At 48.6% G+C, this 54,665-nt stretch carries 71 protein-coding genes and 2 riboswitches (1 of these 73 running past the window's edge); of the genes, 16 read left to right on the plus strand and 55 right to left on the minus strand.

Going from position 1 to position 54,665, the window contains the following annotated elements; genetic code table 11:
- The 7 genes from rbsB to KNO87_RS03190 form a co-directional block, all read right to left on the minus strand.
- On the minus strand, positions 1 to 703 hold the 5' portion of the coding sequence (rbsB, locus tag KNO87_RS03160; RefSeq protein ID WP_214792513.1) for a ribose ABC transporter substrate-binding protein RbsB. 209 nt of this gene lie to the left of the window's left edge; only the first 703 of its 912 coding nucleotides appear in the window; the start codon lies at positions 701 to 703; its stop codon lies beyond the left edge, outside the window.
- A gap of 22 nt (positions 704 to 725) precedes the next feature.
- Entirely contained in the window at positions 726 to 1,691 is a 966-nt protein-coding gene (locus KNO87_RS03165) for an ABC transporter permease subunit (protein WP_214694930.1), read from the minus strand.
- Between the two features lies 1 nt (position 1,692).
- Entirely contained in the window at positions 1,693 to 3,171 is a 1,479-nt protein-coding gene (locus KNO87_RS03170; RefSeq protein WP_214785952.1) for a sugar ABC transporter ATP-binding protein, read from the minus strand.
- An 11-nt stretch (positions 3,172 to 3,182) separates the two neighbouring features.
- On the minus strand, positions 3,183 to 3,572 hold the full coding sequence (gene rbsD / locus KNO87_RS03175) for a D-ribose pyranase (RefSeq protein ID WP_214785950.1): 390 nt from the start codon (positions 3,570 to 3,572) through the stop codon (positions 3,183 to 3,185).
- A complete protein-coding gene (gene rbsK / locus KNO87_RS03180) occupies positions 3,572 to 4,456 on the minus strand; it encodes a ribokinase (RefSeq protein ID WP_214792510.1) in 885 nt (294 codons plus the stop codon). Before rbsK ends, rbsD begins: the two co-directional genes overlap by 1 nt.
- A gap of 3 nt (positions 4,457 to 4,459) precedes the next feature.
- Positions 4,460 to 5,437 (minus strand): LacI family DNA-binding transcriptional regulator, encoded by a 978-nt coding sequence (locus KNO87_RS03185; protein ID WP_214792507.1) that lies wholly within the window; start codon positions 5,435 to 5,437, stop codon positions 4,460 to 4,462.
- Positions 5,438 to 5,544: 107 nt separating this feature from the next.
- Positions 5,545 to 6,087 (minus strand): GNAT family N-acetyltransferase, encoded by a 543-nt coding sequence (locus KNO87_RS03190; protein WP_214792504.1) that lies wholly within the window; start codon positions 6,085 to 6,087, stop codon positions 5,545 to 5,547.
- Positions 6,088 to 6,162: 75 nt separating this feature from the next.
- Between KNO87_RS03190 and KNO87_RS03195 the strand changes: the two genes are divergently transcribed.
- Entirely contained in the window at positions 6,163 to 6,609 is a 447-nt protein-coding gene (locus KNO87_RS03195; protein ID WP_214785942.1) for a DUF4385 domain-containing protein, read from the plus strand.
- Here the strand turns inward: KNO87_RS03195 and KNO87_RS03200 are convergent.
- From KNO87_RS03200 to KNO87_RS03250, 11 genes are all read right to left on the minus strand, one after another.
- Positions 6,606 to 7,049 carry a GNAT family N-acetyltransferase gene (locus tag KNO87_RS03200; RefSeq protein WP_214792501.1) on the minus strand — a complete coding sequence of 148 codons (444 nt, stop codon included), beginning with the start codon at positions 7,047 to 7,049 and terminating at the stop codon, positions 6,606 to 6,608. The genes KNO87_RS03195 and KNO87_RS03200 overlap by 4 nt on opposite strands.
- Before the next feature lie 62 nt (positions 7,050 to 7,111).
- On the minus strand, positions 7,112 to 7,561 hold the full coding sequence (locus tag KNO87_RS03205) for an OsmC family protein (protein ID WP_214785938.1): 450 nt from the start codon (positions 7,559 to 7,561) through the stop codon (positions 7,112 to 7,114).
- Between the two features lie 42 nt (positions 7,562 to 7,603).
- Entirely contained in the window at positions 7,604 to 9,169 is a 1,566-nt protein-coding gene (locus tag KNO87_RS03210; protein WP_214792499.1) for a GGDEF domain-containing protein, read from the minus strand.
- Between the two features lie 112 nt (positions 9,170 to 9,281).
- Complete coding sequence (locus KNO87_RS03215; RefSeq protein WP_214792497.1) at positions 9,282 to 9,920, minus strand: SDR family oxidoreductase; 639 nt, start codon at positions 9,918 to 9,920, stop codon at positions 9,282 to 9,284.
- Positions 9,921 to 9,943: 23 nt separating this feature from the next.
- Complete coding sequence (thiE, locus tag KNO87_RS03220) at positions 9,944 to 10,585, minus strand: thiamine phosphate synthase (RefSeq protein ID WP_214785932.1); 642 nt, start codon at positions 10,583 to 10,585, stop codon at positions 9,944 to 9,946.
- Positions 10,554 to 11,393, minus strand: coding sequence for a bifunctional hydroxymethylpyrimidine kinase/phosphomethylpyrimidine kinase (gene thiD, locus KNO87_RS03225; RefSeq protein WP_214785930.1), 840 nt, complete (start codon positions 11,391 to 11,393; stop codon positions 10,554 to 10,556). Before thiD ends, thiE begins: the two co-directional genes overlap by 32 nt.
- Positions 11,390 to 12,181, minus strand: a complete 792-nt coding sequence (gene thiM, locus KNO87_RS03230; protein ID WP_214792495.1) for a hydroxyethylthiazole kinase — start codon at positions 12,179 to 12,181, stop codon at positions 11,390 to 11,392. The genes thiD and thiM overlap by 4 nt, the downstream gene beginning before the upstream one ends.
- Complete coding sequence (tenA, locus tag KNO87_RS03235) at positions 12,178 to 12,852, minus strand: thiaminase II (RefSeq protein WP_012727575.1); 675 nt, start codon at positions 12,850 to 12,852, stop codon at positions 12,178 to 12,180. Before tenA ends, thiM begins: the two co-directional genes overlap by 4 nt.
- Positions 12,853 to 12,940: 88 nt before the next feature.
- Positions 12,941 to 13,045, minus strand: a riboswitch (TPP riboswitch).
- A gap of 95 nt (positions 13,046 to 13,140) precedes the next feature.
- Positions 13,141 to 13,293 (minus strand): hypothetical protein, encoded by a 153-nt coding sequence (locus KNO87_RS03240; protein ID WP_012727577.1) that lies wholly within the window; start codon positions 13,291 to 13,293, stop codon positions 13,141 to 13,143.
- 50 nt (positions 13,294 to 13,343) lie between these two features.
- Positions 13,344 to 14,171 (minus strand): aminoglycoside 6-adenylyltransferase, encoded by an 828-nt coding sequence (locus tag KNO87_RS03245; RefSeq protein WP_214792492.1) that lies wholly within the window; start codon positions 14,169 to 14,171, stop codon positions 13,344 to 13,346.
- Entirely contained in the window at positions 14,168 to 14,770 is a 603-nt protein-coding gene (locus KNO87_RS03250; protein ID WP_214792489.1) for a pentapeptide repeat-containing protein, read from the minus strand. The genes KNO87_RS03245 and KNO87_RS03250 overlap by 4 nt, the downstream gene beginning before the upstream one ends.
- A 55-nt stretch (positions 14,771 to 14,825) precedes the next feature.
- Here KNO87_RS03250 and KNO87_RS03255 point away from each other — a divergent pair, with 55 nt between their 5' ends.
- Positions 14,826 to 15,275 carry an NUDIX hydrolase gene (locus KNO87_RS03255; RefSeq protein ID WP_214792486.1) on the plus strand — a complete coding sequence of 150 codons (450 nt, stop codon included), beginning with the start codon at positions 14,826 to 14,828 and terminating at the stop codon, positions 15,273 to 15,275.
- 2 nt (positions 15,276 to 15,277) lie between these two features.
- Here KNO87_RS03255 and KNO87_RS03260 read toward each other — a convergent pair whose 3' ends face one another.
- Positions 15,278 to 15,955 (minus strand): YjjG family noncanonical pyrimidine nucleotidase, encoded by a 678-nt coding sequence (locus tag KNO87_RS03260; protein ID WP_214785920.1) that lies wholly within the window; start codon positions 15,953 to 15,955, stop codon positions 15,278 to 15,280.
- 261 nt (positions 15,956 to 16,216) lie between these two features.
- Between KNO87_RS03260 and KNO87_RS03265 the strand changes: the two genes are divergently transcribed.
- Positions 16,217 to 17,674, plus strand: coding sequence for an aldehyde dehydrogenase family protein (locus KNO87_RS03265; RefSeq protein ID WP_214792483.1), 1,458 nt, complete (start codon positions 16,217 to 16,219; stop codon positions 17,672 to 17,674).
- Positions 17,675 to 17,713: 39 nt separating this feature from the next.
- On the opposite strand, the gene KNO87_RS03270 is transcribed toward KNO87_RS03265, so the two are convergent.
- The 4 genes from KNO87_RS03270 to KNO87_RS03285 all read right to left on the minus strand — a co-directional run bounded on the left by KNO87_RS03270 (position 17,714) and on the right by KNO87_RS03285 (position 19,746).
- Complete coding sequence (locus tag KNO87_RS03270; RefSeq protein ID WP_214792479.1) at positions 17,714 to 18,052, minus strand: zinc ribbon domain-containing protein YjdM; 339 nt, start codon at positions 18,050 to 18,052, stop codon at positions 17,714 to 17,716.
- 66 nt (positions 18,053 to 18,118) lie between these two features.
- Entirely contained in the window at positions 18,119 to 18,631 is a 513-nt protein-coding gene (locus tag KNO87_RS03275) for a GNAT family N-acetyltransferase (protein ID WP_214792476.1), read from the minus strand.
- 92 nt (positions 18,632 to 18,723) lie between these two features.
- The gene (locus KNO87_RS03280) at positions 18,724 to 19,053 is read right to left on the minus strand and encodes a four-helix bundle copper-binding protein (protein ID WP_214785912.1); all 330 of its coding nucleotides are present in this window, start codon (positions 19,051 to 19,053) and stop codon (positions 18,724 to 18,726) included.
- An 81-nt stretch (positions 19,054 to 19,134) separates the two neighbouring features.
- Complete coding sequence (locus KNO87_RS03285) at positions 19,135 to 19,746, minus strand: protein kinase family protein (protein ID WP_214792473.1); 612 nt, start codon at positions 19,744 to 19,746, stop codon at positions 19,135 to 19,137.
- Between the two features lie 148 nt (positions 19,747 to 19,894).
- Here KNO87_RS03285 and KNO87_RS03290 point away from each other — a divergent pair, with 148 nt between their 5' ends.
- The 3 genes from KNO87_RS03290 to KNO87_RS03300 all read left to right on the plus strand — a co-directional run bounded on the left by KNO87_RS03290 (position 19,895) and on the right by KNO87_RS03300 (position 23,308).
- Positions 19,895 to 20,791, plus strand: a complete 897-nt coding sequence (locus KNO87_RS03290) for an aldo/keto reductase (RefSeq protein ID WP_214792469.1) — start codon at positions 19,895 to 19,897, stop codon at positions 20,789 to 20,791.
- A gap of 286 nt (positions 20,792 to 21,077) precedes the next feature.
- Complete coding sequence (locus KNO87_RS03295; protein WP_214792466.1) at positions 21,078 to 22,343, plus strand: hypothetical protein; 1,266 nt, start codon at positions 21,078 to 21,080, stop codon at positions 22,341 to 22,343.
- A gap of 107 nt (positions 22,344 to 22,450) precedes the next feature.
- Positions 22,451 to 23,308 carry a pirin family protein gene (locus KNO87_RS03300; RefSeq protein ID WP_214792463.1) on the plus strand — a complete coding sequence of 286 codons (858 nt, stop codon included), beginning with the start codon at positions 22,451 to 22,453 and terminating at the stop codon, positions 23,306 to 23,308.
- Positions 23,309 to 23,343: 35 nt separating this feature from the next.
- Here KNO87_RS03300 and KNO87_RS03305 read toward each other — a convergent pair whose 3' ends face one another.
- The 4 genes from KNO87_RS03305 to KNO87_RS03320 are packed head-to-tail and all read right to left on the minus strand — an operon-like array spanning position 23,344 to position 25,003.
- The gene (locus KNO87_RS03305; RefSeq protein ID WP_214792459.1) at positions 23,344 to 23,643 is read right to left on the minus strand and encodes a hypothetical protein; all 300 of its coding nucleotides are present in this window, start codon (positions 23,641 to 23,643) and stop codon (positions 23,344 to 23,346) included.
- A 4-nt stretch (positions 23,644 to 23,647) separates the two neighbouring features.
- On the minus strand, positions 23,648 to 24,121 hold the full coding sequence (locus KNO87_RS03310; protein WP_214792455.1) for a GNAT family N-acetyltransferase: 474 nt from the start codon (positions 24,119 to 24,121) through the stop codon (positions 23,648 to 23,650).
- Positions 24,121 to 24,420 (minus strand): hypothetical protein, encoded by a 300-nt coding sequence (locus tag KNO87_RS03315; protein WP_214792451.1) that lies wholly within the window; start codon positions 24,418 to 24,420, stop codon positions 24,121 to 24,123. Before KNO87_RS03315 ends, KNO87_RS03310 begins: the two co-directional genes overlap by 1 nt.
- A gap of 46 nt (positions 24,421 to 24,466) precedes the next feature.
- Positions 24,467 to 25,003: a GrpB family protein gene (locus KNO87_RS03320; protein ID WP_214785899.1), complete on the minus strand. Its 537-nt coding sequence runs from the start codon at positions 25,001 to 25,003 to the stop codon at positions 24,467 to 24,469.
- A 150-nt stretch (positions 25,004 to 25,153) separates the two neighbouring features.
- On the opposite strand from KNO87_RS03320, the gene KNO87_RS03325 reads away from it, so the two are divergent.
- Positions 25,154 to 25,699: a TraR/DksA C4-type zinc finger protein gene (locus KNO87_RS03325; RefSeq protein WP_214792447.1), complete on the plus strand. Its 546-nt coding sequence runs from the start codon at positions 25,154 to 25,156 to the stop codon at positions 25,697 to 25,699.
- A gap of 182 nt (positions 25,700 to 25,881) precedes the next feature.
- Here KNO87_RS03325 and KNO87_RS03330 read toward each other — a convergent pair whose 3' ends face one another.
- The 3 genes from KNO87_RS03330 to KNO87_RS03340 all read right to left on the minus strand — a co-directional run bounded on the left by KNO87_RS03330 (position 25,882) and on the right by KNO87_RS03340 (position 28,002).
- Complete coding sequence (locus KNO87_RS03330) at positions 25,882 to 26,865, minus strand: M23 family metallopeptidase (RefSeq protein WP_214792444.1); 984 nt, start codon at positions 26,863 to 26,865, stop codon at positions 25,882 to 25,884.
- Between the two features lie 163 nt (positions 26,866 to 27,028).
- On the minus strand, positions 27,029 to 27,217 hold the full coding sequence (locus KNO87_RS03335) for a hypothetical protein (RefSeq protein ID WP_214792441.1): 189 nt from the start codon (positions 27,215 to 27,217) through the stop codon (positions 27,029 to 27,031).
- Positions 27,214 to 28,002, minus strand: a complete 789-nt coding sequence (locus KNO87_RS03340) for a GNAT family N-acetyltransferase (protein WP_214792438.1) — start codon at positions 28,000 to 28,002, stop codon at positions 27,214 to 27,216. Before KNO87_RS03340 ends, KNO87_RS03335 begins: the two co-directional genes overlap by 4 nt.
- Positions 28,003 to 28,052: 50 nt before the next feature.
- Here KNO87_RS03340 and KNO87_RS03345 point away from each other — a divergent pair, with 50 nt between their 5' ends.
- Complete coding sequence (locus tag KNO87_RS03345) at positions 28,053 to 28,517, plus strand: GNAT family N-acetyltransferase (protein WP_214785888.1); 465 nt, start codon at positions 28,053 to 28,055, stop codon at positions 28,515 to 28,517.
- Here KNO87_RS03345 and KNO87_RS03350 read toward each other — a convergent pair.
- From KNO87_RS03350 to KNO87_RS03360, 3 genes are all read right to left on the minus strand, one after another.
- Complete coding sequence (locus KNO87_RS03350) at positions 28,506 to 29,096, minus strand: NUDIX hydrolase (protein ID WP_214792435.1); 591 nt, start codon at positions 29,094 to 29,096, stop codon at positions 28,506 to 28,508. The genes KNO87_RS03345 and KNO87_RS03350 overlap by 12 nt on opposite strands.
- A complete protein-coding gene (locus KNO87_RS03355; protein ID WP_214792432.1) occupies positions 29,093 to 30,097 on the minus strand; it encodes a S66 family peptidase in 1,005 nt (334 codons plus the stop codon). Before KNO87_RS03355 ends, KNO87_RS03350 begins: the two co-directional genes overlap by 4 nt.
- Positions 30,098 to 30,164: 67 nt before the next feature.
- Entirely contained in the window at positions 30,165 to 30,473 is a 309-nt protein-coding gene (locus KNO87_RS03360; RefSeq protein WP_214785882.1) for a hypothetical protein, read from the minus strand.
- A 144-nt stretch (positions 30,474 to 30,617) separates the two neighbouring features.
- Here KNO87_RS03360 and KNO87_RS03365 point away from each other — a divergent pair, with 144 nt between their 5' ends.
- Both KNO87_RS03365 and KNO87_RS03370 read left to right on the plus strand, forming a co-directional pair.
- The gene (locus tag KNO87_RS03365; RefSeq protein ID WP_214792429.1) at positions 30,618 to 30,932 is read left to right on the plus strand and encodes a hypothetical protein; all 315 of its coding nucleotides are present in this window, start codon (positions 30,618 to 30,620) and stop codon (positions 30,930 to 30,932) included.
- A 72-nt stretch (positions 30,933 to 31,004) separates the two neighbouring features.
- Positions 31,005 to 31,790, plus strand: coding sequence for an SDR family oxidoreductase (locus KNO87_RS03370; RefSeq protein ID WP_214792426.1), 786 nt, complete (start codon positions 31,005 to 31,007; stop codon positions 31,788 to 31,790).
- Between the two features lie 38 nt (positions 31,791 to 31,828).
- On the opposite strand, the gene KNO87_RS03375 is transcribed toward KNO87_RS03370, so the two are convergent.
- The 12 genes from KNO87_RS03375 to KNO87_RS03430 form a co-directional block, all read right to left on the minus strand.
- Entirely contained in the window at positions 31,829 to 32,623 is a 795-nt protein-coding gene (locus KNO87_RS03375) for a GNAT family N-acetyltransferase (RefSeq protein WP_214792424.1), read from the minus strand.
- A gap of 39 nt (positions 32,624 to 32,662) precedes the next feature.
- Entirely contained in the window at positions 32,663 to 33,160 is a 498-nt protein-coding gene (locus KNO87_RS03380) for an NUDIX hydrolase (protein WP_214792422.1), read from the minus strand.
- On the minus strand, positions 33,157 to 34,224 hold the full coding sequence (locus tag KNO87_RS03385) for a saccharopine dehydrogenase family protein (RefSeq protein ID WP_214792419.1): 1,068 nt from the start codon (positions 34,222 to 34,224) through the stop codon (positions 33,157 to 33,159). The genes KNO87_RS03380 and KNO87_RS03385 overlap by 4 nt, the downstream gene beginning before the upstream one ends.
- Positions 34,225 to 34,264: 40 nt before the next feature.
- Positions 34,265 to 34,744 carry a hypothetical protein gene (locus KNO87_RS03390; RefSeq protein WP_214792416.1) on the minus strand — a complete coding sequence of 160 codons (480 nt, stop codon included), beginning with the start codon at positions 34,742 to 34,744 and terminating at the stop codon, positions 34,265 to 34,267.
- A gap of 96 nt (positions 34,745 to 34,840) precedes the next feature.
- Positions 34,841 to 35,470, minus strand: coding sequence for an NADPH-dependent FMN reductase (locus tag KNO87_RS03395; protein WP_483298041.1), 630 nt, complete (start codon positions 35,468 to 35,470; stop codon positions 34,841 to 34,843).
- Positions 35,467 to 36,459: a ring-cleaving dioxygenase gene (locus KNO87_RS03400; protein WP_214792410.1), complete on the minus strand. Its 993-nt coding sequence runs from the start codon at positions 36,457 to 36,459 to the stop codon at positions 35,467 to 35,469. The genes KNO87_RS03395 and KNO87_RS03400 overlap by 4 nt, the downstream gene beginning before the upstream one ends.
- 28 nt (positions 36,460 to 36,487) lie before the next feature.
- Positions 36,488 to 36,931, minus strand: coding sequence for a MarR family winged helix-turn-helix transcriptional regulator (locus KNO87_RS03405; protein WP_214792407.1), 444 nt, complete (start codon positions 36,929 to 36,931; stop codon positions 36,488 to 36,490).
- 130 nt (positions 36,932 to 37,061) lie between these two features.
- Positions 37,062 to 37,493 (minus strand): GNAT family N-acetyltransferase, encoded by a 432-nt coding sequence (locus KNO87_RS03410; RefSeq protein WP_214792404.1) that lies wholly within the window; start codon positions 37,491 to 37,493, stop codon positions 37,062 to 37,064.
- Between the two features lie 11 nt (positions 37,494 to 37,504).
- Positions 37,505 to 38,635 (minus strand): tetratricopeptide repeat protein, encoded by a 1,131-nt coding sequence (locus KNO87_RS03415; protein WP_214792402.1) that lies wholly within the window; start codon positions 38,633 to 38,635, stop codon positions 37,505 to 37,507.
- A gap of 49 nt (positions 38,636 to 38,684) precedes the next feature.
- Positions 38,685 to 39,224, minus strand: coding sequence for a ribonuclease FAU-1 family protein (locus KNO87_RS03420; RefSeq protein WP_214792399.1), 540 nt, complete (start codon positions 39,222 to 39,224; stop codon positions 38,685 to 38,687).
- Positions 39,225 to 39,288: 64 nt separating this feature from the next.
- On the minus strand, positions 39,289 to 40,341 hold the full coding sequence (locus KNO87_RS03425; protein ID WP_214792395.1) for a DUF58 domain-containing protein: 1,053 nt from the start codon (positions 40,339 to 40,341) through the stop codon (positions 39,289 to 39,291).
- Between the two features lie 2 nt (positions 40,342 to 40,343).
- Complete coding sequence (locus tag KNO87_RS03430; RefSeq protein ID WP_214792392.1) at positions 40,344 to 41,264, minus strand: AAA family ATPase; 921 nt, start codon at positions 41,262 to 41,264, stop codon at positions 40,344 to 40,346.
- 95 nt (positions 41,265 to 41,359) lie between these two features.
- Here KNO87_RS03430 and KNO87_RS03435 point away from each other — a divergent pair, with 95 nt between their 5' ends.
- The 3 genes from KNO87_RS03435 to thiW all read left to right on the plus strand — a co-directional run bounded on the left by KNO87_RS03435 (position 41,360) and on the right by thiW (position 43,556).
- On the plus strand, positions 41,360 to 42,052 hold the full coding sequence (locus KNO87_RS03435; RefSeq protein ID WP_214792389.1) for a hypothetical protein: 693 nt from the start codon (positions 41,360 to 41,362) through the stop codon (positions 42,050 to 42,052).
- Positions 42,053 to 42,125: 73 nt separating this feature from the next.
- A complete protein-coding gene (locus tag KNO87_RS03440) occupies positions 42,126 to 42,866 on the plus strand; it encodes a hypothetical protein (protein WP_214792386.1) in 741 nt (246 codons plus the stop codon).
- Between the two features lie 39 nt (positions 42,867 to 42,905).
- A riboswitch (TPP riboswitch) is annotated at positions 42,906 to 43,004 on the plus strand.
- A gap of 66 nt (positions 43,005 to 43,070) precedes the next feature.
- Positions 43,071 to 43,556, plus strand: a complete 486-nt coding sequence (thiW, locus tag KNO87_RS03445; RefSeq protein WP_214792383.1) for an energy coupling factor transporter S component ThiW — start codon at positions 43,071 to 43,073, stop codon at positions 43,554 to 43,556.
- Positions 43,557 to 43,585: 29 nt separating this feature from the next.
- Here the strand turns inward: thiW and KNO87_RS03450 are convergent, their stop codons facing one another.
- The gene (locus KNO87_RS03450; protein ID WP_214792380.1) at positions 43,586 to 44,062 is read right to left on the minus strand and encodes a GNAT family N-acetyltransferase; all 477 of its coding nucleotides are present in this window, start codon (positions 44,060 to 44,062) and stop codon (positions 43,586 to 43,588) included.
- A 118-nt stretch (positions 44,063 to 44,180) separates the two neighbouring features.
- Here KNO87_RS03450 and KNO87_RS03455 point away from each other — a divergent pair, with 118 nt between their 5' ends.
- From KNO87_RS03455 to KNO87_RS03465, 3 genes are all read left to right on the plus strand, one after another.
- Positions 44,181 to 44,603: a VOC family protein gene (locus tag KNO87_RS03455; protein WP_214792377.1), complete on the plus strand. Its 423-nt coding sequence runs from the start codon at positions 44,181 to 44,183 to the stop codon at positions 44,601 to 44,603.
- Complete coding sequence (locus KNO87_RS03460) at positions 44,603 to 45,001, plus strand: VOC family protein (protein ID WP_214785846.1); 399 nt, start codon at positions 44,603 to 44,605, stop codon at positions 44,999 to 45,001. Before KNO87_RS03455 ends, KNO87_RS03460 begins: the two co-directional genes overlap by 1 nt.
- An 88-nt stretch (positions 45,002 to 45,089) precedes the next feature.
- Complete coding sequence (locus tag KNO87_RS03465; protein ID WP_214792375.1) at positions 45,090 to 46,907, plus strand: LTA synthase family protein; 1,818 nt, start codon at positions 45,090 to 45,092, stop codon at positions 46,905 to 46,907.
- A gap of 35 nt (positions 46,908 to 46,942) precedes the next feature.
- Here KNO87_RS03465 and KNO87_RS03470 read toward each other — a convergent pair whose 3' ends face one another.
- The 9 genes from KNO87_RS03470 to KNO87_RS03510 form a co-directional block, all read right to left on the minus strand.
- Positions 46,943 to 47,827: a VOC family protein gene (locus KNO87_RS03470; RefSeq protein ID WP_214792372.1), complete on the minus strand. Its 885-nt coding sequence runs from the start codon at positions 47,825 to 47,827 to the stop codon at positions 46,943 to 46,945.
- 14 nt (positions 47,828 to 47,841) lie between these two features.
- The gene (locus KNO87_RS03475) at positions 47,842 to 48,126 is read right to left on the minus strand and encodes a putative quinol monooxygenase (RefSeq protein WP_214785839.1); all 285 of its coding nucleotides are present in this window, start codon (positions 48,124 to 48,126) and stop codon (positions 47,842 to 47,844) included.
- A gap of 103 nt (positions 48,127 to 48,229) precedes the next feature.
- On the minus strand, positions 48,230 to 50,884 hold the full coding sequence (locus tag KNO87_RS03480; protein WP_214792369.1) for an MMPL family transporter: 2,655 nt from the start codon (positions 50,882 to 50,884) through the stop codon (positions 48,230 to 48,232).
- Positions 50,885 to 50,887: 3 nt separating this feature from the next.
- Positions 50,888 to 51,331 (minus strand): MarR family winged helix-turn-helix transcriptional regulator, encoded by a 444-nt coding sequence (locus tag KNO87_RS03485; RefSeq protein ID WP_214792367.1) that lies wholly within the window; start codon positions 51,329 to 51,331, stop codon positions 50,888 to 50,890.
- A gap of 85 nt (positions 51,332 to 51,416) precedes the next feature.
- On the minus strand, positions 51,417 to 52,373 hold the full coding sequence (locus KNO87_RS03490; RefSeq protein ID WP_214792365.1) for an NAD(P)/FAD-dependent oxidoreductase: 957 nt from the start codon (positions 52,371 to 52,373) through the stop codon (positions 51,417 to 51,419).
- Between the two features lie 69 nt (positions 52,374 to 52,442).
- Complete coding sequence (locus KNO87_RS03495; RefSeq protein WP_214792362.1) at positions 52,443 to 53,129, minus strand: DUF975 family protein; 687 nt, start codon at positions 53,127 to 53,129, stop codon at positions 52,443 to 52,445.
- 86 nt (positions 53,130 to 53,215) lie between these two features.
- A complete protein-coding gene (locus tag KNO87_RS03500) occupies positions 53,216 to 53,434 on the minus strand; it encodes a helix-turn-helix domain-containing protein (protein WP_214785831.1) in 219 nt (72 codons plus the stop codon).
- 10 nt (positions 53,435 to 53,444) lie between these two features.
- On the minus strand, positions 53,445 to 53,924 hold the full coding sequence (locus KNO87_RS03505; RefSeq protein WP_214785829.1) for a DUF2975 domain-containing protein: 480 nt from the start codon (positions 53,922 to 53,924) through the stop codon (positions 53,445 to 53,447).
- Positions 53,925 to 54,039: 115 nt separating this feature from the next.
- Positions 54,040 to 54,603, minus strand: coding sequence for a YdhK family protein (locus KNO87_RS03510; RefSeq protein WP_214792359.1), 564 nt, complete (start codon positions 54,601 to 54,603; stop codon positions 54,040 to 54,042).
- Positions 54,604 to 54,665 lie beyond the last annotated feature (62 nt).

Below are 54,665 nucleotides of genomic sequence, written 5' to 3' on the forward strand. Positions count from 1 at the left end.
GCGCTTGAACGGCACCGAGTGCCATTTCATCGTTATGTGCGAATACAGCGACGATGTCTTTATTGTCTTGCAAAATGTTCTCCATGACCGTCAATCCTTCTGCACGGTCAAAGTTTGCAGATTGTTTTGCCACGACTTCCAATTTTCCATCGATCGCTTCGTTGAATCCTTGTCCACGGTCACGCGTCGCAGAAGCTCCTGGGATCCCTTCGAGCTCGACGACTTTTTGACCTTCGCCTACGAGTTCAACCATGTAATCCCCTGCCAACTGTCCACCTGCGACGTTGTCTGAAGCAACGTGCGCGACCACATCACCTGTTTCCGCATTACGGTCCACCGTGATGACTGGAATACCGGCGTCGTTCGCTGCTTGAACCGCTGCACCGACCGCTTCTGAATCTGTCGGGTTGATGAGAATCAAATCCATTCCTTTTTGAATCATATCTTCGACGTCATTCACTTGTTTCGCGGCATCGTTTTGCGCGTCCGCTACCGTCAATGTCGCATCCATTTCTTTTGCCTGTTCTTCTGCCCCTTCTTTCAATGCGACGAAGAACGGGTTGTTTAACGTCGAGATTGAGAGTCCGATTTCATAGTCCCCATCTTTCGTTTCCGTCTCAGACGTTGACCCCGGTTGTTCAGTCGAGCAAGCTGCCATCAGTACCATTGTCAGTGCAAGTAGCCAAGCTGTCCATTTTTTCATGTTCCGTTTCCCCTTTCGCGTGTTACGCGTTTTGTCGACGATCAAGCAATACTGCAAACAATATAACTGCACCTTTTACGACGAGTTGGAAGAAAGAAGATACGCCGAGAAGGTTCAATCCGTTGTTCAACGTTCCGATGATCAGTGCCCCAATCAATGTTCCGACAATCCAGCCGCGACCACCCGCAAGACTCGTTCCCCCGAGAACGACCGCCGCGATGGCATCAAGTTCATATGACGTTCCTGCCGTCGGTTGTGCGGAATTGAGACGTGACGTCAAAATGATGCCAGCGAGTGCCGCGAGCATACCCGATAGCGAATAAATCATGATTTTGACCTTGTTGACGCCAATCCCCATCAATTTAGCCGCTTCTTCATTCCCACCGATTGCGTACGTATGACGTCCGAATGTCGTCTTTTTCAAAATGAAATAAAGGACACCGAATGCGAGTAACATCGTCAATGCAGGCACTGGGATGATCCAGAAGTAGCCGCGTCCGAGCATCTCGAACCAGCCAGAGTTCCCGAGACCGGTAATTGGTCTTCCGTCCGTATAGACGAGCGTCAACCCCCGATAAATCGTCATTGTGGCCAATGTCGCGATGAATGGTGCCACTTTCCCGTATGTGATGACAGCCCCGTTAAATGCTCCGAGAACTGCACCTGCAATCAATCCGAGTGCAACGGCCATGACCGCATGTTGACCGTCCACCATCATGCCAGCCACCAATGCGGATGCGAGTGCTAAAATCGATCCGACTGATAAATCAATCCCACCTGTCAAGATGACAAACGTCATCCCGAAGGCAATCAAGGCATTGATGGAAACTTGGCGCAGTACGTTAAAGATGTTATTTAATGATAAAAATCCAGGTTCGAGCGCGGTCACGACGACGACGATGACGAGTAGACCAAACAGTGGTCCTAACTTTTGTCCCCATCCAAGTCGACCCGGGCGCTTCAGTGCAGTCGTTGCTTTCAATTCCATATCATTGCCCTCCTGTCGCATATGTCATCACTTTTTCTTGTGTCGCCTCTTCTTTCGTGAGCGTCCCGGTCACAATGCCCTCCCGCATGACGACGATTCGGTCACTCATCCCGAGCACCTCTGGTAAATCGGAGGAAACCATGATGATGGCAACTCCCGATTCCGCGAGGTCGCTCATGATGTTGTAAATTTCTTTCTTGGCGCCAACGTCGACTCCACGGGTCGGTTCATCCAAAATCAAGACGTCCGGCTCGACCCCTAACCATTTACCGAGCACAATCTTCTGTTGATTCCCACCAGACAACGACTTCACTTTTTGTTCCATCGAATGATGTTTAACTCGTAGCTTTTGTAAGTATGTTTCCGCGAACGTCGCTTCTTGTTGTTTGGAGATGACCGATCCTTTCGCTCGTTTATCGAGTGTCGGGAGCGACAAGTTTTCTCGAAGTGAGAAATCGAGGAGCAAGCCCTCCCCTTTTCGGTCCTCTGTCAAAAAGGCGATTCCGTGTTTAATGGCGTCAGCCGGCGTCTTGATCCGAATCGGTTGTCCGTTCAATTTGATAACTCCACCTTTATGGGCATCTGCTCCGAATAAGGCTCGCATCACTTCAGTCCGTCCTGCTCCCATCAATCCGGAGAATCCGACGATCTCACCGGCACGGACGTTGAACGATACATTGTGGAACCGGTTACCTATTAAATCATTTACTTCGAGCACGACATCTCCGAGCTGCGCGGTGCGTGTCGGATACCGTTCACCGATTTCGCGTCCGACCATGTCACGTACAGTTTCCTCAAAGGAAGTGTCGGGAATCAGCCGGGTCGAGATGGACTGTCCGTCACGCAGAACGGTGATTCGGTCACATAAGTCAAAAATCTCTTCCATCCGGTGAGAGATATAGATGATGGACACGCCTTGATCTCGCAGTGCCCGTGATACGGCGAAGAGTGCCTGAATCTCACGGTCCGTTAAGGCGGCCGTCGGTTCATCCATGACGATGACTTTCGCATCCGTCATGAGCGCCTTGGCGATTTCAATCATCTGTTGTTGACCGACCGATAAGTTGCGTGCTACTTCATCGACATCCATGAAGACGTTCAGTTCTGCCAAATATTCGCGAGCGCGTCTAGTCATTTCCTGCTGTTTGACCATCCCAAACGGTCCCGTCAGTTCACGACCTAAAAATAGGTTTTCGGTCACCGTCATCTCCGGCAAAATGTTGAGTTCCTGGTGGATGAAGGCGATCCCTTCTTGCTCAGCTTCTTTTGGGTGCTTGAACTGACGCACTTTCCCATCGATGAGGATGTCTCCTTCATCTTGAGCATGAAGACCGGTCATCACTTTCATAAGTGTCGATTTTCCAGCTCCGTTCTCACCCATGAGCGCATGAATCTCTCCAGGCAACAATTCGAAATCGACTCCTTTTAAGACAGAGACCGGGCCGAACGACTTATGGATGCTTTTCAACTGAATATGCATCGAATTCCCCCTTAAAAAATGACCCCTGCATGTAAAATGACGTTGGCGTAAGGTGTCGCTTCCCCAGTTCGAATGACGACTTTTGCTTTTGCTACTTCTCGTTTGAAGTCTTCATGCGAGCACATGTCGACGTTGGTGTATCTTTCTTTCAGTGAAGTTGCAATCGTCGGATTGTTTGTAAGGATTTCCTCGGCAATCGTGATGCGCTCTACGACCAAATCCGATTCGACGACATCGAGCACCTCTAGAAATGACGGTTCTCCGACTCGGAGGCTAAGGTCGACCCGCTTCACCCCGTCGGGAATTGGTAATCCGCAATCCGCGATGACGACACGATCTGTATGCCCAAGGTCGGCAAAGATTTTTGCTAGATGACTGTTTAAAATCCCTTGTTTTTTCATCACACGCGCTCCAATCGTTGTAATACATCTTGCCGTGTCGGCATTCCGCCTTGGGCACCAAACCCTTCGACGCTCATGCCCGACGCGACCACCGCAAACCGCACCGCCGCCTCTAGCTCGTTTTGTTCGATGAGGGCAACAGCGAGCGCACCGTTGAACGTGTCACCGGCTCCTGTTGTGTCGATGACGTTCGCTTGAATCGCTGGCACATGTCGCACTTCTCGTCCGTCATGGAATCGAACACCTCGGACGCCCTCTGTCACGAGTAACTTGTTCGGATATCGTTCAAGCACTTCGTCCACGGACAATCCCTTAAATAAATCCCGACACTCATGTTCGTTCGGCGTCAAGTACGTGACGTCTTCAACCACTTCCGGTGGGAGCGGTTGAGACGGTGCCGGATTAAGAAGCACCGGGATTCCTTTTGCCTTACAGTAAGCGGTCACTTGTTTGACCGTTTCGATTGGAATCTCGAGCTGCAAGAGCACGAACGACTGCTCATCAAGAAGTTGATCCAATTCTTCCTCCGTGAAGATGACCTGTTTGTTCGCTGACTGGACGACAACAATCGAATTATCGGCTTCCGCCAAGACGATGTGTGCCGTACCTGTCACTTCGTTCGGGACGATCCGGACTTGTGCGACATCGACGTCTTGCTGTTTAAAGTTTTCAATCATCTGTTGGCCGAACGGGTCACTTCCAACACAACCGACCATCTGCACAGCACCGCCTAATCGAGAAGCGGCGACCGCTTGGTTCGCACCTTTCCCCCCTGGAACGGTACGAAACGACTCGCCGATGACCGTTTCCCCTGCTTGCGGACGTTTGTCGGACGTGACGACAAGGTCCATCGATATACTGCCAATGACAACAATGCGCTTCATTCTTTATCTCTCCTCCCGCTTTGTCGTTTGTCTTTCAAGTAACGTGACCGGTAAAAGCATCTCTTTCGGTCGTGTATCTTTTTTCTCAATCAAATCAAGCAACCGCTCTGTCGCCACTCGTCCCATCTCATAGATGGGCTGCACGATGGTCGTCAGTGGTGGAGACGTCATCTCGCCTAATTCAATCCCGTCATATCCGATGACCTGAAGCTCTTCCGGGACACGGATGTGTCGACGAACCGCTTCCTGAAGCACAGCGGCCGCAATCACATCGTTCGCTGCAAAGATGCCGTCAAACGGCCAAGCATGATCGAACAGTTGTTGGGACGCTTTCAACGCATCTTTGAATGTGAACGTGGACTCGGTCATCCCGACGAGCTTGTCTCCTGCTACTTCGACAAATCCTTCCGTCCGACGCTTGACCGTCTTGAGATGATCGGGTCCAGCAATGTGAGCCAGTCGTGTCGCACCTCGTCTTAACAACGTGTCGGCTGCCAACTTTCCGCCCTCATATCCGTCAGATACGACGGCGTCGATTCCCGCCTTCACGATCCGGTCGAGTGCGACCATCGGTAAGTCCAACGTCTCGTAATTCGGATTGTGCGAATGATTCGTCGTGATGATCAGACCATCGACATGCATCGTCTGCAAGGCGACCAAGTACGTCTGCTCTTTTTCAAGTTGTTCGTCTGTATTGCACAGGACGACTTGATACCCATGCTGATTGGCGACATCTTCAATTGCCCGAGCCAGTTGTGGAAAGAACGGGTTCGTGATGTCTGGCATGATGAGTCCAATCAAATTTGATGACTTTTTATAGAGCGAACGAGCGACTCGGTTCGGTGCGTAATTCAATTCTGCAATCGCCTTTTCAACTGCTTCTTTCGCCTCTTCGCTTACGTATCCGCTTTTATTCATGACGCGTGATACGGTCGCCACCGAGACGTTCGCATGTTTTGCCACTTGTTTGATGGTCGCCATTTGTCATCCTCCGTTCTGGAAACGCTTACAAAACCATCATAATGTGTAACCGGTTACATATCAAGAGGTTTTTATCATTTCATGAAAAAACACATTGAAACAGCGCTTCAATGTGTGGAGAACGTCGGATTGAGTTGGACATAGACGAGGCATTCTACCGTTCGTCCGTCGAGTCGGGTCAATTCTTGCGTTTTCGTGAACGCATAAGTGAACCCACATTTCTCAACGACGCGTCGCGATTGGTCATTGAAGCTGAAATAGCCGCACCAAATCCGCTCCAGTCCTAACGCTTCGAATCCAAATCGAATCATCGCCTGAACGGCTTCCGGCACATAGCCGTGCCCCCAATAATCGGGGCTGAGTACATAACCGATTTCACGTTGGGCCTCATGTTGAATCATTGGGTCCGGTCTTCGGTCGTGTAATCCAATGCTGCCAATCACTTGCCCGGTTTCTTTCAACACAATCGCCCATACGTCTTTTTCTTCAATAAACAGTCGAATGACATCTTTCGTCTCTTCAACGGATTCATGTGGCGCCCAGCCGGCCATCGGTCCGACACGTTCGTCTTTAGCGTAACGATACATATCCTCTGCGTCTTCTAGCGTAAATGCTCTTAAGATCAACCTCTCTGTCTCCATCTTGATCATATAAACCCATCCTTTTCCTTCAAGTTGTTTCTTTCCCCAACCTAATGGGAAAACGTTAGGCGAGGAGGAATGAACATGCCATTTGATTATGATTTAAATTTTGATGAAATCGACTTCCGACAACAACCAGAACTGTATCGGGTCGGTCGTGGTGAACAAGGAGTGCTACTCGTCGAACCGTATAAAAGTGAGATTTTGCCCTATTGGCGATTCAAGACGCCAGAAATCGCCCAGCAATCCGCTGAAGAGATCATGGAATTGTTTGAACAGTATCGCGCGAACGATGATTTCGTCGGAATGGACATGGCCCGAAAGTTCATCCAAATGGGCTACACGCGGGCTCGACGTTACGCCAATTACAAAGGAGGACGTAAATATAAAGAAGACGGTGACATCCACGAGCGCGAAATTGACGAAGAAAAAGCAGAGTCTGCCCGTATCTTCAAAACGTATTGGGATCAACTCCGCGCCGATGAGGATTATTTACGACGTAAAAAGGCGCATCAAAAACAGTATGGTTAATCGCGCACCATCACGTGGAACGGGACACCATTGCGTTCAAACGATGTGATTATACGAAAGCCGACCGTTTCGTATAGATGAATCGCTCGCTCATTGAAAGAAGCAACGGTCAGACGGAGCGGTTTCCCCCGTTCCAATGCCCTTTCGATGACGTATGTCACAAACGACCGTCCGCGTCCCTTACCTGTCAAATCGGGTCGCATCCCGAATCCGATATCCGTCATATCTGAAGAATACGAGTAGTCCGAATTCGGAACTTGGGCCGGGGCGCCGATGCAATAGAAGCCAATCAGCTCGTGTTCTTCTACCATCGCCTGATACGTCATCAACTCGTCAATCCCCTCTTCGGAAGGCGATTGATTATAGAAATCATAAGGAGCTGCGTACGTCCATTTTTGAATTTGACTTGCCCATTCACGCGTCATCGGTTGGTGGTTCACTTGGTTTTCCTCCGTACTCTTTTCATGGTTACTATGTAAAAAAGATGAGGTTTCCCCCATCTTTATTTTCGAGTCCAATCTGCCTTCATCTCCACGTCCGCCGCGTGCATCAGATTATGAATCGGGCATCGTGCCTCGACGCCTTTTCGTAGTTCGGCAATTCGCTCATCCGACTCGGTCGTGTCCAGTACGATTTTCATCTGCACCGACTCAAAATACGTTCGGACGCCTTCCATCCCTTGGAATCCTCGTGGATCGAGTGTCCCTTCCGTCACGAATTGGACCCCCTCATAATCAAAATTTAAATCTTGGGCGACATAGGCAATCATGATCGTCGTACAAGATGATAGCGCTCCGAGAAGATATTCGAGCGGATTCGGTCCCATATTCGTTCCACCAAGCCGTTCCGGCTCATCCACGATAAAAGGGGTGTGCTCTCCTACACGTACAGTTGTCTTGACGCCTCCTGCCTCTCCTTCGGCACGCATCGTTACTAACGGTCTTTCTGACATATCCCATCCTCCTCTCAACGATTAACCATTTCTATGTTCCCGTTATTTTGGACCATGTAACGCCTCATCATAAATCGCATAATCATTTTTGCCGCCTTGCTTGATTTGATACATCGCCTGGTCTGCTTTGTGAATCAATGTATCCAAGTCCGTCCCTTGGTCCGGGGCGTGACTGACCCCGATACTTGCCCGAATCGGAATCGTCACATCCGACGTTCTGTAAGGGTTCCGGTTCAACGTCATCTGGAGCTCATGAGTAAACGCAAGCACTTCGGATTCCGTTAAGTCGATTACATAGATGTAGAACTCATCGCCTCCGACACGGGAAGCCAAGCCGACGTCTCGTGCCGACATTTCCAATAGCCCACCTAAATGGGTTAGGAAGTGGTCCCCAATTTGGTGTCCATACGTATCGTTGACCGCTTTGAAGCCGTCCAAATCAATGATGAGTAATGATAATCTCGATGCATGAAGCAACTCGTGATCTGCCCATTCATAAAAGGCACGTCGGTTTGCCAATTTCGTAAGCGGATCATGGTAGGCAAAGAAGCGAATCGTTTGCTCGGCCTCTTTGAACGAATGTACATCCCGTATGATGATCATCCCATGGATTGTTCGATCAATATCGACAAAGTCCCCATCGATGACGACATATCGCTCTTGCCCAGACTTCGTCATAATCTTTGTTTCAAATTCTAAAAACTTCTTCCGTGTCCTGAAGTGTTGGCTGTAATGTTCAATCCATTCCGCTTTTTTCTTTTCCGGTAACAAGTCGACGAAGCGTTCATTCACGACACGTACCGTGTGGAATAACGTTCGTGCGGCAGGGTTCGCACTCTCTACCTTGCCTTCCGAATCAATCAATAGAATAGCGGATGGATTCAAATTATAGAGGGTGCCGTATCGTTTCACGTAAGAAGTTAAGAAGTCCAAACGATTCATCGCAATGACCAAGGCCACCGCCCAAACGAGCCCGCCATACATGTATGAATAGGGTGGGATGAACCCACGGAATTGAAAATAGCCAAATACAACATCCCACACAAACACGGCATTTGCAGTCCAAAAGAGCATGCGCAACACGCGTTGGTGCTCCCTTCGCTCTGCGCGTTTTAGCGCATAAAAGATCAGACCGATAATCAATAGGTGAAAGATGTTTCCGACAGTCAACGTAATCAAATAAGAAGAATTGAATTCGGGATAAATCCAAATGCCAACTTGTTCAAATTGTTGGCTGTTGATGATGTTCTCTCGCCGAATGTATGTCAATATGACAGGAATCAACGGTAAATAGACGACCCATGGATAAAGCCAACGAGGCGCTTTCGCTCCAACGCCCGTAATACTTAATATAAAGTGTACGGAAAAAATAAAGATGAAAATCCCGGCATTCCCAAACCAATACGCGATGAGTGCTGGACTATACTCGATCGGAGAGAGATGGCGGACAAATTCCGCCAAGAAAAGCATCGAATAGCCGAATACAAACAGGCTCAGCAACCGATGCTCGACTTTATTCGGATTTCGTTGAAAGACATCGAGTGCTAAAAAGCCGAGCAAAAATGACGGCAGTAAGTAAACCACCAGATAAATGAACATCTCGGTCATGCAGAACCTCCTTATTGATTCGTATTCGGTTATTTCGCTATGTTGCACCCTTTTCCCTCTTTAAAGCGACAAAAAACGGGATGATTTACATCCCGTTCCTAATATCACACGCTTATAACGTTTCTTCGATTGGGGTATCCCCTTTAATCAAATCAATCGCTTTGTTCTGTGCATTCGAATGGTTATGAAGGACATGCACCAAGAATGATGCGACGTCTTCGCGTGGAATCTCTCCACTTCCTTCGAATTTCGTGTTCACTTTGCCTGTTCCTGCATCGTCTGTCAAAGCACCAGGACGTACAATCGTGTATGTGAGTCCACTCTGTTCGAGCAAGCGATCTGCGTGATGCTTCGCTACGTAGTAGGGCTTCATCGAATCTGGCCAAGACGAGCGATCTTCTGCTTTTAAGGCGCTGACCATGACGAAGTGTTTGATGTTCCCATTCGCTTGTGCCGCTTCGATACTCTTCGCCGCACCATCTAGGTCAATCAAAAGTGTCTTGTCTGCCCCAGTGCTTCCACCAGAACCTGCTGCGAACACGATGACATCCATCCCATCAATCGCCTTTTGCAAATCTTCTACTGAACCCTCGAGGTCACCGAGTACCGCATTATACCCTTTTGACTTAAAGTCCTCGAGTTGTTCTTCCTTACGTACCATCGCCGTGACTTGATGCTTTCCTTCCTTGTGTAACTTCTCCACCAATTGGTGACCAATCTGACCGTTTGCACCGATTACAAATACGTTCATCTGTCTTCCTCCTCAACATGAATTCAGAGACAAGCGAAACGCCGGGTAGCCGTTGCTACATCCGGTGCAGAAGCAATGGCAGAGATGACGGCAACGCCGTCTGCCCCGTCATGAATGATTGAAGGAACATGCTCTGGACGAATACCTCCGATCCCCACAATCGGAAGCTGTGGATATTGCAGACGGACCTGTCGAATCAGTTCCGTCCCACGCACATGTCCCGCATCCAATTTGCTTTTCGTCTCATGAATCGGACCGATTCCGACATAATCTGCGAACGGAAGAGCTGCACGCACTTCTTCCATCGTATGGACAGACACTCCTAACCATTTATCAGGTCCTAATTGTTCACGAACCCATTCGGCTGGTAAATCGTCTTGTCCGACATGTACTCCATCTGCATCAATCGTAAGTGCCAACTCTACATCATCATTGATGATAAACGGCACTTCCGCTTGGCGACATACCTGTTGGAGCGTCCTAGCCATTGCTTCTTTTTCATCTCCATACAATGCATCTTTACCTTTTTCGCGAAATTGAAAACATGTCACACCACATCGAAGTGCCGTTTCGACGGTCGACACCAAATCAAAAGCATCGATTGTCCCGCACACAAAATAAAGACGAAGTTGCTTAGCGAGCGCTTGTTTCGTACAGAACGTCAACGGTAATCACCTCTTCTTTCGCTAAACGATGTCCCCAATGATTCGTCGGTCCATGCCCCTGTCCAATCGATAATCCATGTGTAATCGCCTGATGAATAAACTGCTTCGCATCTACGACGGCTTGGCGTAGCGTCTTTCCATATGCCAATTCGGCCGTCAAGGCTGCAGAGAACGTACATCCCGTTCCATGTGTATCTTTCGTCTTTATGCGAGGTGCGCTCACTTGAAATGCTTCAGATTCAGTCACAATCAAATCGACTGCCTCCACACCTTCCGTATGCCCACCTTTGATGATGACGACATCGACACCGAGTCCACGAATCGAATGAGCGGCTTTCATTCGGTCGGACTCCGTCCGAATCTTAATTCCGGCCAATACTTCTGCCTCAGGAATATTCGGGGTCACGACCGTCGCATGTGGCAACAGTTTCGTACGAAGTGCTTCGATTGCATTCTCCTGCAACAAAGAAGCGCCCCCTTTAGCCACCATGACAGGATCGACGACGACATGCTCGAACCGATGGCGTTCAAGCGCTTTTGCCACCGCTTCAATTCGCTCCGCATCTACCAACATTCCCGTCTTACATGCCGTAATGTTAAAATCGTCAGTTACCGCATCGATTTGCCCAATGATCATTTCCGTGGAAATCGCTTCAATCCCATGAACACCAAGTGTGTTTTGAGCCGTGATCGCAGTCAGCACACTCGTCCCGAACGCACCGAGCTCTTGAAACGTTTTTAAATCAGCTTGAATCCCGGCGCCTCCCCCTGAGTCAGATCCAGCAATCGTCAATACTTGCGGTCTCATGATGTCGACACCTCGATTCGATTCGTCGGGATTGTATGTTGCGTCAATTGATGAAGGGCATTTAAGAAGTGAATCGGAAAATCTCCTGGTCCTTCTGCCCGTTCACTCGCCAACTCCCCGCAATAGGCATATCCCGACACGGCTGTCACCGTCGCCTTTAGGGCGTTCTTCTCGACCGCTAGACATGCTCCGACGACCGCACTGAGTAGACAGCCTGTACCGGTCGTCTCGGTCATTCGTTTTGTTCCGCCATGGACTTCTATGACGACACTTCCATCACTGACCAGATCTTCTTTTCCGGTCACCGCCACGACACATCCATAGCGTTTCGCCGCTTCGAGCGCCAATTGGCGTGGTTCACACGCCCCGTCCCCCGCATCGACACCACGTGCTGCCCAATCGACGCCGACCAATGTGGCAATTTCTCCTGCATTCCCACGAATGACCGACACGCGGACGTGACGAAGGATACGCTCGACGACATCTCGACGAAATGACGTTGCCCCGACACCGACCGGGTCGAGCACGACCGGACATCCCGCTTCATTTGCAGCTTGCCCTGCACGAATCATCGTCGCTTCGGTCATCGTACCGAGTGTCCCGATGTTGAGTACGAGCGCATCGCTCACGAATGTCATCTCTGCCACTTCCTCAATCGCGTCTGCCATCACCGGGGAGGCACCGATGGCGAGCAGTCCATTCGCCGAAAAATTGGCGACGACCGTGTTTGTGATGTTGTGAATTAACGGCGCCTGCTTTCGAATCTCACTCCAAATCTCATGTCTCATTGGTTGACCTCCTGTGACAACGTCCATGACTCTAGTGTCCATGCCATTTCCCAGAAGGCGACTTCGTAGTAACAACTCTTCAAGAAGAGTTTCGTATAACGAAGCCGCTCTTCTTCTGTCGCTTGTCCGGCTAATTCATCCAATCGATCAATCTGTTCTTCTACCAGCTCACGGAACCATTCCGAACCGTACGTCGCAATCCAAGCCGAATAAATCGGATGATCGGGTCGCTTATCTTTCAAGCGTTCACCAATCTCGTAATAAACCCAGTAACATGGAAGGATTGACGCCAATACATCACCGAGTGTCGGTCCTGCCTGTTGCATGTGAAGGGCATACGCATAAGCGGTCGGTGCCGGCTCGAATGTCGCAAGTTCCACGTCTGTCACGTTGAGCATCGTAAAGAACTCACGATGAAGTGAGAGTTCCGCCTCAATCGTGTGCAACGCATGCGTCAAAAAGCGGCTCGATAGTTCCATCGTTGGTGCGAGCGTCGCTCCTTTCGCCTGTACTTTCGAAAACTGATTCAAATAGTAAGAGTCTTGCATGACGTAATGTCTGAACTTCTTCTCGTCGAGCGTCCCTTCCCCGAGTGAACGGACGAACGGATGATGGAAGCTTGCTTCAAACAATCCATCTGCCTCCTGACGTAAGTGATCTGTAAATTTCATAGTAACTCCCCCTTATAACAGATAAAAAGACGCCGCCTCCCATAACGGAAGCGGCGTCTCGAACAGTCATATCTAGGTGAAGCCATATGATTCGTCTCGCCCACTTCCCTACGCTAGCTTGAACTAGATCAGGTTCGAAGGGTCTGGACCATGTCCATCTCAGCCGCGTGGCGCGACTCCCCTAGTGGCAAACATTATGAAATTCAGTCGTCTTCGACCACATTCTATCAATCTTTTTACCAATTGAAAACCTTTTCCTGTTTGGGCGGTCAACAATTTAAGCTGTTTCTAGCGTCCTGTGATCAGTAAGAACATATTAAATGCGACGAGACCAAGAGGCAACATCGCCACCAAAATAATCGGCCATTTCTTTAAACGAATACCGACAAAAAGGACAAGACTTCCGACTAAAAGGGCAATAAATGTCGTATATGGGTTCATGAAAAAACGCTCCTTTCTCTATAAGGAGCGTTTCCCGGCTCTCGGCCTCATTAATCGTTCGAATGTCGAAGTGTTGCACATGCGGCACGGACACGTCTCGCTTCTTCTTCTCGGAACACGAAGTCGCCTTGTTCGGCGACGCGTTGCGCGCAAAAGAAGAAGAGCGATTGCAAGCGGTCATGCGTATCTTCAATCGCACTCAGCTCAGCGGAAGCATATGTTGCCGTAAGCATCTCCCACAACTCTTCCGGCAAGTGGTCGCGCATCCCATCACCTGACTTCCCGAGATTTACGGAGAACTCCGTCGCATAACCGATATTCCATTCCATCATCTGACGGAGCATATTCCGCATGATATCGAGGTGATCGAGCGCATATAGCACCTGATGCCGTTTGATGCCTTTAACGACATAGAGCGACACCCACCAAAACTCATTCCAGCAAGCCGCATACTCGTCAGCAGATGGACGTGTTACGCGATATGTGGTGTCCGAAGGCGTAACGTCCGGATGATGATCTCGGTCGAATACGATTTGACTGAGCGAGTCCGTTTCGAGCATGGCTTCTACTTGATCCACACTCCGAATCGTCAAATCGATCCGATGTCCGTCCACATATTGCACCAAGAATGTCACATGTCGTTTCGGGTCAATCGTTTCAGGCATCTGCATAATCAAAATATCCCCAAACGTGTCCATCCATGAGGAATCGGCCACAACCGCTTGGACATCTTCCACATAAAAAGCAAGGTCGACATCCTGATATGCGTCTGGCTGGATATTCGGATTGACGAGTGAGCCGTTCAACACGACCGTCCGGATGTGTTCACGTTCTTTTGCGAACGCAATCAACTGCTCGATGATTTGTTCTGGTTTCATTCTACAATCGCCCCCAATGAGCGCGCGACTTGAATTGCCTGCATCGCGTCTAGTTTTGTTTGTTGCAATGTTACGTTCGAAAAATCAACCCCGTCGACGAGCGCGCCTCTAAAGTCGGCACCACGACACACCGCGTGTTGAAGCGTCGCCCGAGTCAAGTCCGTCTGTTGCCAGACTGTCTCGGTCAAGTCAGATCCATACAGATCGGCCTCGACCAATCGAACGTGGGACCAGTCCATTTTCTTGAGCGACACGTGGCGTAGGTTGACGAACGACCAGTCCCCTTCCGTGACACGAACACCTTCAAACTGACTTTCTTCAAAAGACGATCCGGTCATTTTACATTGTTCAAATTCGCTCGTGAACAAGTTGGCACCATGGAATTGACAGTTCAGAAACGAGCTCCCGACATGACGGGACGCATTCCATTTCGAGTCCGTGAAATCACAGTTGATGAACTGACAGCGCTCCGTTTGTAGCTCAGTCGCATCGACGTACGTAAAGCGACAGTTCTCGAACGTGACATGTGACAACACTTCGTCGCGGAGTGTCACGTCACGGAAATCTTCATCTCGATATTGTGTATGTGATTGAAACATCATATCCCTCCTTCAGGTATACTAGAACAGATTACAAAGATTGGAAGTGATACAGATGGACCTCGTATTTCCGACTGAACAAGGAGTCTTCAATTATCGCGTTGCCGGTATTTTTGTGAAAGACGGACACGTATTGATTCACCGAAACATCCGGGATGACTTTTGGGCATTACCCGGTGGTCGCGTGACGCTCGGTGAAGAAGCTGCAACCGCACTCGCACGCGAGCTTCATGAAGAGCTGAACATGCAGGTGACCGATACTTCATTCGCCTTTGTGCACGAGAACTTGTTTACGTACAACGATCAACCGTTTCATGAGATTGGACTGTACTTTTATGTAGACGGTGACCTCCCGCTCCAAGACGGAGACTTTTACGGACCTGAAGGAGATCACCTGATTTATCGTTGGCAAAAGCTCGACCGTCTACAAGACGTCACGCTTTATCCGGAAGTACTCGCTCAACTACCGAACCGTTTGCCAGCCCATTCACTCAATCCGGCTTGAATTTAGAGAAGCGATTTCAACTCATGTAAATGTCGAATCTCATACGTTGACTCCATCGTCGCGGCCACTTCGTTCGGGTTGAACCAACATGTATCTAGACCATACATCCGTCCGCCGGCGATATCTGCCGTGACCGAGTCACCGATAATCAAGCCCTTCTCTGGCGTCACGTTTGGAATTCGGTCGAAGACGTAGTCAAAGAACGGCTTCATCGGTTTTTGCGAGCCCGTCGCATCCGATACGAACACGTCTTGGAAGTACGGCAATAGTCCAGATGACTCTAACCGTTTGAATTGCGTCTCCGTCACGCCGTTCGTGACGATATAGAGTGGATAATCAACGCTCAGCGTTTGGACAATCTCTAACGCACCGTCAATCATGTGCACGCCCGCATGTAAATAGTCCCGATACTGTTGTTCGACATGTGGACCGTCGACGGTGAGACCGAGTGAATCGAACAGTTTCGTGTGACGACCGACCAGCACTTCTTCCCGGTCCACTTCGCCGCGTTCAAAAGCACGCCATAAACCGCTATTAATGTCGACATATCGCGCCTTTACCTCTTCTGTCATCCGGACGTTATAGGATGCGAGCAATTGCTCCAAGGCGACGTGTTCACTTTGCTTAAAATCTAACAACGTATCGTCAATATCAAATAAAATCGCTTCATAACGTTTCATATTTCTTTCTAACCCCTCTCTACGTCTAACTGTACAGGAAGTATTCAGGAACTTCAAAAAGAGTGATGACGAATAAATCACACGTGAGCTCTACTGATTGTATTGACCTCAGCGTTTCTACTTTGACCAACAGACCTATGCTTTCCTCCACTATCTCGAACGTCATGCTTCAACTCTGATCGTTCGACCCATTGAGATGTTTATTTTTCTAAAACAAGTGAATACTTCTTATGGTGAAGAAAAATAAAGGAGTGTTCAAATATGCATACAGATTTTACGAAAATGTACATCAATGGTGAATGGGTAAGCGGATCAAGTGAAAAATCGATCGACAACGTCAATCCGTTCTCAAACGAGACACTGTTCTCGATTCAATCGGCAGACGAAGATGACTTGAATCGCGCGTATGAAGCAGCCAAAGCGTCTCAGACGGATTGGGCCGATATGCTTCCGCAAGCACGACGGGAATTGATTGAGAAGTTTGCCCAGCTGACGATGGACAACAAAGACTTCATCGTCGATTGGCTCGTGAAAGAGTCTGGGAGCACACGCATCAAGGCAGAAAGTGAGTTCGCCGCATCGATAGCCATCATTAAAGAAGCCTCGACGTTCCCATTCCGTATGGACGGACTCATCAAACCTTCGATTGTTCCGAATAAAGAGAACCGCGTATATCGCAAGCCACTCGGAGTCATCGGCATTATCAGCCCATGGAACTTCCCGCTCCATTTGGCCGTACGTTCAATCGTGACGGCTCTTGCGACCGGAAATTCGGTCGTCGTCAAACCGGCCACAGCGACACCGGTCACAGGTGGTCTCCTGTTCGCATCCCTCTTCGAAGAAGCAGGACTTCCAAAAGGCGTACTCAATGTCGTCGTCGGACGAGGGTCTGAAATCGGCGATGCGATCGTCGAACATCCGATTCCACGTCTCATCTCGTTCACGGGCTCGACCGAAGTCGGACAAGGAATCGCAGAGAAGGCGGGACGTCTCTTGAAGAAAACCGCTCTTGAACTCGGCGGAAATAACGTGTTCGTCGTGCTCGACGATGCCGATCTCGATCGTGCCGTCGAATCAGCAGTCTACAGCAAGTTCTTCCATCAGGGACAAATTTGTATGTCGACGAACCGAATCCTCGTCGCCGAATCGATTCATGATGAATTCGTGGAACGTTACGTCGAGCGCGTTAAACAGTTGAAAGCAGGCGATCCGAACGAAAAAGACACGCAAGTCGGTCCGCTTATCGATCACGACCAAATCGATCGTATCTTAGAACAGATCGAAAAAACCGTCGATGCGGGTGCGACCGTCCATACCGGCGGAACAGCAGACGGCAACGTCCTCGAACCGACCGTCCTCAGTGGCGTCACGAATGACATGCCACTCGCGAAAAATGAAATCTTCGGTCCGGTTGCGGTCATCCTTTCGTTCAAAGATGACGAAGAAGCTATTCGTCTCTCGAATGAATTGCCGTATGGATTGAGCGGTGCCGTCCACGGTTCGGTTTACCGTGCGACCAATTTCGCACGAAAAGTCGAAACCGGCATGATTCACGTCAACGACCAGTCGGTCAACGATGAACCGCATATGCCGTTCGGGGGCGAGAAGAACTCTGGTCTCGGACGATTCAACGGCGAATGGGTGCTCGAAGAGTTCACGACGCTTCAATGGGTGTCCATCATGCATGAACGTCGCGAGTATAAACCGTTCTTCTCATAATACAAAAAAGTGTTTCGGCAATTCGCCGAAACACTTTTTTTAGATTTTCTTCACAAATTCCGACTTCAATTTCATCGCACCAAGACCTTCGATTTTACAATCGATGTCATGATCGCCTTCCACAAGTCGAATCCCTTTCACTTTCGTCCCTTGTTTGACGACAAGCGAAGTGCCTTTTACTTTTAAGTCCTTAATCACGGTGACCGTGTCCCCGTCCTGTAGCGGATTTCCGTTCGCATCTTTGATTTGGGATGCTGCTTCTGCTTCTGCCATCTCGCTCGGTGACCATTCATAGGCACATTCCGGGCAGACAAGAAGCGGACCATCCTCATACACATAAGATGATTGGCATTTCGGGCAATTCGGGTACTCACTCATACGATTTCCTCCATTCGATTCACTCGTTTCAGTATATCGTATGGGGAGGCAGATTTTCTATCCTATTCATCCCTCTTTTGGTGACGCAGGACCTTCTAAATCGAGTTGATAAAACGATAAGTCCAACCATTTCCCGAACTTGTAGCCAGCATTTCGGATCGTACCTGAATGAACAAACCCGACTTTTTCATGGGCACGAATACTCGTCACGTTCGATGCGTCAATTCCACCAATCACGGTCTTCATCCCTCTCGCTTCTGCGATACGAATGATTTCCTTCAATAGTTTGTTGCCGATTCCTTTCCCGCGATATCCAGGATGTACATAGACGGAATGCTCGACCGTGTAATGATACGCCGGCCACGGACGGAACGGTCCGAACGTCGCGAACCCCATCACGACATCATCCTCGACCCATACGATAATCGGACAATCCTGGGCTTTCTTCTCTTCATACCAGGTCACTCGATTCTCGAGCGTCACCGGGTCGTAATGATAGACGGCCGTACTATTCACGATGGCGTCATTATAAATATGTAAAATCATTTGAAGATCATCTCGTCGACAGTTGCGAATCATACCAACACCTACTTCTCGTTTTTTTCATTATACGAATCCCCTCTTTAAAAGACACGAAAAAAGTGACCGGTCCAATCGACCAGTCACTCGTTTCATGCGGCCAAACGGTCACACATCGAAGCACATTCTGTACAGACACGCGCACATTCCTGACAATGCGCGTGTTTATGTTTCTCACATTCTTGCGCACAGGCTTTACAAATGACCGCGCAAGCGCGAGCGAGTTCTGGAACAAACGCAGAGTCACGTGTCATCGCTTCGGCGAGAAACGCACAGGCAGCGGCACACTCCCGGTCGAGTCGGATACAATCGACCATCATCTGTACGTCTTTTTCCTCTAAACAGGATTCCAAGCAATAATTACATGTCTCCACACACTCATGGAGTGTTTCGAGTTCATTCGCATAAATTCGATGAGCCATCTGTGATTCTCCTTTCTCTTCTCCTTCAGTTTTGGACACGTTACTCTTGTTCCCTAATCGATAAAAGAAAAACGACCCAGATCAAGAATCCGGGTCGTTCACGAACTTACGATACAAATAAGCGATTCGATTAAGTAATGTCTCATCATATTGTTTCGGCATAAAACGACAGCGATAAAGTCGATACATTCGCTTCAAGTCTTCCCACTGATGGTCAATGTGTTGTCCTTGTCGAAAGCGCGCCAAGTCAATCAAAAAAATCTGTCCGTTCGGGGTCAAAATAATGTTTCGTAAGTGGACGTCCGATGGGGTCAAGCCTAATAAACGTGCTTGGCGAAGCGCCTCATCTACTACCTCGATATAAGACGGGTCAATCCAAACGCCTTCCGTTAGACACTCAAAAAGCGTCTTCCCTTCGATGTAATCCATGACAAGATACGAGTCGCCCGCTTCGTAACAAGTCGGAAAATAAGGAAGGCCCTTTAACTTTTCATAGATGACTGCCTCTTCGATTGCGATTTGTTCATAACCTGGAAAGAACACTTTGATGACACGATCCTTTTCTTTTAAACGAAACACGGCCGCACTTCGTCCGATTCCGTGCAAATGAAGGTCTGGATGCATTGCCGTTACTTGAAACGAGTCGCCCACCCGTTCGAAGGTGACGTCCGCATATTGTGTATAATTACCCATCTGTCACGCCTCTTTCCTGTTTCTCTTCTTTATCATCATAGCGCATACAAGCTCATTTGACGCCAAAATTGCTCGAGAGGGTGACAAGTGACGTCCACTCTTTGAAGACGTATAATGAAGAGCGACTGACAACCAAGGAGGAGTTATTATGCAACGTATCGCTTTGGCAGAAGAATTATCATTCTCACGCGTCGTCCATGGAATGTGGCGCCTCGCTGATTGGGACATGACCCCGCAGGAACGTCTCACATTCATCGAACAATGTCTCGAGCTCGGGATCACGACGTTCGACCATGCCGATATTTATGGTGGTTATACATGTGAAGGATTATTTGGGGAAGCGTTAAAACTAAAACCTGAACTCCGTAACCAAATGGAGATTGTCACAAAAACGGGCATCAAACTGACAGGATCGTTCAATCCGGGTCAAACGCTCAACTATTATGACACGACGAAAGAACATATCATCGCGCAAGCGGAGCGTTCGTTGAAAGAACTCGCGATTGATCACATCGATACATTATTGATTCACCGTCCAGACCCGCTTATGAACCCAGATGATGTGGCTGAAGCGTTCATTACGTTACGTGATAGCGGTAAAGTACGCGAATTTGGCGTTTCCAACCACGTCCCATCTACACAGAACTTGCTACAATCACGTCTCCCATTCCAACTCGTCACGAATCAGCTTGAGCTCTCTCCAATGCAATTGAAGCATTTCGAAGACGGTGCGGTTGACCTTTGTCACGAAAAACGGATGCCACTTATGGCTTGGAGCCCATTAGCCGGAGGCCAACTCTTTAAAGATGACCAATATGCACCGCTCCGTGAAAAGCTTGAGGAGATTCGTGCACGTCACAACGCAAGTGGGATTGATTCGATCGTCTACGCATGGCTCATCAAACATCCTGCGAACATCATGCCGATCATCGGATCAGGAAAAATCGAGCGCGTTCAAACAGGTGTCGATGCACTTCAAATCGATCTCACACGTGAAGAATGGTTCGAAATTTTGAAGGCTGCACGTGGTCGAGATGTTGATTGAAGGGAACTTCATCAAATAAATTCCACTCGATTCTAATTTGATTATGTATAAGAAAATTTACTTGTTTTCAAAATCGCTTTATATCAATACTTTTTCGTCAAAAATCGACACGCCAAAAAAGTTAAAAAGTAAAAATAAAGCATAAATGGTTTCATTACCCGTCCAGTTCAAGTTGGACGGGTTTTTTAATTTTTTTTTAAAATAACACATTAATTTTCCTAAGACTAAAGTCACAAAAAAATGGTGCTAGAATGGTGAAAGTGATTCATCGAAGGAGAGTACCGATGTGAAAAAGTACCTGATTTTCAGTACCCTCGTCATCCTATTATTCTTATTCGGATGCGAGGAAGAACGCGCACTCCGACTCCAGCCCGCCCCAGAATTTTATCAAGGACGTGCCTTGTTACCGAACGGACAACAAATCGAAATGCCAGAATCCGACCGTGCGTTGATGATCGAACTGTGTCAACCTGACAATGCGATTTCGACAATTCCGAATGGCGAGAGACGCTGGCTCGGGACGGTCACACTGACACAACCATTGACAGATGTCGCTACGTCATCCACATTTCCGACGGCCACTTTATTTACAATCCATAACGAGTCATATGTACAATGTCAGCTAGACTCGATTACGTATGTCACAAAAACCACTAGCTTGCCCGAGAGTTTGAGCGACGTACAATATGCAGCAGACACGTATCCAGACACCGCCAAGATTCGCTTTGCCGAACCACATGAATATGAACACTTTGCGGAAGAGATGAAAAAGCCGATAGGCAATGAGCCCTATCCAGAACGAAAAGGCATCGAACATACCCTTTTCCATATCACCATGCCATTCAACGGACAGTTTGAATTGACCTTGAACTCGTCAGAAGGAGAAGAACGTCTAATGATTCCGATTGATGCATCGCGTCATCCTTATCTTTCAATCGGACTCGGGACAGAGAAATCAGACGATACGTCGCAATATGCGATTTACACAAGCCCGGATCAAAATGATTATCAAACGGTCCTTCGTCCGAAACAAGCGCACATGTCACAAATGTTTGGAGCGAAAGCAGCCTCACAATTGCCATCTGTCCTTGTACCCGGACAACGCTATCCGCTTTATAGTTTTACTTATATGAAAGATGGAACAGCGAATCGTCAGCTCGTTTCCCTCACCTACCATCAACCGGATTTGTTGCATGGAGAAGAATTGACGAAACAAATCCATGCAACATTGAGCAGTGAACGCCATGCCCTGTTTCATGAGTTAGCACTTCTCGGTACAGAGTCGAAAGACGCTTCGTTTTTACAGCACGTCGGAACAGAAGAAGTAGAATTTCTCTTCCATGCAATTGAACAGGCGAATGCGACATCTCGTGCAGGAACACCTGCACCTGTCCCTTATTTGACACTGTTTCAAGGTGTATGTGCCCAAACGTTTGACGTGAGTTATGACGGGAATGATGTTTACGTCACGAATTCGAAGACCGGGGCCCACTTTAAACTGTTACGTGAGGACGCCATCAAGTGGCATAACCTATTTGAAGGAAACAGTTGAATCGACAGATGCCGAGCGCATCTGTCTTTTTTGCATATCCATGAGGCAAATTAGACCATATCCGAAACTTTTTTTGGGAAGATAAGAAGGGAAAGGAGTGACATGCTATGACCGATTCATTTATAAGAGATGTCGACAAACATTGGCGCGTCAATTATCGCCAAAACGGATATCCGCACGTCCAACAAGGTTGGGTATTACCCCCTGAACAAAAAGAGGCATTCGATCCCTTTATTTTAATGGCAGAAGACTGGTTCAAACGAGGGACATTTTCGGATCATCCTCATCGTGGGTTCCAGACGATCACATATGTCATCGACGGTCGCCTCGAACACATTGACAACCATGGAGGGCATTCGATTTTAGACGCCGGGGATGTTCAATATATGAATGCCGGGTGGGCCGCCCGTCATGCGGAAGAGGCGGTCGACGATGACCTCATCCATACGCTTCAATTGTGGTTGAATTTACCGAAGTATCTAAAGACGACGAAGACTTCTTATCAAAATGTATATATCGAAGATGCACCGGTCGTAGCGATTGATGGTGGACAGCTTCGCGTCTACTCTGGTGAAATCGCCGGTGTGAAAGGGCCGATGGAAAGTCTCGTTCCAATCACGATGACAGAGATATTGTTGAAGGAAGGCGGCGAATACGAACATGTCCTACCTGCGAACCATAACAGCTTCTTGTATGTACTCGCTGGTTCGATTGAAGTTGGATCTTCCATTACGCCACTCAGCAAAACAGACGTCGCGACATTGACGTTCGACGAGACGTCTGATGCGATGAGTACCCTTCACCTCAAAGCGACAAGCCGCACACGCGTCCTCATCTATTCGGGAAAACCGATTCGAGAAGAGTATATTGCGCACGGTCCTTTCGTCATGAATACGGAAGAGGAGATTCGCCAAGCCTTCCGCGACTATCATAGCGGTGACTTCGGCCCCCCAGCCGTCAAATAAACAAAGGGAGCTTCTCTTTCGAGAGCTCCCTTTGTTTATTTTTCCGGTTGTAACACCGTCTGCTGTGTCGGAACATGACCGATTGGTACAGTACGCTCCACGAGAACGTAACGCTTTCCTTCCACTTCGAACTTGCGGTCCCCAAGGTAATGAGCGGCCTTTCCATCTTCATATAACTTCGTCAAAATGGCAGGCACATATTCTTCTAACTTGGTATAGTGCTCATCGAGGGTCATGACGATATTTCCCCCTTTATATCCGAGCCAATAACTATAAAAGAACCAACCTAATGAAAGTACCCCGAGAATTCCTAATCCGATTGTGAACCATTCCATTTGCTCATTCCCCCAATGTTTTGATGACAATCTGACGTTTCGGAGCGAATCCGAGATCTTCGTAAAAAGAGCCGGCTTCACTGTTGATCATCCAATAATCCAACTCGATCGACTTGAACTGGTGGTCAAGCGCCCATTGCTCCATCCACTCCATCACACGTCGCCCGTATCCTTTCCGCTGATACATCGTGTCGATACTGATGTGGTGCACGTACACCGTCCGAACGGCTTGACGGAAGGCAGTCGCTTCGCTCACCTTCTCCTCGAACCATATGTAGCCGATTGGGGTTGTTCCTATTTCCATCACTACGAAATGATGACCCGGTCTCCCCATCAGCGTCAAAAAGGCCTCATACATCTTCTCTTCCTCATACTCCGCAAAGTAATTTGCATTCATGCGTACGTGATGCTCATGAATGGAACGATTCAATCGAGCGATGAGTCGGGCATCTGTCGTCGAGATAAACACGCCGTCCATTATCCGTTAAATCCTGTGTGGTTCCGATCTTCGAGCACACCGTGTGGTTTTTCAGTCCCTTGCAAAGTATGCTCTTTCGAAGAGGAAGTCCCTTTCCCTTCTAGGCGACGTTGAAGCGGACGAGCCAAAAAGTAACCCATCAGAAGCGAAATCGGTAATACAAGAAAGAACGAACCAAATAGCGTCAACATATACCCTTTATCCGTATCTCCGGCAATCATCCGAAGAACAAAGAATAATCCGACAAAAACGAGTGCAGCCAAGGAGTATTCCACGCATTTTCCAAGAAACCGTTTCATATGAGATTCCCCCTTCAAGGTTTTGATGTATTCTACGACGGTTCCCCTAAAAAGGTTTCACATCTCCATGACTTTCTTTATACCACTTCGTCGCCAGTCGTTCCGTCTCGATGATCCAATCATGTTTTCCTTGAATGTACCCTTCCATATCTTCCGGGTGCTGCGCTGCGAGTTGCAGCTTCAATTCGCCATACGCGTCACGAACGTCAGGATAGGTGCGTAAGTAATCTCGGAAAGCGAGGTGCCTCACGATGTCTGGGTTTCCTTCTTCGAATACATGCACGTGAACCGTCCGCTCTTCCTCCCCTTTCCGGAAATAACGACGCTTCGGAATCCCGTATTCACCAAGCCCTCGATAACCGAGTGCTTCCATTCGTTCCGTGTACGCATCGACTCGCTCGATGTTTCGTACGACTGGCATCATGTCGATGATCGGTTTCGCCGCGAGTCCCTCGACAGACGTGCTCCCGATGTGATGAATCGCGATGAGCTCTCCTTCAAATAATCGACTCAATTTTCCGGCCTCGTCTTCAAATCGACGTTGCCATTCCGGGTTGTATGCAACCACTTCGACTTTCCTCATGATTCGTCCCTCCTTACTGAAATCCATACGCTTTATGTTTATCATACCCTTTTCCTCTTTCGACATGATGGATTCCACGTCAAAAGGTTTGTCCGTAAACAAAATGGGAAACCTTATATTAATGACTTGAGAACTGGAGAGTGAATCAATATGTTGACTGCAGAACAAATCGAAACGTTTAAGAAACGTCTATTGAAAGAGAAAGCCAAAACAGAAGGTTATATGGATAGCCGAGAAGAGACGTACGATGAAGGCGAACTCTCTCATTACGATAATCACCCGGCCGACTCAGGGGAGGAACTCTTTTTACGGGAACGTGACCAAGCGCTCAATGAGCTCGATGAAGAGTTCTTAAGCGATGTCGATAAGGCGTTACTCGCCATCCAGAACGGGACGTATGGCAAATGTGAAGTGTGCGGGAAAGACATTGAACTCGACCGACTTGAAATCATCCCGGAAGCCACGCTATGCATCGAACACGCTCGCGCACAGGAAGAAGAAGAGCACGAGCATGAACTCGATCGCCCGGTCGAAGAAGACGTCTTGAACCCGAATGAGACTTCCCGTCGTAAGGAACTAGACGGAACGGATGAACCCGGTCAAAAAACAGACGCCTTTTCACAAGTTGAAGATTACGGCAGTTCGGATACGATTGCCGATAGTGAAGGCAACCACGACCCGACACGCGAACATTGAACTACCCCCACTTACGCTCCGCTCAGAGGTGGAGGATTCCTGAGTTATCCTCTATAACGGGCGATTCATCTCCCATTTTCACGCAAGCCCTGTCCTTAACGTATAGAAGTGGGAACATTCTCGCCTAATTTTGATAAAAAAATGCCCTGACCTCGTTTGAGAGGCTCAGGGCATCTGTCTGCTTAAAACGTTGCTTTCACTGGAGAAGCACCATCGAGGCGTTCTGCCACTTTCATCGGATTGACGGCATTTCCGGCTGAACTGGCCGAGAAACGATAGTCCCCTTTATGAATTTCAAAGTGTAAGTGTGGACCCGACGAGTTACCCGTGTTTCCGATTTGACCAATCGTTTCACCTTGGCGTACCGTCTGTCCCTTTTTCACATCAACCTTGTGCATATGGGCATAGACCGTCGTCCATTTTTGACCATCCACGTTGTGCTCGATTTGAACATGGTTCCCATAAGGCCCGCTTGAGCTGACTTTTGTGACTTTTCCAGCTTCCGCGGCGTAAATCGGTGTGCCTGTTTTAGCAGCGATGTCCAGACCGTTGTGGAATGTGTATCCGAACTGTCCGCTAGCCGAACCGAACCCTTGTGAGAGGCGTCCTTCTGCAGGCATCAAGAATCGATCAGGAGCCATCGCTTCATATTGCTTCTTCAAATCACTTAACTGATTTGTTTGCTTCTTATATTGTTTCGACTGTTCGTCATATGACGTCTTCACGTCTTGACGGGTCGCTTCAATCTTTTGTTGCTCTTCTTTTAGTTGTTTCAACGTCTCATTCGCTTGTTCTTTCTTTTCAACGAGTGCCTGATGTGCTTCCTCGGCTTCAGCGGCCTCTGCTTTTGCACTCGGTAGAACAGAAGACACGACTTTCGCAAAGAGTGACTGCTCTGTCGGAACGAGTTCCGCTTCGACTGCTTCTAATTCTTTAGAAGTACCTTCAATCTTGTCACGCAATACTTCTGCGTTGCGATTGACTTCATCCAATTTTGACTGGATTTTTTGAATGGCTTGTTTCGTTTCTTTCACTTGTTTCGTGGTTTGTTGCACAGATTTCTCTGTTTGAACGAGATCTTGCGGGGTCATTTCGTTAGCGGATGCGGTTTGTCCTTGGAATAAGAGCACGCCGACACCTGCTGTCATGATCAGTTGTTTCCACATATATATATAAAACCCTCCAAATTGATACATTCATAAACTTCAAAAAAGCTACATGTGCGAATATACCACTGGGGGTTAAACATTTCAATATATGAAGTTTTTCATTTTCATGTCATTTATGACAGCATGATGTGATATTTTCAAGCGTCACTTCACAAGGATTTCACTTGCGTTTCTTCGTATAATATCCGATAAGGACGATTCCGATGACTGACAGGATGGTCAGCCCAAGTCCACCTGCCAGCATTAGATTCACCGTTCCGGGCGCAAGATTCGTCGTCAGCGCGATGATGGTCGCAGTATTCCCTAACATCAATCCGATGATACAAACGAGTAACAATCGCTTTATCACTTGTCTTTCACCATCTCAAATTGAGAAATGTCATCTTGTACAAATCCTAATCGGCGTGCTGCGTCAATCCATTCAGGACGGTCCGACGTCAATGTGAGGTGAAGCGGAGATCGACTCGCAGCCGCGCGCAATAACCATTCTGCATCTTCAGCGTGACCAAAAACATCGAGCAATACATGATCGCGGTATAACAAAAACCCTTCTTGTTGATCTTCTGTCACTTTCACAAGTTCCGCCTCCTGTTGGGTGACGCGTACGTCTCGTTGCCAAATCGGAACATGCTGAGCTGTCGGATATAGTTGGTCGAACAGCGTTTGAATCGGTTCAGAAGTCATGTGGGCATTCGTTTCAAGTGATGGCGCTTGAAAGTAATAAATTTCACGGGTCGTCTTGTATCCGAGTCGCTGATAGAGAGACAACGCCGCATTGTTCCCTTGAATCACTTCGAGCAAACGAGTACCTTTTGCGTCCTCATCAAATCGTTGCATCAATTCGGTCGCAACTCCTAATTTTCGGACGTGCGGCGCGACAGCAAGTCCACCACAACGCGTCACCCATTCTGAATCAAGGTATGCAATCCCACTCAATACAACGCCAACCGGCTCTTCCCCGTCATAGGCGACAATCGAACGGGACGGCTGATTTTGATCTCGCACGAGAAAGACGTCTTCAAACGTCTGCTCATCGAATTGGAATGGAATGATATAATCAGAAAATCCCGTCATAAACGCGCGATATAAATCGTGTAGCGGTGGATTTTGACGATATGTAAGTTGTGTAGCCATATAATTCCCCTTTTCTAAAAAAAATGAATAACACCCGAAGGAGACTTTTCATGAACATCACGCTCGAATATCGAAACGATGCGCATCGACCGATTCTCGATACGTTCACTTTGCCGACAGACCAAGAAAAATACACGACCCTTCCAAAAGACATGGACGACCCGCTCCCAAAAGGTGTTTATCCGATTGTCGTCGTCGAGTCGAAACCGGTCGGGATGTTTTTACTACATGACAATGAACGCGTCGCTTCCTACACGACCGAATCACATGCGCTGCTCTTCTCAGCTTTCGCCATCAATTACGAAGATCAAGGCAACGGCTATGCAAAAGCGGCACTCCAAGAACTTCCGAAGTTCGTGCGTCAACAATTCCCCCATATTCGGGAAGTCGTTTTGTCCGTCAACCTGAAAAACGACGCTGCTTTTACACTGTATGCGACAAACGGATGGGTCGATACCGGACGTCGAATCGGTGGACCGATTGGCGAGCAGCGGATTCTTTCCTTATCGATTTAAGGTATCGATTCGTGCCAAACTCTCAAACACGTGTTGCCAGTACGTCAGATGATGCGGCACTAAATCGGCTTGCGTAATTTGAACATGATGATTCGTCATGAGGGAGCTCCCTTCAATCGTACGCAATCGTCCTTCCGTGAGCGATCTCAGTTCACTTCGTTGAACAGCGACGACATCCATCACTTCTTGGTCATCAAAATGGAGCGGCTCGTCTTGATAAGCGTAGCTATACGTATGTGCATACTCGCGATCGAGGAATCCGTTCAGTTCAATCACGTCTTCAAAGATTCCAAGAGAGGTGAGCTGTTCGAACGTCAACGACAGTCCGAGTTCTTCTTCGATTTCACGAACGCCATCTACGACCGTCTCGTCTGTTGCGAGATGTCCCGCCGCGGTAATGTCATATTTCCCGGGAAAATCTTGTTTCTCCGTGCTTCTTCGCTGTAGATAGACAAATCGGTCTTTCCAGAACCAGCAGTGGAACGTCTCATGCCAATCCCCGTCTAAATGAACCCGCCGCCGCTCTTTCTCACCTATTTTTTGATGATTCGCGTCAAAAATCGTGAGGTATTCCTTCATGTCGATACTCCATCTTCTAAAAATCGAATCGTTCCATTCGTCGCATCCAACTCGACCTGAATCCCAATCGGGAAGACATGTGACGGGAACGTATGACCAATGTCGACATTCGTCAAAATCGGAATGTCCGTATCCCCGATGACTTCAAGTAACAAATTGTTGAACGAGAACGGGGCAGATTGATTTTGGAAGTGTTCGTGCTTTCCGATGACTAATCCCGAAATCTCATCAAACACACCAGCTAACTTCAACATGCTGAGCGAACGTTCTTCCTCAGCCATCGTTTTGAACGAGTCCTCTAAGAAAAGAATCGCCCCCTTCAAATCAGGATAATAGTCCGATTTGAAAAAGCCTGACATCGTGTTCAAATTCCCACCAATCAACGTCCCTTGTGCCTTACCATCCTTTAACGAGATCCATCCTTCATTCGGTTGGAACGTCTTGACGCGTTGTTGCGTCGACCAATCGAGCATCTCTTCGGTCCATTCTTCCGGCACGTCTAAATCGAAAGGGGCCGTCCGTTCGAGGCTGAGTATATCTCGCATATATTGCGCTCCTTTGTCGAACATGCCGTCATATTCACCGAATGATGGGACTATGGCAGGCCCGTAAAAGGTGACGACTCCCGTTTTTGCGTAGCACGCCATCAAAATCGCTGTGACATCACTATAGCCCATGATGATTTTAGGATGATTCTGCAATTGCTCGTAATCGATATACGGGAGCAACGAATTGGAATTCGTTCCACCAATCGTACTAATGATTGCTTTCACTTCCGAATCATGTAAAAATGCGTTCAGTTCGTCCGCGCGATTCCGAATGGACGATGAGCGATATCCTTCTGATTCATATGTACAGATGCCTTCTTTCACCTTGAACCCCATGCGCTTGAGTTGCTCGACTCCACGTTGATAGCGCTCCTTAAACTGAACGGGTGCCGGAAAAGAAGGCGTAATAATCCCAATCGTATCTCCGTGCCTTAATTGTGGCGGTGCAATCATCATCTCCACTCCATTTCCTGTAACATCCTTATGTCCGCATTATACCGTAGGAGTGGCGAATCAGGCTTTAGAATAAATCAGGGTCTTCCGATAATGTTCTTACTTTTCGAACTTTTGTCGGTCGTCCCGTCCATCCGAGCGCCATAAAGAAAAAGGCACCTAGGAGTAAGCCGAATAACACGGTCAATCCTACTTGAACCCCGATAAATCCATACTGTTCTCCTAGCTTTACTAGTAAGAGTGGCGCGAACAGACAAGTCATACTCAGTGAAAAAAGCCCGCCCCACACTCGCCGCTTCGCATTGCCAATTGTAAACCAACCAAATGTGACCCATACACAAGCAACCAATCCTAACGCCGCAACCATCATCCACATTCGCCCGCACCTCACCTTGTCGTTTTTCTTTCTATTCCCCATTTTTCTTGAGATTCCTACTATTTTTTCAAGGATTGAGAGAATTTCCGGGTAAAGGTAAATTAGACATAATGCGAAGCAGGACAATGAAGGAGTGGGTTGCACATGAGTTCACGGTTGACCTTTGCCCTAATCTTTCTCTGCCTTTTTTTAATCGTTGTTTATTGGATGGGTACGTGGAATGACAATGTCGTCGAAGGACAGATTGAACGAGTTGATATCCCTCAGCTATTGATTGAATCCACTGAATCATCAGAAGAAGTCACGTTGCGCGTCATCTTAATCAACGACCAAACCGAAGTTACGGGCGTCGTCAATAGCGTACAAGGATTGCAGAGCGGTCAGTTTGTCATCATCGAGGTCATCCCGACAGAGTCCAAATTAAACATCGCACGTACAATCGAAGTCACATCACCATGATTTTTTGAAATGAAGCGTAACTTTTCCAGAACTGTGGAATATGAGAAGGAGTCATACAAAGGAGTGATCAGATTGATTTCAAATAAACTACTATCTGGAAAAGTAGCGCTTGTGACCGGAGCGGCGTCCGGTATCGGACGTGCCGCTGTCATCCGATTCATTCAAGCGGGTGCGAAAGTCGCTATTCTTGACTTGAATGAAGAAGATGCGATGCGTCTTGCCAGTCTCGTCGGAGAGGAACGGGCCATCGGCATCAGCGCCGATGTTTCAGATGAAGTCGCGATGAAAGAAGCATATGAACGGACGATTGAGCGATTCGGACAAATCGATATCGTATTCGCCAACGCCGGACGCAACGGAACCATCACACCGATTGAACACTTGTCCATTGAAGACTGGAATGGTGTCGTGGAGACGAATCTGACGGGAACGTTTTTGACCGTCAAACATGCGATTCCTCATTTGAAAGAGAATGGCGGCAGTATCATCATCACCTCTTCCATTAACGGCAATCGCTACTTCAAAAATTTCGGTTTCAGTGGCTATGCGACAACGAAGGCAGGACAAACAGGCTTTGCGAAAATGGCAGCTGCGGAGCTCGCCCAATTCGGAATTCGCGTGAATTCGATTTGCCCAGGGGCCATCGATACGAATATCGACGATTCGACCAATCGAGATGATGCGCTGCTTGAAGAGGTCGTCATCCCCATCGAGTATCCGCTCGGAAATCAACCGCTTGCCGGAAAATCCGGTGCCGCGAAACAAGTCGCTGACGTCGTCTTATTCTTTGCGAGCAACATGTCAAGCCACGTCACCGGTTCTGAAGTGTATGTCGACGGTGCTGAATCCCTCTTGTAATCGAAAAGCAGACCACCTCATGCGAAGTGGTCTGCTTTTTATTTGAGAATCGGACTTTTCATGACCGCTTTTTGATAGAACGGTTGAAACCCGAGGCGTTCCATGTTTCGACCTGAAGCCGAATCGACCTTCGTCGTTACGGTGAGAACGTCACAGCCAAGCGCTTTCGCTTCGGCTATTCGCTCTAAGATGAGTTGGGTTTGGTAGCCTTTTTGCCGGTAAGACGGCACGGTACTCGTCAGAAACAGTTCCCCAATCCCGTCTTGCGTGGCGAGGATCCCACCCGCTACGACAGCGTCCGATTCTCGTACGAGATAAGCGTGATTACTCGGCAGCGCATAAAATCCTTTCGCCGTATCGACCGTCTCTTGAAGAATCGTTCCAGATTCGGCAAATCCAGCCGCAATCGCGTGCGCCCATTCATGGAGCGTCTCATCTTGTACCTTTTCCACTTGATTCGAAGCAGGCGGTCCGTCATATTGCGTCACATCTAACGTCCATACGTCTAAAAAGTGATCGAGCGTATAGTTACGTTCTTGCAGTAAGCGTAGTAAGGAATCGTCCGCTAACGGACAAACTTCGATATGTAGTCGGGACACATTTTTTCCACGCACCCACTTTTCCATCTGGTGCAGGTCGTAAAAACTTGTCGGTCGATTGAGTCCGAATCCGACTGCAAAGCTCATGTTTCCCATTTTGAACACATGCCCTTTACCTTCTACGTGCAGTTCCGCACCTTCATAGGGAGGGGTTTGTTTGCGGTGTCGAATATACGCAGACGTTCCCTCTGCTTTAATGCTTTCGATGCGTCGTGCTAATTCTAAACGTTTCACTTTGTTCCCTCCCTTGCTTTCCATGTTGAGTGTAGCATATCACGTTCGAATCAAGTGACCGTACTGGATCAACCGTTCTTTGACAGTAGGCACGAGTTCAACAGAATCGAGCACTGTGTCCCACTCCTCTAATCTCACATCGACCACTTCATCGATTTGTAAGGAAAGTTGATTTACATCAATCGGCTGCTCGCTCGTGTAGACATACACATCTAAGAAGTACGTCCCACGCTTGATTGTCGTCACGAAACGCAACTGTTCGGGGTCGACGGTTAGTCCTAATTCTTCTTGGAGTTCACGGACCGCACCTTGCCGACTCGTCTCTCCCGCTAAAATCGAGCCGCCCGTCCCTTCCCAAAGAAGAGGATACTTTTTATCGGGATGGCGCTTCGAGAGTAACAATTTCCCATCCGGATCAAATGTGAATACTTCGATGACTGTGTGAAACGTATTCGGATCCAGTTCATCTCCGCGAAAATGCGTTCGTCCGAGCGGTTGCCGATTTTCGTCTAGTAAATCCCACGTTTCTCGGCTCATGGACGAATCTCATCAATCGTGAACGAAGACGAACCTTGGATCTCTTCGATGAAATGTGATCCAAACAACATGGCCGGTGTGAAACTTCCCGCAAGCATCCGACCGGAGCCGAGCAATCGATTGACGACGGCGAGTGCACCGTAAACAGTGAAGGCATACGTACTCGCCGTTTGGATGCGAACGACAATCTTGCGCCCCTCCTCATTTGTCGCCTCTCCCCATACATACGTCGAGGTTTTTTCACGTTCGGCTTCATTCGGTCCCGATACGTTCTCATCAACATAACGCAGCAATCGTTGCTGCACAGCCTCTTTTCCAAGAATGGGACTGAACCAAGACAAAACGCGTGCCAAATAGGCGGCCGTTGTCGGCACTGGCACCCACGTCGTAATATTCGGGATGTCCGTCGTATAGTAGGCGGTCGAAACGTCTCCCCACGGAATCGCAATCGCGGTGCGGCTTCCCCGTCCAAAATCAATCGTTCTGCGTTTTGCCCCGATTGGGAACGGTGATAGCTTTCCGTTCACGCGCTCCACACTACTCGACCCAAGTCCACGAACAGCCGTCTTCATCGTTCCTGGTGAGATGCCACCTGCTGCCGAAAATCCGAGGGCGAGTGATGTCGCATCCGGCAAGAGTTCCTTTAATTTTCGTGCGACACAGTCGGTCGGGATGACGTCAAATCCAACGCCAGAACATAGAATGACACCACGCGCCTTCGCTTGAGCCGCCCGTTGTTTGGAATGGACATATTCGAACACATCGATTTCCCCGGTAATATCCAAGTAATGCGTACCCGTTTCCAGACATGCCTCAATCATCACTTGACTCGTATCCGTGAACGGACCCGCACAGTGAAGTACTAAGTCCACATCGCGAAGCGCTTTGATTGCCGCCTCACGACTTAATGCGAAAATCGATGTCTCGCAGTCGAGCTCGTCTCCGAGTCGATGAACCTCACGCCCAGTGCGACCCGCAAGAATCGGACGCAATCCGTCACTGACAGCCTGACGGGCAATCAGTTCCCCTGTATATCCGTTCGCCCCGTAAATCATCCATCTCATTTTTACCCCTCCTTATGTAAGTTTGTTCTTGTTCGTTTCCCTAAATCGAGTTGAATCGAACGAAAAAATCTTGAACGACCCCAATCAGATACACGCTCCCCATCACGACAAGCAAACACCCGATTGGGATGAAAAGACTTTTGATGGCAGCTCGTTTTGTCACGTCCATTCGATTTATCAATCGACGATCGATCAGGAAGAACAAGACGGCTGCGAGAAGACTCAGCCATGACAAGACGAGCCCAAATAAAATATGTAAAGCGAACGAAGTGAACAACTGTATGCGTTCTGAACTGAATCGCTTTGCGACCCAATCGCTAAACCATGATGTCACGACACCATATGTCAAAATGATAGGGAAACTATATGCCATGTAAATCGTACACAATAAAAGAAATCCCGATACGCTCTCTAAAAATGAAGTTTCCATAAGGGTTTGTTGCGAAAACTCAAAAATGCTTAATAGAAGCGCATAGATGGGTACGGTCCAGGAAGCCGCGATGATTTTTCGTGTCACCATCGAATCCCTCCTTTCTTTCCATTCTTCTCCACTTTAGCGCAATCAACTTGAAAACGCACAAAAACCAGCCTGAATTCAGGCTGGCTTCGCGATTTGTTAATTGTTTGCAACTTCTCCGGCTTTCGTACGGACTGACTGCATCGCTTCCGTCCACGGAAGAAGTTGGTCGAGCATATCGTTGACCGATTGTGCTTGAACGTCTTTCGGAGTGAAATGTGTGCCGTTCTCGAAGTCCGTGAATAGAGAGAGTGCAGGATGGACACGTACGTGAGCGATTGACAATTCACTCAAGATGCCACGTAAATGTTCCGTCGCCCGTGCTCCACCGACAGAACCGTATGAGACGATTCCAGCTGCTTTATTCGTCCACTCAAGACGTAAGTAATCGAGTGCGTTTTTAAGAGATGCTGCGATGGAATGGTTGTATTCTTGGACGATGAAGATGAATCCGTCCATTTGCGCAATTTTCTCCGACCAGGCCGCTGCGCCTGATGCGTCTTGTCCAGCCTCACCGAGGAGCGGTAAATTGTAGTCTGCGATATCGATGACTTCATAGTTGGCATCGCCACGTTTGTCGGCGAGCTCCTTCACCCATTCTCCGACTTGCGGGCTGACACGACCTTCACGAGTTGATCCGAGTACGATTCCGATGTTTAACATAGTAGTTCCTCCTTGGTTATGTTGTGATGCATCTGATTTTCCAAACAAACGATTCAAGAAACTCATTTCATGCCCTCATATTCTTTCTCAAATGTTTTCGTGCTTCTGACCGTATCGATTGGTCGTACCATCGCCTCGATTTGCGAACGTTTCGCTTCGAGGAACGGCGGGAGTGACAATTTCTCACCGACCGTCTCATACGGCTCATCTCCCATGAATCCAGGTCCGTCCGTCGCCCACTCAAACAAGATTTGCGGCGCGACACGTGCATAAGACGATTCAAAGAAGAAGCGGTCGACATAGCCAGAAGTCGGTAAACCGAACTGTTGGAGACGTGCTGTCCATTCATCGAGGACGCTACGGTCTTCGACACGGAATGCGACATGGTGCACGGTACCGAACCCTTGACGCGCTTGTGGAGATGTCTCGTCATGAATGACGATCACTTGCGCTCCGTTTCCACCTTCACCTCCTTCAAAGAGATAAACATCGCCCTCTCTCCCAATCTCTTTAAATAGCATCACTTGCTCCATCACTTGTTTGAAATACGTGATATCTGCAATCCGAATAAAGATTGGACCGAGTCCTGTGATGGCGTACTCAAGCGGGATTGGACCGTTCTTCCACGGCTCGCCCGACGCGATGCCTTCATTGAACTCATCCGAGATGAGTTGATACGCCTGTTCGTCGAAATCGATGAACGAGAGCGTCTTCTTCCCGAACTGTTCCTGAATCCCTTCGTGCTTGACACCGAGACGGTCGAAGCGACGGACCCAATACGTCAACGCTTCATCGGTCGGCACGCGGAACGACGTCTTCGCAATCTCATTCGTTCCGTGCTTTCCTTTCGGGATGCCCGGGAAATCGAAGAAGGTCATGTCTGTCCCGGCATTCCCTTTATCGTCTGCAAAAAATAAGTGGTACGTTTGAATGTCGTCCTGGTTGACCGTTTTCTTCACCAAGCGCATGCCCAGAACATGGGTGAAGAAGTCATAATTTTTTTCGGCGCTACTCGTAATCGCCGTGACGTGGTGGATTCCTTTAACATGATTCATTCGTTGTCTCTCCTTTTATATCTCGAATTCAAGATACATGGTTAAAATTTTTTGCGGCTTCTGCCCGCTTCCCAATTTGTTTCAGCTGTTCAATCGTCTCTGTCAGAGATAACCCTTCAAACAATGCGTTCATATGTTCCGTATGCTTCGGGAAAATATCTTGCATCAGGTGTTCTCCGTCATTCGTCAACGCGGCATATGTGATGCGGCGATCGCTCGGACAAGCCTTGCGAATGAGATACCCTTTTTCTTCTAACCGGTCCACGACGTACGTCATGCTCCCGCTCGAGAGAAGGATTTTCTTTCCGATGACTTGAATCGGTTGATCCCCTTTATGATATAAAAACTCGAGTACCGCGAACTCGGTCGCGTTTAATCCGTACGACGCCACTTCCTGTTTCACCAGGTCTTGAAGCGACTGAGAGGCACGCAACAGCACGGTAATCGTTTTTAATGCATCAGACGGTTCCATCTGTCTCCCTCCTTTGTCCAAGAGAGCATTAACTTAAATTCAAATATCTTTAATTCGAGATAAATATATCACGTGACGATTTTGCCGTCAATCGATTTGATTCAAAAAAACAAGGCAGGATTTCCCCGCCTTATTCGCTCCGACGAATCACTGCCATTTCACGACCGAATCGATGGCCTTCATCGACAAATCCTAGGCTTTCATATAGATGATGTGCCGCCTTGTTTTCGGGATGATAGCCAACAACGATCGACTTGCCTTCTCCAATTTCTTGAAGCATCAGTTCTGTCGCTTGTCGACCGATCCCTTTACCTTGATGAGCGTGGTCGATCATGATTCGGTAAATCCACCATGCATCCAACTCTTCCGGCTCCGTGTTGTACATGAGGAAGCCGACCATCGTCTCGTCCTCATAAATGGCGCGCGGGTGTAACGTCGGTTCGTACATCGCTTGGAGCAACGAAATCGCATTCGGCTCCATATAAGATTGTTGTTGTTCACTTAGCACCAAGTGACAGCATGTATACCAATTTTGTGCATCGATCGGTCGTAATGAAATCATGTCATTCTCCTTTAGTCATATGTTTCGTTCAAATTCCTGGCATAGAACGCGATGGCACGCCGATATCGCGCGATGCTCTCGTCCGGTTTCGGGCTCGCGAGCAGTTCAAGTAACGCGCCCGTCGCTTCTTCATGACGACCGACGTTATAGTGCGTCATCGCCTGAAACACTTTGAGCGCCCCATGATTCGGAAAATGTTCAATCGCTTCTGCAAATAACTGTTCCGCTTCCGCGTATCGCCCGAGTGCCCGATACGTACTGCCGAGTCCGAGATATGATTCCGCCAACTCTTCCCCGGTCAACCCGAGTCGGATGGCCCGTTCATAATGCGGTACCGCTTGACGTTCTTCACCGAGCGAGTCATAGCACCACGCACAGTACGCATGTAGCCTCGGATTCTTCTCATCGTTCCGTAAGAGCGACAGGAACAGTTGCTTCGCCTGCTCGAGTTGTCCCTCTTCACGGAGACGGACTGCTCGATCAAAGTCATGATTTTCTGGCACGTCAGTCACCTTCTTCGCGAAATCTTCATCTAACCAAGCTTGTAGTGTTTCGTAATACTTGCCGATATGCACTCCATCAACGAGTGCGTGATGGGCTTGAACGGATAACGGCATGATCAGACGCTCGCCTTGACGTTCAAACTTGCCCCAGGCGATGCGCGGTACGCTGTCATGTTGTTGCTGATGCGTCGGGTGCATAATACTCGTGAACGTGACCCACGGAACACTCGTGATATACAGTAAGTCGTCGGGCTCGTCATCCCCGACAACGACTTCATCGGCAGCTTGTTCCATCCGCGTCGTCACTTCCTGTAAGAACGTCGGTAAATCCTCATGGAACGTAGCCGCACAAAAGTTGAAGACATCCTCGTCTAACATGACCGTGAATGACGGGTGGACCACCTCGTGTTCGACGACCGCTTCCCCACGGATCCGATACCGCAATTCAGGAATCGTGTTCGCCGCTCGCACCGCACCGTATAAAAAGAGTTTGAAAAATGATTGATTGCTCGCCTTGGCATATGTATATAGGTTCGTGACATCCACGTTTGCCGTCACGTTAAAATGTGGCGCATCAAACGATTTGAAAAACTCAAAATGCTTACGACGTGCCCACGTCTCGATTTCAATTTGTTTCATAAAAACTCCCCCTTCTACGCTCTTACTGTAGCAGAGAGAGTGAATCCGCTCATAGCTTTTGTTTCAACTGTTCGTAATGTCCTTGTGCCAAATCAAAGTAGACGAAGTCTCCACGTTCGATTCGTTCGAGCGTCGCTTCGAACTCACGCCATCCACGTTCGACCTGTTCAGGCGTCAGCTCCCCACTCTCGGTCGCCTCCTCGAACTCATCCTCATCCTTTTTGACGATATCCCCGTTCGGGAATACAAGAATATCGAGCAATAAGTCGTCCATATAGGGAATACCCTCTTCTTCGCCGATTCGGTCGACGAGATCGATATACCATTGGACGATCTCACCTTCCGGATTGATCATCGCTGTCACACCGAACGGTTCATTGTCCGGGAAATATTGAAGCCACGCGAATCCGGCATCCGCCACAATGAACTCTTCCCCTTTATGCTTTTTATATAATGGTGCCCGAACCTCATCGATTTGGAATAAGGCGACCACGCCGGAAAATTGTTCCGTCTGAACACGTTCTTGCGCATAGCGGTTCTTTAAAATCCGTTCCCAGTCTCGTCGGTTCGCATACTTTCGTTTTGCCATATGGATCTCTCCCCTTTGGTCATCTCTGTATGGTACAGTTCGCCAAAAGAAGGAAAGTTCCTTGTTAGTCGTACAGGTTATGCTGATTGAACCAGACGAGATGACTTTGCTTCAGCCGTTTCCGTTCGACCATGCGGACGAACGCGTCTGTCGAGATGAAACGATTCCCGGGATGAAGATCGGCCAGCATCATGAGGATGAGGCGTGATCCTCGTTCCCCTTCCTGAAGGGAGATATGCTCCATCTTCCCTTCCCCATTGAAGCGATTGATGAACAGCTCAACTTTACACTCTTCTTTTAAGAGTCGGGTCGTCACATACGCGACTTGGCTGATGATCGACTCGAAGTCGTGATGCAACGTATAGCCGGTCGCTCCACTCAAATCGACTGCGAACGTGAACGTATCGAGCGATGTCTTTTGAAAGACTTTCGACTGAACACGTCCGAGCTTCGCCGTCGCGACCCAGTCAATCTCCTTGACCGGTTCTCCTTCATAAGGCTTCGACCCTAGAACCTGAAGTGGATTCCGTAGAGGCGATGCGGTCAAAGGACGGTCACCGAGTGCCAATCGCTTCGTGCCGACCGGAGGATGTAACGTGAGGGACGGCAACACCGTCCACCGTTTCTCGATGGGACACTCAAGAAGATACGTCCCGAGATGAAACGGGAGCGCCACAGCGAGTACGCACTCTTCGATGTAGGCCGGTCCCCGGAATTCAGCCTGCACACGAAGCATGTGACGGGCCTGATCCGTCCGTAACGTCAAATCCAAACTATTCGGGGACCGGTCATGGTCTGGAAAGCTGAGCGCTGTATTGGATTTCATCCGAATACGAACCGGAAGCCCGAGTCGTTCGACGGTTTCACTTCCGTCTAACATCACCTGTACTTCCGTCTCATCCCCGACGAAAAGAAGGGATTCATGGCTATGTATGTGAAGCCGAAGGGATTGTTCCAACTGTTTCCGTGTCCGTTCAAAGAACCAGACGATGCCCGCAAGTAAACAGAGCGCATACCCGACGATTTGAATATACGGGACGAATACGAGAATCACTCCGGCAAATCCGTAGACCGGGATCCACTGCTTCTGTAGGGCGTTATGTGTCGAGAACGTCATCGTCAACCCTCGACCGGCACAGAGACGGTGTCTAAGATAAAACGGATGATGTCCTGCTTCGTTGATTTGATTCCTCCTTCAAGCGTCAACGTCAGACGATGGGCCAAGACATAAGGTGCCACGGCTTTCACATCTTCCGGAATGACATACAATCGACCTTGGAGATAGGCGTAACTTTGAGCGGCCCGCATGAGTGCGATGGCTCCGCGTGGACTGACACCGACCTCGACGGATGGGTGTTCCCGTGTCGCATGAACAAGTCCGAGCAAATAATCGAGGACGTCATCTTGAATCGATACTTGCTTCACTTCATCTTGCGCTCGGCGTAACTCGTCTAATGTCGCGACTGCCTCCACGGTTTTCCGTGTTTGACGCATCACTTGTAAGAGGAGCTCCCGCTCTTCGGCGACATCAGGGTAACCGACCGGAATCGAAATCAAAAAGCGGTCGAGCTGGGCATCCGGTAACGGAAATGTTCCCGCCGATTCAATTGGGTTTTGCGTCGCGATGACGAAAAACGGTTTCGGCATCGGATGTGTCTCTCCCCCGATGGAGACTTGCCGCTCTTCCATCGTCTCGAGCAAGGCGGACTGCGTCCGTGGAACCGCTCGGTTGATTTCATCAATCAAGACGATGTTCGCAAAGATCGGTCCTTGTCGATGGTCGAACGTCTGCGTCTGCATGTTGAAATAATCTGCGCCAATCACGTCAGACGGTAACAAGTCGGCCGTGAACTGAATCCGAGAAAACGCCCCGTCGAAGCTAGCTGCAATCGTCTTGGCAAGTAACGTTTTTCCCGTACCGGGTACATCCTCTAACAAAATGTGTCCTTCCGCGAGTAACGCCGTACAACAGAGCCGTACGACATCCTCTTTTCCTAAATACACCTCGTTCAACTGTTTGATGACCTGCTCCATGCCCATATGACGACCTCCATTTTTTGTCTTAATCAAACTTTACCTTTTTATGGTAAGATAAACAACAGATAGTCTGAACATTCAAAAAAGGAGGTCTCCTCTTGCGCTGGACGAACAAGTTTTTTCTCATGATTGCCTCCACTCTCATTGTCACCTTCACGATGATGGTGATTGCGACGAGTGTATTCGAGTGGCTCTATAATCCGGAAACGATACCGGTCGAGGAAAATAACAGTCCTCCGACGGATTTCATATCAGATGAAGACAGTAAGCTTTTAATGGATGAATCTAAAGCAGATTACCCGTTTAAATTGGACCCCCAAAAAGGAAAAATAAAACCACTCGATAAATTGACAGGCTCTGGAGAATACATACGACGAAATCTCGGGTTATTCGTCGCTTTGCTTGCGCTTTGTTGCCTGTCCTTTTATATCTATCGGAAACGGAAGCAACGTTTGGCGCGCGCACGAGATCATGCTGATTCAAGCACAGACCCGCTTATCGAATCGCTACAACACGAGAACGCTTCGTCCGTCTCAACGCTCACAGCGTTCACGAACGTCCCAATTCGTGATGCGCTAATCATATTCAATCAATCTCTCGTTCCAACTAAGCGATTGCGTGCTCATGAGACATTGCAAGAGTGGTTCCAACGCATCGATTTACCGATGAACCCGTCCGTTTATCATGCGGTTCGCTACGGTGCCTCCTCAGGCGTGACGATTTCTGAAGAAGATACGCTCCACTTCAAGAGCACACTCGATCACTACGCGACACGTCCTCACCCCGAGTGAGAATGTGCACAGGTTCTGCTTTTTCATTATGAATGATAAAATGGTGGAAAATGTAAGTTAAGGGGATGAAATCATGAGACGATGGGCGATATTCGGATTAAGTGCACTTTTACTCACAGGTTGTACGGATACGGTGGCAGACAATCCGATCCCAATCGAATCACCCGATGAACCCATCACCGAATGGACACGTGAAGACTTTAAAGACGTCTATGACCAATATGAACAAACACAACCGCTCCTTGCTGCGCTTGAGCAACAAGGCATCAAACCGTTTCGTGAGACATTCGAACGCGTCATCATTGCAGGAAATGGTCTTGAGCATACGTATGCGGATATTTATCCGTTCAAACTCGATGACGGAACGTACGCCACGGTATTCGACAGTCAGGACGGGACGTTAATCAACGGGTCGGAGTCCGTGGCGCCACTCTTTTGGCAAGAGGAGTCCTTCCTTCAATACGTCGAAGAAATTGAGAATCGGAAATTCGGCACAAGTGCCCCACCTACCGATGTCGTCCTCACACACGATGAATTCCAATCGGTCTATGACCGGCATGCCTACACGTCAGCCCTCCTCGTTGAACTCGATGAAGCGGGCGTCGAGCTCGCACGGGAACCAATTGATGATGTGATCGTCGCCGGTAACGGCGTGACCGAAGTCACTGCCGACTTATTCGTATTTGATGTCGAAGGCGGGTATGCAATCGTATATGATCAGGATGGAGAAATTTTAAAAGGTCCCGAATCCATCTCACCGCTCTTTTGGAACGAGAAGGACTATGAGGACCTGTTAGCCACGTATGAGGGGTAATTCCGTCCCCTTCCAATTTATGCTATACTCAAACCAATAAACGACCACTAGGGGAGCCCTCGGGCTGAGACGGCATTTGCCGGACCCTTCGAACCTGATCTGGCTCATACCAGCGTAGGGAAGTGGCTTGGGATACGTCTCTGTATATCCACGCCATTTTTCCGTCTGGAAACGTGGCGTTTTTATTTTGAAAGGAGACTATTCATGCGTATTCAACAACTCACTTGGATGGCAATGCTCGTTGCCATCGCCGTCGTCGGCTCGATGTTCATCTCGATTCCCACAGGTGTCGCTCGCGCTTATCCGATTCAACACATGGTGAACGTGATTGCAGCAGTCACCGTCGGTCCGATCGGAGCCGTTCTCGTCGCTTTCGTCACAGGACTCATTCGCGTCATGACCGGGACCGGGTCACTGCTCGCATTCCCTGGCGGCATGATTGGGGCGTGTCTTGCCGGCATCTTCTTCGTTCGCACGAACCGTCTCTATGCTGCCGCTCTCGGAGAAATCATCGGAACTGGTGTCATCGCCTCGTTGATTGCCGTTCCGTACGCGAAACTGTTAATGGGTTCAACGTTCGGCGCCTTCTTCTTCGTGCCGGCGTTCCTTGCTTCTAGTTTGACGGGAGCGCTTCTCGGTTGGCTCGTTTTGTCGCGCGTGAAACAGTTGCGACCAAGTGTCCTCAAATAACAAATTGTTGATCCGAGAACCCGACCGACTCATGACGGTCGGGTTTTTGTGTGATAGACCCAAATCGCTTCGTCGTTCCATTCATCGATTAAGCCGCTGTCGACAAAGCCGTTCTTCGCATAAAATCGTTTCGCCGCTTCATTCTCTGGATGAAGGCTCAGGATGATATCATCCACGTCGTACTCTGTCTGAATCCAGTCCACCGCCATGCGTAGGCACTTCGTTCCAACGCCTTTCCCCTGTTCGTGTTGACCAATCATGAAGCGGTCGAGCCATACATAACGTTCTGTCTGGTTTTCTGCTCCGACCATCATGAAGCCAACCGGTCGCTCGCCTTCATAGAATGCATAGCTCCGCCAATTGTATTTCGTATCCTCAGCCATCTCTTGAAGCGACTCGGAATTTGTCTCGATGAATCGGGATTGTTTCTCGTCCACTGTCAGGGCGATGACCGCCTCTCGATTGACTGCATCAATCGGTTGAATCGTGATTTCATTTACTTTCATACATTCACCTCATTGATTTTCTCTCTCTTCCATACGCAAGCTCCCATAAAAAGTTTCTTCCCCCGTATCTTCGAGATCATGCATTCGCTACACTAATAAGAGAAAGGGAGGTTATCATATGTTTCGAATCGGAAGTATCTTCATTCCCGTATCAGATGTCGAACAGTCTCTGAACTGGTATACCACTTATTTTCATGCCCAAGAAATCGGGCGCTGGGAAGGAGGAATAGGGATTTGTCTGCCAGACGGTTCGACTCAACTTGGATTGATCCAGACCTCGTCACCGCAACCCGCAACATTTAAAGATGCATCCGGACAAGCCCATGTCTATTTCAACGTCATTTGTGAAGACATCCAGTTCGCGTATCAATCGTTCGAACAAGCAGGATTGATCGCGACACCGCTTCACGATTTCGGAGGCATGTCTTACTTTGACGTACGAGACCCGGATGGACATACGATCAGTCTCATCTCGGAAGAGTTGACTTCCCCGTTCCACCGCAACCGAGTGAACGACCTCCAAACGAAAGGAAAGTCCTGATGAAACAAATTCACCATATCTGTATCCAAACACCAGATTATGCCGCATCGAAGTCATTTTACGAAGCACTCGGTTTTGAACTCGTCCAAGAGTCGCCAAACTTCCATACGCGTGACTTCAACAGTTGGCTCAAGCTCGGCGATTTTTATATCGAGCTCCAAACCGCCAAAGCCGATGAAACGTTACAAGATTATTCGAAGCACGCGGCCGGTCCCGTCCATTTTGCACTCTATGTGGATGACCTCGAAGCGGAAGTCGCACGACTCGAACAACTCGGTGTCACGTTCTTGCCGAAGCACGGTGGGAACATCTATTTCGTCGTCGATGGACATTTAAGTAAACTAAAAGCACCTGAAGGAACCATCATTGAACTGCGTGATACGTTTCTGATCAACTGAGGCCGATGTGCCTCTTTTTTGTTGGACACATCTTCACGTTTCCCTCACTCGTCTCATCGGGAATGGGTATGAAAAGGATGTGTTGTTCATGATCAAATATCTCGATTATTGGAGCTACTTGTCACTCTCTCTGGCAAAGCTCTTCTTCTTTAGCTGGTTGACCGCGACGGCGTTCGACTTCTCGTTTTTCCTCATCAATTTGGCGACGATTTTGCTTCTGACAAGTTGGGCACTCGCCGTGTCTTACCCAATTCGTCGATGGATTTTATACGTTTCTTTGTTTTTACATAGTACTTTGCTCGTCTCGGACGTCTGGTACTATCGCTATTTCGAGGACTTATTATCCGTCGCCTTACTGTCCGACATTGGACAGATGGGAGATGTCGGTGGAGGCTTCTTGACGCTCATTCGTCCAATCGACGCTTTTTTCTTCATCGATCTCATCATCTACGGTTTGATGTTGCGTTATATGAAACATCATCCTGTCCGTGAAGGGAAACGAAACGGAAGACGGTTTGCGCTCGCTGGCTTCGCACTCGGATTTCTTCTCTTCACAATCCCGCTCACCCTCAGTTATCAGCGCGGGGAAAAGTGGATCGCAGACGACCCGATCTCCAATATGCGTGAATATTATCATCTCGGTTTTTGGGGCTATCACGCGATGGATGTCGCCCGAGGCGTTGAACGTGCCATGGGATGGGACGAGGGACTGACCGACGAGGAGCGTTCTCAAATCCAAGCACTCTCTTATCAAGAATTAAGTGCTCCGAGTCCGGATACGAACGTCATCGTCTTACAGCTCGAATCGTTCCAAACATCTGTCATCGATCAACAAATCAACGGGCAGGAATTGACGCCGAACTTGAACCGATTGCGACGTGACATGCTCTATTTCCCGAACGTGTATCATCAGACGCATGAGGGGCGGACATCCGATGCGGAGTTCATCGTCAACACGTCACTCTATCCTGTCAAATCCGGTTCCGTCTACACGCGTTTCCCGGGAAATCAATTCAGTGCGCTCTCTCAATCATTGAACGAGGCGGGCTACGATACGGCAGCGATGCACTCATTCCGTAAAGACTTTTGGAATCGAGATGATTTTTATGACAACATCGGATTCAATCATTTCTTTAGCGACAAAGACTACCCCGACCAAGGCATCATCGGGATGGCACTCAACGATCAAGATTTCTTGAATACGTCAGTCGGATTTATGGAAGAGTTGAATGAACCGTTCTATGCGTTTTTAGTCGCATTGACGAGTCATACGCCGTATGACATTCCGGAGGACGAGAAACGATTGGACCTGTCAGAAATTGACGACCCGCTTCTCGAAAACTATTACCATACCGTCCATTTCGTCGATGCGGCGGTCGGTCAGTTCATCGAACAATTGAAAGAAGAAGGGCTGTGGGATGAGACGCTTCTCGTTATGTATGGTGACCACGATAGCGGTCTGACGGCACCTGGAGAAGAAATGGCCACCATCGAAGGAGTAGACTCGACGGTTGACGCGTTTCAACTCGACCGTGCTGTTCCTCTCTTCATCAAACCGTCTGGATTAACGACAGGAGAAGTCATTGAGGCAAGCGGTGGACAAATTGATATCGCGCCGACGATTCTCGATTTACTTGGGATCTCTCCGGCGTATATGCTTGGCGACTCCCTCTTGAATGATACGCCGAATCTGACCGTATTTCGGACGGGCGCTTTCCGATACGAAGACCATTACTATGAACCAGACTTGACCAAACGTTCTGGTAGCGGCACATGCTACTCCGTCGAGACAGAAAAACCGGTCGCATTCGAGCGATGCGCTCCTTACATCGATCGTGCGGCCAGCCAGCTCCGTCTCTCAGATACCATCATCGAGAAGGACGCACTCTCGCAAATGAACCCATGAACAAGCTCCCGAGCTATTTGTCTCGGGAGCTTTGTTTAGTATGCTTGACGCAATGTTGCGATATCGAGCTTTTTCATGGGCAGACATGCCTGTACGACCTGTTCAATCTGCTCTTGCGACCCGACCGTCATCATCTCTTCCATTTCCCACGGAATGATTTGCCACGAGACGCCATAGCGATCTTTCAGCCACCCACACTCCTCCGCTTCCGGTACAGCCGATAACTGTTCCCAATACGCATCGACTTCGTCTTGTGTCTCACAAAAAGCGATGAGCGACTGTGTTTCGTTAAATGAAAACATATGATTTTCATTACTGTCCATCACAACAAATTCTCGACCAGACAAGACGAAGCGGGCATAGTTGATTTTCCCGTCGAGCTCGTCGCCGTCTTCCTCCGGATATCGTACGGTGTGTCCGTCCAGTACATATGAATCTTTGAAAATGGAAATCCAATCGTTCATCGCCGCTTCGGCGCGACCGAACGCTTCTTTGACAAACAATAAGCATGGCGTCACGAGCTGAATGTCCATCCCGCCATCATGCATGATTTGCCAAGAAACCCCGTAGCGGTCCTGCAACCACCCATAACGCTGACTGAAGTCGTACGTGTCTAATGGAATCAAGATATCCGCTCCGTCAGATAATCGTTCCCACAACGCATTAATTTCTTCCGTTGTCGGAAGCGACACCATGTAGGAAATGGATGGATTCCGCTCTTGCGCCGTCCCTCCCCCAAGCAACTGAAAGAATTGTCCAGCAAGCGATAGCGTCACAATCGTCGTCTCGCCTGCGGGTGAACTTGAAAATCTTGTCGTATAGTCGACAAATGAATCTGGAAAGATGGATACATACCACTCGGCAATCTCTTCAACGTCCTGTTCAAACCAAATACACGGAATCACGGGTTGCGTAATCATGAGAAAGTCTCCTTTCAGACTTCATGCAAACGATAGACATCACGCTCAGCAAGAAGCTCCCCGGCCTCATCACGATATGCCTGATAGTGCGACGAATGGATGTGGTGATCGAGCGCCTCTTCGTCTTTATACTTCTCATAAAAAACAAACGTTCCCGGTGCATCGATTGCTTCGTGAAGAACGTAAGCGAGACATCCTTCTTCCGCTCTCGATGGTGGAATCACACGATGCAACGCATCACGTAACGCCTCTTCTTTTCCGGGATGGGCTTTCAAGATTGCAGTAATGACGATTTCCATACAGTATTCCTCCTTAGATGATCGACCTGCCTTTCTGTTCCCGAATCCACCACATTCTATCCCAAAAAACGGATATCTCATTATACGAGACATCCGCTTCTACTTAAGACTTTTTCTTTTGTCGGAATGGCCACCAGACACCATCGCCAAATGAAATCGTAATGGCTGGAATCAAGAGTGGTAACACAATCAATCCGTACAATAGTAAACCAGTGATGACAATCGTCGCAATCTGGACGAGACTGAGCACGCCTGATGGAATCATGGCGCCGAACGTCCCGGCGAGGATGACCGCGGCGGTCATAATCACGGTACCCATCTTCGTCATCGAATAGATGAGTGCATCACGTACCGTCTTCCCATTGATTGTTTCTTCTCGGAATCGATCTAAAAGGAAAATCGAATAGTCGATCCCAAGAGCGATCAACATGACAAACCCAAAGAATGGGACGGCCCAGCTAATTCCGTCATAGCCAAGTCCTTCTACAAAGATCAGCTCCGTAATCGCCGCCGACGTATAATACGTCAAGAGAAGCGAAGCAATCATATAGAGTGGCATGATCATCGAGCGGAACAATGCCGTCAAGACGATGAATAACGTCACGAGCATGATGGCTACCGTTCGATTGAAATCGTTCGTTGACGTCTCATTCAAATCGCTGTTGATGCTTGAGATACCCGCATACCCGATGGTCGCATCTGCATACGGCGTCCCCGTGACAGCACGATCCATCGTCTCTTTAATTGTCTCGACGACATCAATCGCTTCTGGTGAATAAGGATCCATCTCGAGTACGACTTCGAGCTGAGTCGCTGTCTCTTCATCAAAGAAGTAGCGTTCGACGGCAGGTGAGAACGCATCTGACGTGAGCGTCCCCTCCGGAAGATAGACACCCGTCTCACGAAGTGAATCTGCTTCACTCAGCTGTTGTAAGAACGAAACCGCCTCGCCAAGACCGGACTCGATTTGCCCTAGCCCATCGTTCGCTTCACCTACACCTGTCGCGAGTTGTGATAACCCGTTACCAAGTTCACCGACTTGAGAACCTTGTGCATTTAATGCGGACGCCGCTTCATTGATGCCCGATTCGATTTGTGTAAGACCCGCCGATACTTGACCGAGTTGTCCGACGGCAGCTGGAATGTTTTGAGTCGCTGTCAATCCTTGTCCAATCAAACCAAGTTGACCATTTAACTGATTTAGCCCCGCTGCTGCTTCTGCAAGCGGTGCCCCGGCATTGGTTGAACCGCTTGGCAACTGTCCAACGACCGCGTTCAGACCCTGCTCGATTTCGTCTAATCCGGCCTGTACATCACCGAGACCCGTCTGTGCTTCAGACAAGCCTTCACTGAGTTCGCCGAGCTGCGTGTCTACATAGAAATCATCGATGACTTCGCCAGTCGGACGTGTGAGGGCACGCACCCCGCTCACCCCATCTACTTTTTCAAGCTCGCTTGCGAACATTTCAATGTATGGGACTTCTGATTCTGTAATGGCTTGATCTTGTTTCAAAATGACTTGTACCGGAAGGGATTCCCCTTGACCGAACCCTTCAGAAATCAAATTCAGTCCACGTACCGAATCGTACCCGTCTCCAATCTCATCGACCGTATTGAACGAACGGGCATCGTCATATGTGAATAAGACAGGCACCGTAATCAATCCGACGACTAAAATCGAGACGAACGGACGATTAACCGACAATCGGCTCAATCCAGCCCAAAGCTTGCTGTCATGATGCTCACCCGCTTTTTTCGATGGCCAAAACAGCCGTTGTTTGAGTGTCGCCATAAAGAACGGAACGACTGTGAAGAGAATCAACAGCAACACCGCAATCCCGACCGCGACAGCGACCGCCGATTTAAAGATCGGGAAGTCAGCAAATCCGATGGCAGCAAAACCGACGAAGACGGCGAGCCCACTGATGAGGACCGTCCGTCCTGCCGTCTTGTACGTATTGACGATTGCGTCTTCAATCGAATGCCCCGCGCTCAGCTCTTCTTTATATCGGCTAAGAAGCAGGATACAGTAGTCTGTCCCAATCCCAAACAAGATGGCCACGAGGAATATTTGTGTATAATTCGATACCGGGAATCCGAACCAATCCACGAAGAACGCGACGAACGATTGACTCAATAAATACGTAAACCCGACCGCAATGAGCGGGATGAATGGGGTCACAATTGAACGGAACACGAGGAGTAGTAACCCAAAGATCAACACGACCGTGATAATCTCCGTCTTTTTCAATCCTTCTTGGGCACTCAAGTTCACATCATTGTTAATGATTTCTTCCCCTGTGATATATACCGTCTCGTCCTGAGGAAGCACATTTTCCCGCACATCATCGGCAAACGCATTGATTTCTTCTGTCGTACCTTCGACCGTGATCGGAACGAGGACAATCTGTCCGTCTTCTGAGACGAGCTGAGCCTCTGTCTCCTCACTTTCAAACGGATCGAGAACATCGGTCACGACCGTTTCACTCTGTCTAAGCTCTTCGATGACACGAGCGACATCGGTTCGCTCTGCTTCGCCAATCGACTCGAACTCGTAGACGAGGGAAATGGTTTTGTCACTCTTCCCGGCTTCATCTAAAATCGCTTGTGCCCGCTGTGAGTCCATATCGTCTGCAAGTTGGAAACTACCTGCTTCTTCTGCTTGCTTCGTTAAGTTCGGCGCCGCGACAAACAGGGCTGCCGTCAATACGATGAGGGAAATGAAGATGCCCCAACGCCATTGAATGATTTTATGCACGTGTTATTCCTCCCCAATTCGGAGCAATTGTTTTATTTTTCGGAACGTCCGAACAAACTGCTCAATTTCAATTTCGTCTACTTCTCCATCGATGAGGGATTCCACATATCGATAGACGGCACCGTCCACTTCTTCGACGAGCCGCTTTCCATCCGGGGTCAATTCAATCAATCGTTCGCGTTGGTCTTGTCCTCGCCGACTCGTGACAAGTCCTTTTTCGACCAACTTTTTCAGGCGATTCGAGACCGCGCTTTTGTGGACGCCTTGTTTTTGCGCAAGTTGCCCAGCAGGAGTGGGCCCAAATTGATCGAGTAACTTCAATAGTTGGAGCTGTTCGCGCGAATACTCTCGCCATACGTCCCCTTCCATCGCTTCGATGACATGCTCCGTCCCATGGAACATCACTTCTTCAAACAACTGCACCGCTTCACGCATCAATGCTTTCATTTTTAGTTTACCCCCTAAACTAGATGGTTATAGTTTATGCCCTAAACTAAATAACGTCAAATAAAAAGATCGATAAGGAGTGTCCTCATCGACCTATATTCTTTTCAATGGCTTCTGCCACACGTAATCCAGACAAATAGGCACTCTCAAATCGTGTACGTCCGGATGGATCATCCGCTTCAAGAAAAATATCGCCGGCCAAATAGATGGGATGGTGGCTTACCTGGTAAAACGGTTCATGCCACACGTCTTTCGCCTGCGCATAGCGCCACCGTTTCAACTGCCGTGATTCGATGCTGAGGTCTCCGACTTCCTCACGCACTAACCGCTCAATCTCTGCAAGCGTCTCCGCTTCCGGTCGCTCATACCACTCCTCACTCCACGTCTCTTCCATATAGACGCTGATGAGTGAGGTCGTAGAGATTCCTTTTTGGCGATTATTGATTACTTTCAATACGCCTGGCGTCAGGTCTTGATCGAGAATCCCATCTACCCCAATCTGTACATCACCTGTGCATTCAAAGAGACCGACAAACGTCGGCGCATACACGAGACGCCGGAGTGAGGGTTCAATCTGGTCAACCAAACTTCCGAGTCTTTCGAACGATTGCGGAAGCGGTGCCGTCATGACGATTCTTTCGTATGAACGTTCTGTCACGTCCGTCTTCACGATAACGGCGCCATCCTTCTCCATGCGAACGTGCTCCACATATTCATTCAAATGAACAGTCAACCCTTCAGCAAGATGTTTGGCGAGTCCGTTCATCCCATCTGTCGCAACATATCGCGGATAAGGATCGGCATACCAGACACGCACCCAGTCCGCACTCATCCATGACTGTACCTCTCGTTCGAGCGCTTCCCCACGTACAGTGAAATAGACGGCCCCGTGATCTGCTTGTCCGTCACCGATTCGACGTGTCGCCAAACGTCCCCCGACGCTTTGGCTCTTTTCGATCAATTCAACGGTATGACCTCGACGTACGAGTTCACGCGCTGCGATAATTCCGCTCAGACCAGCCCCAATGATTCCAATCTTCATTCAGCATTCCCCTTTCTGTTCATGAAGATTGTAGCATGCCCTTTCCTTTCAACCTCTATTTGATATGCTTCAGGCTGGTTTCTTCCATTGTTCGTCGTACGTCCGACGCGAGTCTTCATACATGACAGCGAAACGTGCAACGACGAATGGGCGAATGAGAATCGTCGCGATTGATAAGGAGAATACGGCAAGTAAAACCGAATTCACGACCATAAATAACGTGAAGCCAATCAAATAAATCGGAATGAACGGCAAAATCAGTTTGAATGCCTCCCACTTCTGACCATGCATCAACGCGCGTGACTTCGTGATTGATTCTCTTACTGATAGCTCTGGCTCATCTCGCAAAATAAAGTACGTGAACGCGTAGGAGAAAAACTTCATGATTCCCGGAACAATGAACAATAGTGTCCATAACGTCTGGAAGATGGCTAGTAGGATGACAGCCGTCACATGCTTACCAAATCGTTCTTTCATCGGTCGAAACACCTCACGAAACTGCGCGTCTTGTCCGCGAATAATCGAGAGTATGACCCAGTGATAACCGATGATGATGGGATACAGTATGAAGGATACGACGATTGTACCTAAAAGGAATACAATCGCCTGAAACGAATCGGCTTTCGCCCCATACAATGTCGGGTCGAGCAATGCGCTAAACTCTAAGATCACGGCACAGAGAAGCGACCAGGCTAACAGTCGACCCCGCTTCCCATTGATTGCTTCGTGCGTCCGTTCTGTCCATGTTTGAACCATTTTTTCTAATCTCCCCTTGAACGATTTACCTTATATACGCAACATGGATTGAATACGTTTCAAATTCATGAAAAAAAGCAGAGGGTTCACTCTGCTCGTTCGTCCGCTCGATATTCTAATATGTCCCCAGGCTGACAGTCGAGTGCTTCACAAATCGCTTCAAGTGTCGAGAAACGAATCGCTTTCGCTTTGCCATTCTTCAAAATCGACAAGTTTGCCATGGTGATCCCGACCCGTTCCGACAGCTCCGTCACGCTCATTTTTCGTTTCGCCAACATCACGTCTAAATTCACAATGATTGTCATCTCTCTCACCTCAGACCGTCAAATCAATTTCTTGTTTCATGTCGATGGCCCGCTTCAATAATTTCTGTAACAGCTCAGCAAAGACGGCAATGACAAATGCGGCGAACACCAACACGAATCCGATGACCAAAAATCCTGGCGAATCGTCACGTTCGGCAAACCAATAGAAGAATGGAAGCGTCGCTATATAGATGATTGTGATGACAAGGGCACAATATTTGATGACGCGAAGTGATTTCACCGCGCGATAAGAGAATGCCTCATTCCGGTCAATCAACCCCAATAAGTTGAACGTTTTGAATAACGCTATGAAGTAAGGGATTGCCGCCACATACATACCCCCAATAATCGGACGCATCGAATTCGCAATCCATCCCCCACTCTCTGTCGCTTCTCGCCACAGAAATGGCAATAAAAAGATACATGCCGCAAGAATCGGGAGGGCTAAGACAATCACCGATAGTTTTAAAAAGACGGTTTCTCGTTTCACTTGTCACACACCCCAATCATTTCATTTTCTACATCATACGTCGTTTTTTATTGTTTATCAATAAATATATATCGAAAAAAAATAGACCTCAAGCATCTCTTGAGGTCTACTTCACTTATTTCATCGCTTCTAGTTCGCTCTCGGTCACCCATTTATGGTTTGTGACCTCTTCTCCATCTTCCGTCGTGTAATCAACCATGTAGACGGTCGCATCGATGGCGGTATCGATTGTCGCCTCCGCTCCGTTCATCCCATCCATATGGTCAGCGGTCAATACGACTTTTTCGTTTTCTGCCAACGGTGCGTCACCCGGATTCTCAAGTTCTTCATGAATCACCCATTTGTGATTCTCTACAGGATCACCGCCTGTTGTCGGTGTATAACTGACTGCGTAGACGGTTGTATCATACGCACCGACAATCGTGGCCTCCACACCTTCCATCCCTGGCATGTGATCCGCTGTCATCATCGCGGTTGACCCGACTGGATACGTCGGATCACTTGCTTCCATCAAACCTTCTGGTACTTCTCCAGATCCCGAGTGATCCATTGCCGAATGGTCCATGCTTTGTTCTTCTGACATCTCCATCGATGGATCATCTGCCGTATCCCCACATGCGGCTAACGATGTAGCGAGTACGATGACACCTAAACCCGTCATCCATTTTTTCTGTTTCATCGAATCTCTCCTTTATTCATACTCACGTTGAGTGTACCCATTCCTAAGAATGGACAGACGTT

Origin of the sequence: Exiguobacterium sp. s34 (assembly GCF_018617435.1) — a bacterium.
In the GTDB taxonomy this organism is placed as follows: domain Bacteria; phylum Bacillota; class Bacilli; order Exiguobacteriales; family Exiguobacteriaceae; genus Exiguobacterium; species Exiguobacterium aestuarii.

Bases quoted from the DNA above. Each gene is read 5' to 3' on its own strand.
- KNO87_RS03165 (WP_214694930.1), bottom strand. From the start codon at position 1,691: ATGGAATTGAAAGCAACGACTGCACTGAAGCGCCCGGGTCGACTTGGA.
- KNO87_RS03170 (WP_214785952.1), bottom strand. From the start codon at position 3,171: ATGCATATTCAGTTGAAAAGCATCCATAAGTCGTTCGGCCCGGTCTCT.
- rbsD (WP_214785950.1), bottom strand. From the start codon at position 3,572: ATGAAAAAACAAGGGATTTTAAACAGTCATCTAGCAAAAATCTTTGCC.
- rbsK (WP_214792510.1), bottom strand. From the start codon at position 4,456: ATGAAGCGCATTGTTGTCATTGGCAGTATATCGATGGACCTTGTCGTC.
- KNO87_RS03185 (WP_214792507.1), bottom strand. From the start codon at position 5,437: ATGGCGACCATCAAACAAGTGGCAAAACATGCGAACGTCTCGGTGGCG.
- KNO87_RS03190 (WP_214792504.1), bottom strand. From the start codon at position 6,087: ATGATCAAGATGGAGACAGAGAGGTTGATCTTAAGAGCATTTACGCTA.
- KNO87_RS03195 (WP_214785942.1), top strand. From the start codon at position 6,163: ATGCCATTTGATTATGATTTAAATTTTGATGAAATCGACTTCCGACAA.
- KNO87_RS03205 (WP_214785938.1), bottom strand. From the start codon at position 7,561: ATGTCAGAAAGACCGTTAGTAACGATGCGTGCCGAAGGAGAGGCAGGA.
- KNO87_RS03210 (WP_214792499.1), bottom strand. From the start codon at position 9,169: ATGACCGAGATGTTCATTTATCTGGTGGTTTACTTACTGCCGTCATTT.
- KNO87_RS03215 (WP_214792497.1), bottom strand. From the start codon at position 9,920: ATGAACGTATTTGTAATCGGTGCAAACGGTCAGATTGGTCACCAATTG.
- thiD (WP_214785930.1), bottom strand. From the start codon at position 11,393: ATGAGACCGCAAGTATTGACGATTGCTGGATCTGACTCAGGGGGAGGC.
- thiM (WP_214792495.1), bottom strand. From the start codon at position 12,181: ATGAGACATGAGATTTGGAGTGAGATTCGAAAGCAGGCGCCGTTAATT.
- tenA (WP_012727575.1), bottom strand. From the start codon at position 12,852: ATGAAATTTACAGATCACTTACGTCAGGAGGCAGATGGATTGTTTGAA.
- KNO87_RS03240 (WP_012727577.1), bottom strand. From the start codon at position 13,293: ATGAACCCATATACGACATTTATTGCCCTTTTAGTCGGAAGTCTTGTC.
- KNO87_RS03245 (WP_214792492.1), bottom strand. From the start codon at position 14,171: ATGAAACCAGAACAAATCATCGAGCAGTTGATTGCGTTCGCAAAAGAA.
- KNO87_RS03250 (WP_214792489.1), bottom strand. From the start codon at position 14,770: ATGTTTCAATCACATACACAATATCGAGATGAAGATTTCCGTGACGTG.
- KNO87_RS03255 (WP_214792486.1), top strand. From the start codon at position 14,826: ATGGACCTCGTATTTCCGACTGAACAAGGAGTCTTCAATTATCGCGTT.
- KNO87_RS03260 (WP_214785920.1), bottom strand. From the start codon at position 15,955: ATGAAACGTTATGAAGCGATTTTATTTGATATTGACGATACGTTGTTA.
- KNO87_RS03265 (WP_214792483.1), top strand. From the start codon at position 16,217: ATGCATACAGATTTTACGAAAATGTACATCAATGGTGAATGGGTAAGC.
- KNO87_RS03270 (WP_214792479.1), bottom strand. From the start codon at position 18,052: ATGAGTGAGTACCCGAATTGCCCGAAATGCCAATCATCTTATGTGTAT.
- KNO87_RS03275 (WP_214792476.1), bottom strand. From the start codon at position 18,631: ATGATTCGCAACTGTCGACGAGATGATCTTCAAATGATTTTACATATT.
- KNO87_RS03280 (WP_214785912.1), bottom strand. From the start codon at position 19,053: ATGGCTCATCGAATTTATGCGAATGAACTCGAAACACTCCATGAGTGT.
- KNO87_RS03285 (WP_214792473.1), bottom strand. From the start codon at position 19,746: ATGGGTAATTATACACAATATGCGGACGTCACCTTCGAACGGGTGGGC.
- KNO87_RS03290 (WP_214792469.1), top strand. From the start codon at position 19,895: ATGCAACGTATCGCTTTGGCAGAAGAATTATCATTCTCACGCGTCGTC.
- KNO87_RS03300 (WP_214792463.1), top strand. From the start codon at position 22,451: ATGACCGATTCATTTATAAGAGATGTCGACAAACATTGGCGCGTCAAT.
- KNO87_RS03305 (WP_214792459.1), bottom strand. From the start codon at position 23,643: ATGGAATGGTTCACAATCGGATTAGGAATTCTCGGGGTACTTTCATTA.
- KNO87_RS03310 (WP_214792455.1), bottom strand. From the start codon at position 24,121: ATGGACGGCGTGTTTATCTCGACGACAGATGCCCGACTCATCGCTCGA.
- KNO87_RS03315 (WP_214792451.1), bottom strand. From the start codon at position 24,420: ATGAAACGGTTTCTTGGAAAATGCGTGGAATACTCCTTGGCTGCACTC.
- KNO87_RS03320 (WP_214785899.1), bottom strand. From the start codon at position 25,003: ATGAGGAAAGTCGAAGTGGTTGCATACAACCCGGAATGGCAACGTCGA.
- KNO87_RS03325 (WP_214792447.1), top strand. From the start codon at position 25,154: ATGTTGACTGCAGAACAAATCGAAACGTTTAAGAAACGTCTATTGAAA.
- KNO87_RS03330 (WP_214792444.1), bottom strand. From the start codon at position 26,865: ATGTGGAAACAACTGATCATGACAGCAGGTGTCGGCGTGCTCTTATTC.
- KNO87_RS03340 (WP_214792438.1), bottom strand. From the start codon at position 28,002: ATGGCTACACAACTTACATATCGTCAAAATCCACCGCTACACGATTTA.
- KNO87_RS03345 (WP_214785888.1), top strand. From the start codon at position 28,053: ATGAACATCACGCTCGAATATCGAAACGATGCGCATCGACCGATTCTC.
- KNO87_RS03350 (WP_214792435.1), bottom strand. From the start codon at position 29,096: ATGAAGGAATACCTCACGATTTTTGACGCGAATCATCAAAAAATAGGT.
- KNO87_RS03355 (WP_214792432.1), bottom strand. From the start codon at position 30,097: ATGATTGCACCGCCACAATTAAGGCACGGAGATACGATTGGGATTATT.
- KNO87_RS03360 (WP_214785882.1), bottom strand. From the start codon at position 30,473: ATGTGGATGATGGTTGCGGCGTTAGGATTGGTTGCTTGTGTATGGGTC.
- KNO87_RS03365 (WP_214792429.1), top strand. From the start codon at position 30,618: ATGAGTTCACGGTTGACCTTTGCCCTAATCTTTCTCTGCCTTTTTTTA.
- KNO87_RS03380 (WP_214792422.1), bottom strand. From the start codon at position 33,160: ATGAGCCGAGAAACGTGGGATTTACTAGACGAAAATCGGCAACCGCTC.
- KNO87_RS03385 (WP_214792419.1), bottom strand. From the start codon at position 34,224: ATGAGATGGATGATTTACGGGGCGAACGGATATACAGGGGAACTGATT.
- KNO87_RS03390 (WP_214792416.1), bottom strand. From the start codon at position 34,744: ATGGTGACACGAAAAATCATCGCGGCTTCCTGGACCGTACCCATCTAT.
- KNO87_RS03395 (WP_483298041.1), bottom strand. From the start codon at position 35,470: ATGAGTTTCTTGAATCGTTTGTTTGGAAAATCAGATGCATCACAACAT.
- KNO87_RS03400 (WP_214792410.1), bottom strand. From the start codon at position 36,459: ATGAATCATGTTAAAGGAATCCACCACGTCACGGCGATTACGAGTAGC.
- KNO87_RS03405 (WP_214792407.1), bottom strand. From the start codon at position 36,931: ATGGAACCGTCTGATGCATTAAAAACGATTACCGTGCTGTTGCGTGCC.
- KNO87_RS03410 (WP_214792404.1), bottom strand. From the start codon at position 37,493: ATGATTTCATTACGACCGATCGATGCACAAAATTGGTATACATGCTGT.
- KNO87_RS03415 (WP_214792402.1), bottom strand. From the start codon at position 38,635: ATGAAACAAATTGAAATCGAGACGTGGGCACGTCGTAAGCATTTTGAG.
- KNO87_RS03420 (WP_214792399.1), bottom strand. From the start codon at position 39,224: ATGGCAAAACGAAAGTATGCGAACCGACGAGACTGGGAACGGATTTTA.
- KNO87_RS03425 (WP_214792395.1), bottom strand. From the start codon at position 40,341: ATGACGTTCTCGACACATAACGCCCTACAGAAGCAGTGGATCCCGGTC.
- KNO87_RS03430 (WP_214792392.1), bottom strand. From the start codon at position 41,264: ATGGGCATGGAGCAGGTCATCAAACAGTTGAACGAGGTGTATTTAGGA.
- KNO87_RS03440 (WP_214792386.1), top strand. From the start codon at position 42,126: ATGAGACGATGGGCGATATTCGGATTAAGTGCACTTTTACTCACAGGT.
- thiW (WP_214792383.1), top strand. From the start codon at position 43,071: ATGCGTATTCAACAACTCACTTGGATGGCAATGCTCGTTGCCATCGCC.
- KNO87_RS03450 (WP_214792380.1), bottom strand. From the start codon at position 44,062: ATGAAAGTAAATGAAATCACGATTCAACCGATTGATGCAGTCAATCGA.
- KNO87_RS03455 (WP_214792377.1), top strand. From the start codon at position 44,181: ATGTTTCGAATCGGAAGTATCTTCATTCCCGTATCAGATGTCGAACAG.
- KNO87_RS03460 (WP_214785846.1), top strand. From the start codon at position 44,603: ATGAAACAAATTCACCATATCTGTATCCAAACACCAGATTATGCCGCA.
- KNO87_RS03465 (WP_214792375.1), top strand. From the start codon at position 45,090: ATGATCAAATATCTCGATTATTGGAGCTACTTGTCACTCTCTCTGGCA.
- KNO87_RS03470 (WP_214792372.1), bottom strand. From the start codon at position 47,827: ATGATTACGCAACCCGTGATTCCGTGTATTTGGTTTGAACAGGACGTT.
- KNO87_RS03475 (WP_214785839.1), bottom strand. From the start codon at position 48,126: ATGGAAATCGTCATTACTGCAATCTTGAAAGCCCATCCCGGAAAAGAA.
- KNO87_RS03485 (WP_214792367.1), bottom strand. From the start codon at position 51,331: ATGAAAGCATTGATGCGTGAAGCGGTGCAGTTGTTTGAAGAAGTGATG.
- KNO87_RS03490 (WP_214792365.1), bottom strand. From the start codon at position 52,373: ATGAAGATTGGAATCATTGGGGCTGGTCTGAGCGGAATTATCGCAGCG.
- KNO87_RS03495 (WP_214792362.1), bottom strand. From the start codon at position 53,129: ATGGTTCAAACATGGACAGAACGGACGCACGAAGCAATCAATGGGAAG.
- KNO87_RS03500 (WP_214785831.1), bottom strand. From the start codon at position 53,434: ATGACAATCATTGTGAATTTAGACGTGATGTTGGCGAAACGAAAAATG.
- KNO87_RS03510 (WP_214792359.1), bottom strand. From the start codon at position 54,603: ATGAAACAGAAAAAATGGATGACGGGTTTAGGTGTCATCGTACTCGCT.